The organism is Enterococcus sp. AZ078, from assembly GCF_051714985.1.
GTDB lineage: Bacteria > Bacillota > Bacilli > Lactobacillales > Enterococcaceae > Enterococcus_B > Enterococcus_B hirae.
The window spans coordinates 57,672-104,499 of the sequence record NZ_JBIOSW010000002.1 but is presented as its reverse complement, the minus strand read 5'-3'; the positions used below and the strand labels follow the sequence as shown (position 1 = coordinate 104,499).

Sequence of the window (46,828 nt, the reverse complement as noted above, 5' to 3'; positions counted from 1 at the left end):
TATTTATGTCTTGAAATAAGCTTTCTTTATATATTTTATAATTTAAAAATAATAAGGTAGTATATATTATATTTTATAGATTTAATTAAAGTAGTATGTTATCATATTAAAAAAGGTAGTATATAATAGATAAAGGAGTGATAGAGATTGTCCAAAAAATTTGTAATTGGTAACTTTAAAGGTGGCGTTGGAAAAAGCACTTGCGCCCAAATGTTAGGTTTTGAATCTGCCGTGGCAAAAAAACAAAAAACATTGATCATCGATTTAGATATGCAAGGGAATACTTCAGATGTTATGAGTTTAACCCATATGAATTTTCCAGTTGAAGATGGTGGTGGAGATGGTGAACCGTTAGATTATCAATATACAATTACTGACGTTCTTGTTGGAACGCCTCCTCTAGAACTAGGATTGGAAAAAAATGGGAAAGTCAACTGGGATAAGGTAGTAGTCAATGATACTCGTGTTGATCCAGAAAAAGCTGTATATAAAGTAGTAGATAATCTATATATATTACCAGCTGATATGAGTTTTGAACTTTACGATGATTGGATCAAAGACCAGTTTTCAGATTCTTCAGATAAACTTCTTTACATGGAAAAAAGATTGGCACCTTTATTAGAAGAATTTGACGTGATTTATCTGGACGTACCACCTTCAATTTCTGTTTATAGTAAATCCGCAATGTATATAGCTGATTTCGCGATTGTTGTTTTGCAAACACAAGTAAAATCTATGCGAAATGCTATGCAATACTTAGAATACATGGACTTCTTTGTTGATGAATTTGATACAACTTTAAAGGTTGCTGGAGTCATTCCTTTTATGCTTGAGAGTGGAGATGCCGTAGATCAAGAAATGTATGCAGAGGCTCAAAAAATTTACGGCGATCATCTATTGAAAAATGTAGTACTTAAAAATGCAAGATTAAAACGTTATGATGGATCAGGAATAACTATGGAATTGACTAAAGCTGGTAAGCTAAAACAGTGGGATAGACGTTCTCATGAACTTTTTATCAATATATATGATGAACTTGTTGAACATGAAACTTGGTACGAGTAGGAGGGGGATCCAATGGCTGATATAAAAGATCTAGGTATCTTTAAGCCAAATAAAGGTTTAAATAAAATACGAGCTGGAAATGCTGCAAGAAAAGAATCGAAAAAAATTTCCGTTGATTCAATAACTGCTGGTGAAAGTGCCATTGTTACTAGTAAAGAAACTACTGAAGCTCAAAAAGTTAATGTTACAGATTCTGTTCAATCACCAAAAAGGCCAACAAAAAAAACAGTTCCTCCTAAGAAGTCAAAAGGGGTAGGGGCTCCCATAAGAAAATTTGATCGTTCTTTTTCTGCCCAAATGCCCCTGAAGCTATCACCACTACTGAACGCCACCTCTAGAGTAATGGTCGAAAAATATGAAACAAATCTTACTAGGGATGAGTTATTAAGAAAAGCACTTGATGAGTATATCAAGCAGCATTTGACTCAAGAAGATAAACAAGATCTTTTTAATAATGTTATGCGTGATATTGAATTATTTAGAAAAAAGAAACCTACAATTCCTGAAATAGACACAGATGGTACTATCATTCGCACAGTAGAAGAAATAGAACAAGAGACTGAAACATTCCTACATGATAGTTGGGGGATGAACTATAAACATTGATAAAGTACTACCTTAATTACAAATTAGGGTAGTACTTTATACATATTTAGAAGTATCATTACATATGATCTTTTATATGGTATATAACTTAATATCCTCTACCTCTTTAAATATTTAATGCTACCAACATTGCTATTAATGTACCTGGTAAAAACTTATAGGGATAGCTAAAAAATCTGTTTGATTTTCAGCCTCAATAATTAAAATTATACTATGGACACTAATAAACTACTACTTTAATTCACAATTAGGGTAGTAGTTTATTAATTAAAGTAGTATATTATTCATTTTCCATAATATTTAAAATATAGCAGTATTCCTTAGTCTCCATTTTTTCAAATATATTATGACGAATTGGATTCTAAATCAACATAACATACTACCTCAATTACAGATTAAGGTAGTATGTTATTACCTTTTTATTGGATTATTTAAATATCAAAATAGCTTGATTGATACTATATAAACTGATCTATAAGTAGGAAACTAGCCTATATTTTGTAATTATGACAAAATTTACTTATATATTTACTCCATAAAAAATGGCTAATTTAACCATTAGAATGCTGACTAAAATCCCAATTTATCTGCGTACATTTTAAGGCCTTATTTGGGTAATCCTTCAACAAAAAAACTGAAACGCGCTCAGAATGCTCCTAAGCAAAAAACACTTTTTTTGTTTGTTATTTCCAGAATATTCTGAGTTACTGAAATGATATAAAATCATAAACTCATCTCATTGATTTTATTGACTTTTAAATCTTAGTATCTATCAGTTTATGATTATGTTAATATATAACTAAAATAAAGAACTCAGAATATTTTTAAGAAGGTGAACAATTTGAACTATAATGTTCAACCGCTGCGAACGATGGAAGAGATTCAAGATTTTCAATTCTGGCTACGAAGAACAACTTACGCTGAACGTGATAGCTTTTTGTTTCTATTTGGGATAAATAATGGTTTGCGAATGTCTGATATTATAAAACTTAGGGTAGGGGACATTTGTGGAATAGATAAGCCTGTAATTGTCGAACAAAAAACAGGGAAGAGAAAGCCAATTTTTATAGATAATTTAAGAGAAGAAATTTCAATTTACACTGAAGGAAAAGAAGATCATGAATGGTTGTTTCCAAGCAGGCAGCAGGGAGGGCATATCACTAGAGATCGCGTGTATCAAATCTATGCTGATGTAGCCAAGAAGCTAGAAAGAACAGATATAGGGACACACACTTTACGAAAAACTTTCGGGTATCATTATTATAAGAGAACGAAAGATATTGCTACCTTAATGTTCATTTTCAATCACAGTTCTCAAGCAATTACAAAAAGATATATCGGAATTACCGAAGATGAGATAGGTGCTTCGTTGCGTGGATTTAAATTGGGAGGATAATTTAGATATTAGTTTTTTCGTGTATAATTAAATAACTATAATGAAAACTTAGAAGGTAAGATGAATGAAGATAACTGAATTTTTGGAAGTATTTAAAACGTTTAGTAACATTTATAATAGAATACCAGAGATAGAACAAAATATTGTAGTTGATAATGATTATTATGGAGGAATGGGCGGAGGTTCTATTGTTCCAAAGACAAATTTAGTAGAGTTAGATGTAAATAATTACAGAGAATTATATGTTTTTAATGCTTTGGATTTTGAAATACCTATGAAACAGATGAAAAACATTGACATACATATCCTACCAAATGAGTCGTGTCAAATAGATTATTCAATCGAATATTTTTACAAAGGTAAAAAAATAAAAAAGTGTGACAAATGTTTTGAATCAGCTGTGGTGAAAGTTCCTCAATTTAAATTAAATCCTGCTAACTCGATACAATTTCAAGGATATGTATTTAATGTTTTAGCTAAAGATAATATAAGAAAATATAAAAAAGGTAATATAGTCCATATTGATAAACAAATATCTTCTAATTTAGAAGATATAAAAAAAGCCTTTGAAATTAAAACAATTGGCACTGTCCCTAACTTTAAATAACAAATAACTTACAGTCACAAGTTATAACGCTCATCTTAATATTTAAAACATATACATTTTTTTCTATGGTTTCTGAATGCGAGTCTCATATCCAATAATCGAAAAATAAACTATTAACAATAAAAAAGTCTTCATTTATTGTTGAGGGAAATAAGAATACTTCTCCTTTTATTATGTTAGTATTGTGGACTGGTTTATTAATTGCATAGTATTTTAACAATCACAATTTTTTTCTTGATTTTTCAAGCTTTATTTAAGAGATTTTATATCAGTTATTCTGATTGGCAACTGGTAGTTTAGTAATATAAAAACGGTAGTGAAGCTTGTCTCTAAAGTTAGGTTTTTGTCTAATTTTAGAGGGAAGCTTCATTATTATACTTGTTTACTACATCTATAAAGCGTTCAAAGCATCAATCGTAGCTGCGTTGTCTATATGGGTATATAAAGTTGTTGTATTAGTACTAGAGTGTCCTAATTGTTGTGCCGTAAGTACTAAAGAATTGGTTTGTTGATAGAGTCTAGTGGCCAACGTATGACGTAGTTTGTGGGGACTGACTTGGACCCTGAAGCCTTTCGAATATTTTGCTACCATTCTTTCTATAGCAATCCCTGAGATTCGTTTTGCTTCTCCTTGATAGATTGTTAGGAAAAAGGCTTTTTCATCGTCTGAAGCTTTATACCGTTCTTTTCGAATGGCTAAATAATTTGCTATGTATTCCATAGCAAAAGCTGCTATATTCACAGCATCTCTTTTATTTCCTTTTCTAGTCACTACGACATTGTTCTTCTCTAAAGATAGATCTTCCAAATTAATATTTACAACTTCTGATAATCTCAATCCAGACCCTAAAATAAGAGCATTTATGGCAAGATCTCTTTCAATATCTCTTTGATAATAAACTAACGCTCTTTTACTCAAAGTGTTCTTATAATCCACTGCGATATAATCCAAATAGTTTTGCGTATCATCTTCTAAAAATAATTTTTTCTCTATAGCATTTGCACGTGCAGCTAAAGTTGTTTTATCTGCAATAGTAGATACTTGGTCCATAGGATTTTTTTCTAAATATGGCTTTCCTAAAGGATTATTCGAGCTCGTAGAAAGGTACTTAAACAAAACTTTTAGTGCCGTGATGTTTCGGTTAATAGTAGGGATCGATAAGCCCAAGTTATTATTGTCTTCAAGTTGAGATTTAGTGGATTCTTTTTTGACATTTTCTTTTGCGCGACGCTTCAAGCGGGACTTATATAGATTTAAATCATAGGCTGTTAATTGCTTTATTGATGCGATGGAAGTATCAGCAACAATAGCTTCGCCCAATAACCAATTATAAAAGAGTTTATAATTTTTCAAGTATTCTAGCGTTGTACGAGGAGATTGATCTTTATTCTCACGTTCCTGAACAAAATCTTTTATATAAGCTGGCATATGAAGCAATATTTCATCTATTTTTATATATATTTCCGTATTTTTCATTATATTCATCCTTTCAAATAGTAGGGGAGAGAAGTAACTCTACAATTGGACTATACCAATTCGAGAGCTGCTTGTCAATTAATTTATACACAAAAATTGAAATAAATAAAATATATGATATAATAAGTGCATGGATAAGATAGAATTCGAAACTTATAAACGACCAAATGGACATGATGAATTTTTAGAGTGGGTTACCGCTTTGCCTATTAAAGATCGTGCAAAATTATTAAGAACTATCAAAGAAACAGAAGTAAATGGCCTGTTAGTCGCACAACGTTTTAAATGGGTTAAAAAAATAGATACCAATTTATATGAATTGAGAAGTAAAGTTGGTTCAAATATTCAAAGAGGGTTATATTTTCATGTTGAAAATGGGCGATATGTAATCACACATGGCTTTACAAAAAAGTCAGAAAAAACGCCCAAAAAAGAAATATATCATGCAAAGGAATTAAGAAAGGAATGGTTTGAAAATGAAGATAGATGATTTAATTAAAGATATGAAAAAAGATACCGCCTTTGCAGAAGCTTATCAGAGTGAAGGGGAGAAACTGCAAACTGCTATAGCACTATATAAAGCAAGAGAAGAGGCGGGACTAACACAAGTTGAGCTAGCTGAACGTGCAGAGACCACTCAAGCAACTATCGCTCGAATTGAACGTGGGGATAACGTATCTTTTGAGAAGCTATCAGCAATTGCTCATGCTATGGGAAAAGAATTAAAAGTTGAATTTATCTAAATAAGATTGACCCTCCAAAAAAATCTTTTAGAGTTTTTTTATATTAATTATATAGAAAGAACAATCTTTCTATATAATTAAATAATTGAAAATAAGTGAATGTAACTAGTTAAGTGTTTAAGAGAGTAAGAAGGGGAGCAGCAATAACCAAAGAACACATAATTTAGCCTAAAAATCTAAGCAGATGTTAAGGGGTAATTTATTAACTTGTTTTGCTATAGCTATTTAAAAGAGTAGACTTGAAAATTGCACTTATTTGTAAGTTTACAAACAAGTATTTGCCTGATTACAATTAACAGAATATATGCTATGATAAAATTATCAAAAACAGGTTCATATTACGACCGAAGGCCACTAGCGGTCGGGCCAGTGGCTTTCTTTTACGTTCTTTTCAGATCAACGGGTAGGCTTACTGTCTTTTTTGACAATTCTGCAATCAAGCTATTTACAGATGTAGGGGCTGCTACTTCTGCCGCAATTGCAAAAAACAAACTTTATCTATTGTATTTAATTGATTGTAATTATTAATAGATATGGTATAATTGTTTTAACGAAAAGATAATTCATTATACACCAAAAACCACTAGCTGGCGGGCTAGTGGTTTTCTTTTACGTTCTTTTCAGATTAACGGGTAGGCTTACTGTCTTTTTTGGCAATAATTTTGCAATCAAGCCATTTACAGATGTAATGCGCGATTACTTCTGCTACAATTGCAAAAAACATATCGAAAAGGTAATTCATTATACAACCTCCTCCCCTTGCCAGAATAGGCCGGGGTAGCAGACAGCATAAACATTATACCATAACTGAAAATTTCAGTTTAGTATATTTCTCCACATATTGGTGGACCATTACAATTAAATACTCCATGGTTCTTATTGATCCAGATATAACTTGTAAAAATCCCAAGTATATAGAAAACTATAATTTTCTATATACTTGGGTTTGTATTCTTCTCAGAATCTCCAATGGTACAATTCTAAAATTCTTTCAAAAGTATCTTTAACATCATCAAATATTTCATTACTTAACTTAAGAATGGATGGCAGCAACTTCTGCCTAAATTTAAATTAAGGTAAATAATTATATCTCTTCCCATGCTTCAGAAAAATCTTCCTTTGCAAACAAAGAAACTAATCCGCTAATCTGCTTCAACCTTAATAGCTCGTCTTTGTCCATACCCAAGTTTGTTATATAATCCATTGATCACTTACTACTGATCCTACTAACTTTTGAATAATTTCTACCATATGATCTACCTCTTGCTCGATTATGGCGAATTGTACTGGCAATTCTATCGACTATTGGTTTATCAATGATAACTACTGGCAAATGATTTTCTTCTCTTTCTGCAATCTCTTTTAACTTTTTCATTACTAAATATCTATGATAACCATCAATAATTTCATAGTAATTCTTTTCATTTACATAATAACAGACAATTGCATTGTACAACCATCTGCTAAAATTGATTTTTCTAATAATTTTAGTTCCGTAGGAGCTACATTATTAGAATTATAATCATTTGCTCGTATTTTATTTATCTGAATTCTACACACTTTATAAACAGGACTTATAAATTTCTTCTGTTTTCCATAATTTTATTGTTTCTTCTTTCTTTTGTAATTCATCCTTTGTTTGAGAAAAAAATATATCGACAGGATGTCTCATTTTTTAGAATTTCAATACACATTCTTTTATACGATGGAATCAATCGAAAATGTTTAACCGGTACCTCATCAAGACAATCATAAAATTTAATCCAGTAATATTCAGTTTTATACTTTCTATTATTATTTGGTTTGCCTAAATCTACAAATGAAACATCAAAATTTTTCAATTCTTCCACAACATCTAAAGGTAATGAACCACCTTTATTTAACCAATAATTTTTAGAAAAGTTGAACTTTTTTAAATAAATATCTCTAGTTTTTTTAGGTAATATTTGTAATAAAAAATTTGTATATGCTTTCCATACTATGAATTTTTTTGATCTCTTCACATATTTCTTCCATTCTTTAAGCAATTGGTGAATAATTCTTATGAAAATAGCAGTTCTAATATTTCTCTTCAAAAAACTGAAAATATTTTTTCTCATCTGTAAAAAAGTTATTTAACATGATTAATTTTTCTTCCTTAAAAAAGGAGAATAAATGTATGAACAGTAAAATGATCACATTAGGAGCAGCAGCAATTATGGGGATCTCTGCTTTAAGAATTTCATAATTGGCCCGTACATGCGGACACTACAAAAGAGGGTAATACAGTAGTTTCTTATACAGGTACCGCCCCTCAACCAAAAGATTGGGGAATCTCTGTTCCTGCAACAATCAATGAAACAAAGGAAGATAAATCTGATAATGTCACATTTAAGTATGGTATGGGACAACTAGCAATTGTAGATGCAGATGGTAAATCTTTTGAAGATTCTTCTAAGGATCGTACCTTCAGTGTCAACGATACTCCTCAATATGTAGATAGCGATGGATATATGCTAGTCAAAACTTCTGATGGTAAGGATTGGACATGGTTATATAGTGAATAAACGGAACAAGGTGCTGCAGAACCTACTGCTTTAACTGATAAAATGAAAAATAATGCTGCTGAAGCAACTGATCTTAAAAAAATTACATTTACTTAATCAGCTTAAGGAAACACAAAATCACCGTTATCACGCTATATACTTTTTGGTTCTCCAATACCTGGTAATACAAACCCTCCAATTGATTTAAGCAAAAATTATTCAGATACTATTTCTTGGATTGTTTCCGAAACGACTCCAGCTTAAAAAATAGAATCTTATAAAGTAAAAATTATAAAAAATCAAAACTGGGGCAGAATGAGGTTCCTTCTGACTCAATTTTGATTTTATACCACTCATCAGTCCTTATTGAAAAAGAACCAGAAGTTTTCTTTCTGTCCTAATTATTCTAAGATTTCTTTTTCCCAACATTATTTGATAAAGAGCCAGAATAATTTAGGCAGAAAGAAGAAAAACTTCTTTCTGTTCTTTTTATTTGGTTAAAATGGTTTTACCGTGGCAGATCATGATCCGTCGTTTGAAATGATAAAAATTTCGAAACCCATAAGCATTGCGTTTTAATACTTTAATAGGGTTGTTTAAACATTCTAGTGGTCCATTTGAATAACTGTAGCGGAGGGCATTTCGGATCTGTGGCAGAAACTTTTAAATGTTCGCAAAGTTGTCGCATAAGTTTCAGGTAGCTGGCTGATTTCTCTGGATAAACAGTCCTCAAATAGTGAATGATCTCTTTTCTTTACTGCATAAAGAACATCTTGATATAACTGATAGCCTTGTCGTAGATTGGGACAAGTAGCTAACAATCGGTCGACAATCTCACTTTCAGTTAAGTAATCTTTGAAACTGGCACGCCAAACCCGTTTTTCATCGTTCAACTTTGCTTCTTCTTTTTGTAGGAGCTTCCAATAACGTTTCATTTTTTTACCAAGTCCACGTTGGTATTGAGAAGTACTTTTAAGTCGTGCATTGGTTTCCTTCACTCGGTGGTTTAAAAAAGTTCTTCCTATATGTTGGACAATATGGAAACGATCAATCATCAACTGAGCATTTGGGAAAAGCTTTTTAACCAATGAAACATAAGGTGCACACATATCAATAACAATGAATTCAACGGCTTTTCGAGTCACTAAGGAAAACCGAGAAAAATAGCGTTCTAAATAAGGCAATCGTCGATTTTCAACAATGTCTAGTAGTTCGTGCCTTTGTCCATCCATCATAATAAAACTCATGGCACTTGCGACACTTCGAACTGATTTGAATTCATCAAAGCATAAGACCTTTGGTAAAGTCTGTTTGAAAGGGTTCAATGGGCGGTAAAATCTCTTCATGACACGATAAACCGAAGAAGTGGAAATATTTTTCTGACGAGCGATTTCCGTCATCGAAGTATTCTCTTTTAAGCGAGTAACGACAGACCAACGAACTTTTTGACTAATAAAACAGTGTTTCTCAGCGACAGAGGTATCCGCTACGAAGGTGCGTTGACAAGTCTTACATTTGAATCGTTGTTTCTTCAATTCCAGATAGGTCCGATATTCAGACACGTCATTAAGTAACAACCGGACGGTTGTCGTCCCCCAACGAATGATCTTAGAGGGGACGACACAAAGACAATGAGGACACTCTTCGGGCGTGTATTGAAGAGTACCTTTGTAAATCAAGCAAATTTGCCCTTTATATCTTTCTTTGGTTAAACAATTTTCCTCGAAATAGATATTTAGGTCTAGAATATTTAGGGTATCTTTGATAAGCTGAGTATAAGACATCTTGAATCCTCCTATGAATTGGTTAGCCAAATTAATTCTAAAGGATTTCAGGGTGTCTTTTCTATGTTTTTACATCATAAAAAAGATGTTGGTGAATTTCACCAACATCAAAAAGTATAGAGCCATTATTCTAAGATTTCTCTTTACCAACATCATTTGACAAAGAGCTGAATTAATCACCAACCTACAAAGGATTGGTTACTTCTGAATGAATTAAGTTAAATAACAGAAAAATATAATGAATGATTACATATTTCTTTATCTTCACAGAATTCCTGAATGAATATTCGATAATCTTTTTCTGAACATTTCAAAATTGCTTCCTCAGAAAGTTCTACTTCAATATTTAAAAGTAATAATATAATTTGTAATTGAGCATCTAGTCCTAAAATTTCTGCATGTAATTTAAAGAAATTTTCCATTTGTTTTGAATATACTTTTTCTTTAATTTGGTCACACAATACTTTAATTCTTGCAGAAATCAAAGGATATTTTTTATAAAATAGTGAATCATTATATTTATCTTCAAAATATTTAAAATATTCATTTTCACTTAAATATATAGGATAATTTTTCAATATTTCACCTTCTTTACTATTTTTGATTACATACATAGTTAAAAAATAGTTGTAAATCTTTATTGATTGAAAATAAGGAAACTGGAAACATTTTTGTTTCTTTATATTCTTGAAAAGGAAAACTTGCTAAAGCTCTTTCACATATAATAATGCTACTATTTATATCAATATATACTGGCAAAGAATCTAGAGAATAATATAAACCATTGTCTATAACTATATGTTCTGTATTTAATTTTCTAAGAATCCATTCACGATAAGCAATATGGGAAAATTCATCTTCAGCAACAATAAAAACATCCAAAATTTCAGAAAAGTCACTAATTAATAATTCTGTAGTTTGTAAACAAAATTTTTCTACTGCTTGACTATCAAGAAAAATTTTGTAGCTATGTTTTTTGCTCCATTCTCTAACTATACGTTCAACTTTTTTATAGATTTTTTGTTGCTTCTTATCAAAAAAATGATGCTTTTCAACTAAAAACATGAAGCGATTTAAGAAAATAGAAGAAAGAAATTGTATAAATGTTTTTTCAAACATTATATCATTTAATAAGTCTCGATTGAATTCAGTCTCAAAAGTGTGAACTAGTTCTACTAATTCGGGAATATGACATATATGAGATTTTCGAATTTGACTATATTCCATTTTTAAATAATGGTAGTTGCTTAAATTTTGTTCTAGTAATCTATATATAATTGCAATATAAGCAATTTCGTCCTTGCTAAAACCATATGGCACTAATAAATTTTCCACTTCTTTATACAAAATTTTTTTATAAATCAAATTGAACTCCTGATTAGGAATTTTTAAATACTTATTTTTTCTTTTAAATGTCAAATATATATTTAATGTAAAAAAGAATTTTTCTCTAAAATTTAATTTATTAGAAAAAACATGCATAAATTTTTGAACTAACCGTTCAGCTTTACTATATATTACTTGATCAAGCATAGTATCAAATAAATCAGTCCTCATCCAAATAGTGATCAGAACCAAACGATATTTAAATTCATCTTCAATAAATTGTCCGTCTTCTGTCATAATTTCAAAATCTTTAAAAAAATCTTCTACTTTTTTTTTAAAGAAAAAAATTTGGAAACTGATATATGTTCTCTTTCTGAAATTTTTAAATAGTTTCGTTCTCCCTTTAAATACCATGCACAAATTTTCAAGAAAAAAGATTGTTCATAAATTTTTTTTACAAGCTCATACCTAGTTGCTCCTGACAAAAAATCAACAATTATAGTTGAAGAATTTTCCTTTATTAATCGAATTCGAGAATCAATTGATAAAATTTTTTCGATATCACGTTTGACAGTTACTTTACTAATTTCTAACAAATCAGCAACTTCTTGAATATCTATCTTCTTCAATTCAAATAAATATTCAAGAATTTTAACTTGCCTCATGATATCTTTTTCAATATAGTTTTCAATCACTTTTTCTATCTCCCACTTTATTGATATTTTATATCCTAGTGAGCTCCCCCGCTTAATAAAGTTTTTTAACATTTAAAGCGGGATCTTGTTGAGCTACCAGTATCGATGTCTCTATCATGATAAATATAATCCGCGAAACAAGTCCACTCATGAATATTAATTTGACTAAAAAAAGTATTTGGCTATTTTTTCTTTGTAACTAGCATCGAATGTCTTGATTGCTTAGGTTGTTAACGCTTTAGTTTAGAATTAAATTTATCATTATCAATCTTTCAACTATCAAAAAGTATAACAAAATCAATAATAACGAAACAGCATTTATCACCCACCTATTAGAAGATGGGCGACTACTATACTATGGTCCCTTGATTAAATTCCACTCTATGTTTCCAGAATACTTTCCTGGTTGTACATATTTCGTTTCTGGTATTCTTAACGTTACATTTCCTAAATCATAATCATAAACAGCATTATGTTCCACATCTTGTGCAGTCATTATCGGAATCGGTCCACTACTTCCGATAACTACTTTTTGAACACCACTAACATCATTCGTTGGACATTCAATTAAATCATTGTTAGTAAAATCTTTTTCTCCATTATTTATATTTTTTAATACGTTATTTCCTTGATGTAAAGTGAGTATTTCAGCACCCGGTATTTCTTTTCCATCCCACATCAATTGTGCTTGTAAAACCCAAGAATCTTTAATCATTCGCTGATCTCGGACTGCTACATGATAATTATGTGAACCTGCATTTGTTAATGGAATGATTTGATTTCCTGAATCTTCTAATTTAGAAACAAAATTAAATACTTTTGGCATATATGCTATTCCATAAATGCTCGAATGATCTGGTTTTACATTATCTGTATCTTGTGAAGGAATTTGGATCTTACCATAATCCTTCTTTCCCCATTTTGCTCGATATTCCACTCCATATAAATCAGGATAAACATTTTGAGCACTGGAATCATTTCCACTTATTAGCTCCCATCCTAGGAAATCTACTCCATTTTTTGTTGGAATATTTTCTTTTTTGAATTGCTCAAAAGCAGTTACTGTGTTTATTTTTCCAAATTCTTCTGGTGTATACACTATCTTGGTAAAGTAATATTTGTTAACCGTAGTTGGAAAACGCCCCCCATTTGCAACTAATACTGGGGTAACTAATGATCTAACGTCACCTGGAAAGGCATAATTTGATATTTTAAAGTCCTTTGTTATAATTACTATTCCACCCGGGTCGTTCAAGCCATAAAACATGTTGTTCATATTCGTTACATTACTGGTATCAAAATGGCTTAAATCCAAACTTGCCAGGGCTTTACATCCATAAAACATACAACTCATATCCGTTACATTGCTGGTATCAAAATGGCTTAAATCCAAACTTTTCAGGGTGTAACAGTTAGCAAACATACAACTCATACTCGTTACATTACTGGTATCAAAATGGCTTACATCCAAACTTTTCAGGGTGTAACAGTTACCAAACATGCCGAGCATATTCGTTACATTACTGGTATCAAAATGGCTTACATCCAAACTTTTTAGGGAAGTACAGTACTCAAACATGCCGGGCATATTCGTTACATTACTGGTATCAAAATGGCTTACATCCAAACTTGCCAGGGCGTTACATTCATAAAACATAGAACTCATATTCGTTACATTGCTGGTATCAAAATGGCTTACATCCAAACTTGCCAGGGCGTTACATCCACAAAACATAGAACTCATATCCGTTACATTACTGGTATCAAAATGGCTTACATCCAAACTTGCCAGGGCGTTACATCCATAAAACATGTTGGCCATATTCGTTACATTACTGGTATCAAAATGGCTTAAATCCAAACTTGCCAGGGTGTTACATCCATAAAACATAGAAACCATATTCGTTACATTACTGGTATCAAAATGGCTTACATCCAAACTTGCCAGGGCGTTACATCCATAAAACATAGAAACCATATTCGTTACATTACTGGTATCAAAATGGCTTAAATCCAAACTTTTTAGGGAAGTACAGTACTCAAACATGCCGATCATATTCGTTACATTACTAGTATCAAAACAGCTCAAATCCAAATTTGTCAGAACATGACAGCTACGAAACATACTTCTCATATTCGTTACGTTGCTAGTATCCAGACCTGAAAGATTTATACTCTCAAAAGACGTGTTCTCGAAAGCACTATCCAATGTTTGAGATTCCAATCCTACCTTTGCTCCATCATATCTCAGTAATACTTCGAAACTTTTTGCTGAATTCATATTCGGAAAAACAGATTTATCAATCCCCTTTAATTTTGTTGGCTTTCCATAAAAATCACCTGGTACCACAATATGCTTACCAGATCCCGTATATTTTTTAAGAAGCACATAGTTTCCCTTATCTTCTACTTGCCAATTACTAGATTCTGTTTTGATCGCTTTCGAATTGCTAAATTTTACTTTTCTCGCTTTCTCTTCTTTTGAGTTCTCTTTATTTTCTACAACAGATGTATTTTTTGTATTTTCTTCCTTACAAGTGTCTTCCGATACTTCTGGCATACTTGATGAATTAGTTTTCTTGTCCGTTTCCTTATTCAAGCTTTCTGTTATTGGTACAGTTTCTGTTGTAGTTGTAGTCGATTCACTCGTCTTTGTTTCTCCTGTCAAAGCGAATACTGGACTAGATACTAAATTTCCAATCGTAATAAAAGATAAAATTAAATATTTATACTTATATTTCACATTTTCACTTCCTCTCTTACAATTGACTATTAATTAAAACAAAATAAGTAATTCCACTAAGAATCATGAAAAAAGAAAATATAAGCCCCATAAGATTAAGAACCAATATTTTTTTACTCACAGATTGAATGATCACTAACGAGTATTCTTTTAAAAAATAAATAATATTTACTACAAAAAATACTAATCCCAATATATTTAATGCAATAGCCGGTAAATACATCCTTTTTCCTCCTTATCGTATTTTTTACTTCTACTAATAATTTTATTCAAGAAAAGCAATCCTACTAAAAAGACTCCCCATAAACTACAATTATTGAAAATAGTTCCCATTTTAGGTAAATGCTTTTGTTGGTTTTCCGTTGGCTTTGCAATCGTAAATGTATTGGCACTGGACGTTACAAGCTGACTCCCATTTCCATCAATATTCCCTCCCGGTAATTGCACTGGAAGAATTTTTCGTTTCAAAATTATACTCACTTGTGTTTTCTCACAATTCACTGTATCAGCGTAAATGACATTATTTAGATTCAAAACAGCAATTCCTAAAATCGCACATGACGAAAATATCCACCTTTTATAACTTCTCATTTTTCCTCATCCTTACTATAATTAAAATCGTGAAAAGAACAGTCAAAATACTGATCACAACTGAACCATATTTTAACCAATTTGGAATTTGCACTTTAAATACTGATTCGTCATTGATTCTTTTAGCTTTTTCTTTAGAAATTGTGAACTTCTTTTTTAAATTCCATTCCTTATCACTTGTTTTTACTTTTCCAAAAAACCAATAAACACCTGGTTTCAAATCTTCTTTTTTCCAATCAAATCGGAGTGGATAAACAGATTGTGGAGCAATTTTAACCTTTTCTTTTTTCGTTTTTTTAATTACTTTGTTTGTGGAACTATCCACAATTTCCCCTGAAATTGTTGCTTCCCCAAAGATATAAGGATTCGGATTTAAAATATTGGCTTGAACTATTTTTCTCCCATCAGATAGAGTAGCTTCTACTCCATCTAATTCTACAGAAATATTTTTATCCAGTTCGACTTTATTTTCATTCGTAACCACTAAACCTAATGTATAACTATAGGTATTTCTTAGAGCAATTTTATCTTTAGAAGAACTTTCTGGCTGTTTTTCTGATACTACAATCCCACCAACGACAACTCCTGAAAGTTGTTCTTTTGGCATTTTTATTTTAATCTCCGCTTCTACTGAACTTTCTTTTGGTACAACCACTTCTTTTTCTGTGGCATTAGCGATTGAAGTTAATGGCGTTTTTAGGGAAGAATGATCTTTCAAATTCCCTGTATAATCAATTATGCCATTGCCATTTGTATTAGCATTTGTTATTTTGATGTTAAGTCTCTTATCTCTTTCAGATGAATTTATTAATTTTACTTTTACGGAATCTTCTGAACCTACATTCTCATGCAAATAAAAATAACCTACTTTAGGATCTAATTGATTCTCTTTTTGTATTCCTTCAATTGTATATCCTCCAAGTTCTGTTTCTTCACTTGCATAAACAGTTGAGGAAATCATCCCAATAAGTAACCCACTAATTCCTAAAAAATTTATTAGTCTTTTCAATTAACCTGAATCTCCTTTTGCTTTTTATAATAATAATGTTCCTTTAGGTAGAGCGGTTATTATTACAAAAAAGGAAAAGAATACTCTTTTCCTTTTTAAATTCCTAAAAATTAGTTAGCAACTACAGATAAATCCCAGTTCACAGCACCAGTATAAGCTTTTGCTGCAACTACTTTAGCATTAGCGATTTTTAACGTTGGAGTTCCTAGTTGATAGTCATAAATTGAGTTGTGAAGAAAATCATTTTGTCCAATCATAACAGGAACATTACCACTATCTTTAGAAAGCTCAATTGTTGATTGTCCTCTAACTGATCCTGATGGAGCTTCTACTAATCCAGTATTAGTGTTTTCCTTTACTGTACCAGTACTATTACCTAGGCTCATACTAACTCCTGGTATATTAGCAACATCTCCTGTTAAAGAAGCATTTAGTGTCCAACCTTTTGTTTCACGAGTTTTATCTTTAACACCTACATGGAAAGCTTTATCCCCTGAAGTTGGAACTGTAGCTGTAAACTCTTGAGCCCCACTATCTTTTAATGTTTGAGTTCCAAATTTAAATACATTAGGTTGATAGGCAATGCCAAAAGCTTGAGTTGGATTATTTGATTTGTTACCAGGATCACTTGGATTCTGCGAATCTACTGATGAAGGAGGATCTTGGTTCTCACCACCATCATTTGGTAGCGTTAATGTAGCTTGAACCTCTGTTGTTGTACTAGCTGGAGCTGCGGTAGTACCAGTTGTTGCTGCAAATGCTTGTCCTGCTCCTAACAATGTTGTAGAAGCCAATAAAGTTGTTCCTAATAGTCTAATTCTTTTCACTCAAATTCTCCTTTTCTATTTTTTATTTTTAATCCTCTCGGATTAATTAAAATTTATCAGATAAATAAACTTTATGATTATGAAAAAATTCGTTAACTTTTAGTTAACCAGAAAATATTTAAAAATAAACCAAGTCTGTTAAATTCCAGCATTTTTATTTCTTTTAAGCAAAATATATTTGATGTTTTCGCCCTAAAAAGACAAAAAAAGATAGAAACTGATTAGATAATTTCTATCTTTTTTACGATTTTTCCTTTAAGATGAACAAATATTAAAATGCATTTTATATATATTTTATATATATTAATTTGTAAAGAATCGAGTAAAAATATAATTTGGGGGTACAGACATAATTTTGAACAAAAAAATATTAAGAGAAATATTCGTAGATTATCCATCCGTTAGTGTATTACGCCAGTAGTAGTATAAATAATATTTGATTTACGAAGATCTTCGTCAGGAGCACCGAAAAAGATCAAAATATTCTGAAAAACAAAAACGAGTAGCTATAAACCATTAATTGATGTCTTGCATAAATTACCTCGATTAACAAGCTACTTCTTAGGTTGTACCAATCCAGAAGAAGTAGAATTCTTGGTTACAGACATGAACGCCGCCTAATTCCAGCTCACCAAACGTGTTCTGCCAAATGCGAAAGTAGTGATTGATCGGTTGCTTGGCTCTTCCACGCCCCTGAAGGAGGCGTATCCCTTTTTTCATGAACTAGTTGAAGCCTTTAGAGACAAAGACCCTGACTTGTTTTTCTCCTTATTGGCAGAACTTCCCGAAACATTAGATGAGAGCTTTCGGGAGAAGCTTCAAAACCTTCTGACCTATGAAGAAGGCATCACCAATGCGATGATCTATCCTTACTCCAATGGAAAAATTGAAGCGAAAAACACCCACATAAAGACAATGAAACGAGTATCCTACGGATTTAAATCATTTAAGAACATGAGAATTAGAATCTTTTTGATCAATCAATTAATCAAAGTAAGATAACAAAAAATCTGAGCCAGAATGAGATTCATTCTGACCCAGATTTTATTTTTCACAACTCATCGTTCCTTATTGACAAAGAGCCTAAAAGAAGATCACTAGCCAGCCCGCTAGTGATCTTTGGTTTTCATCTTGAATTTCTTTTTCTCTTAGATATTAACATGATTATAAATATCAATCAAATATACTTATTCTCTAACTTTTTCAAGTACTACTAAATCTATTTTATCTATTGATAAATAAATACTTATTTACTTGTTTTTCTTATTTTAAACGGACGTTTACGATTTTCTTGTTGCTTTTGATTAGAAATTACTCTACTTTCTTCTGGTATAGTGATATAGTCTGTCTTTTGAAAACCTTTCGCAGCTTTTTTCAAAAAAATGGTTTAAAATTCGGTTGGATAAAAGATACTTCTCTATTCAATTCTGTTGGTTTATAGACTTGGATAATTAATACATGGTACTTTTTTCCTTTAACAGAAAAGATCACAATATCTCCTATGCCAATTTTCTTATGGACAGTTGGTGGTGCTTTAAAATAAACCTTTCGTTTAGTTTTGGCTCTATACTTTTTGATGTTGGTGAAATTCACCAACATCTTTTTTATGATGTAAAAACATAGAAAAGACACCCTGAAATCCTTTAGAATTAATTTGGCTAACCAATTCATAGGAGGATTCAAGATGTCTTATACTCAGCTTATCAAAGATACCCTAAATATTCTAGACCTAAATATCTATTTCGAGGAAAATTGTTTAACCAAAGAAAGATATAAAGGGCAAATTTGCTTGATTTACAAAGGTACTCTTCAATACACGCCCGAAGAGTGTCCTCATTGTCTTTGTGTCGTCCCCTCTAAGATCATTCGTTGGGGGACGACAACCGTCCGGTTGTTACTTAATGACGTGTCTGAATATCGGACCTATCTGGAATTGAAGAAACAACGATTCAAATGTAAGACTTGTCAACGCACCTTCGTAGCGGATACCTCTGTCGCTGAGAAACACTGTTTTATTAGTCAAAAAGTTCGTTGGTCTGTCGTTACTCGCTTAAAAGAGAATACTTCGATGACGGAAATCGCTCGTCAGAAAAATATTTCCACTTCTTCGGTTTATCGTGTCATGAAGAGATTTTACCGCCCATTGAACCCTTTCAAACAGACTTTACCAAAGGTCTTATGCTTTGATGAATTCAAATCAGTTCGAAGTGTCGCAAGTGCCATGAGTTTTATTATGATGGATGGACAAAGGCACGAACTACTAGACATTGTTGAAAATCGACGATTGCCTTATTTAGAACGCTATTTTTCTCGGTTTTCCTTAGTGACTCGAAAAGCCGTTGAATTCATTGTTATTGATATGTATGCACCTTATGTTTCATTGGTTAAAAAGCTTTTCCCAAATGCTCAGTTGATGATTGATCGTTTCCATATTGTCCAACATATAGGAAGAACTTTTTTAAACCACCGAGTGAAGGAAACCAATGCACGACTTAAAAGTACTTCTCAATACCAACGTGGACTTGGTAAAAAAATGAAACGTTATTGGAAGCTCCTACAAAAAGAAGAAGCAAAGTTGAACGATGAAAAACGGGTTTGGCGTGCCAGTTTCAAAGATTACTTAACTGAAAGTGAGATTGTCGACCGATTGTTAGCTACTTGTCCCAATCTACGACAAGGCTATCAGTTATATCAAGATGTTCTTTATGCAGTAAAGAAAAGAGATCATTCACTATTTGAGGACTGTTTATCCAGAGAAATCAGCCAGCTACCTGAAACTTATGCGACAACTTTGCGAACATTTAAAAGTTTCTGCCACAGATCCGAAATGCCCTCCGCTACAGTTATTCAAATGGACCACTAGAATGTTTAAACAACCCTATTAAAGTATTAAAACGCAATGCTTATGGGTTTCGAAATTTTTATCATTTCAAACGACGGATCATGATCTGCCACGGTAAAACCATTTTAACCAAATAAAAAGAACAAAAAGAAGTTTTTCTTCTTTCTGCCCAAATTATTCTAAGATTTCTCTTTACCAACATCATTTGACAAAGAGCCTATTTTTTAACTAACTTTTGGTGAAAGAAGGAAAGAATATGGATCACAAATTAAGTGAAACAGAACAGTACCTCTGGAACTTTATCGAACACCATATCCTAGAGATCCCTAACTACTCCATTGTGAATCTAAGTGAACAAGCAAATGTCTCAACAGCCACCATTGTGCGGACAATGAAAAAGAAAGGCTATGAAGGGTTTACTTCGTTTAAGTATCATCTAAAAGAAGGAGAAAACAAGAACATCAATTTTTCTTTCTTAGATAAAGTAGACAAAGGCATCCGCCGAGCCATTCTAAAAAATGAACAAGAAGTGGTACGTACGATCAATATGTTGGAAATCGGAAATATTGAGGATGCGATACAAATAATCAAATTTGCTGACCGGGTTTTTGTCTTTGCCCGAGGATTTTCAGAAATGATTGGCCAAGAAATGCTGGTAAAACTTCAATTAACAGGAAAAAATTGTCAAATGCATACTGATCCAGAGATTATCAAAAGCATCAGTCGAAAACTAACTAAGAAAGACAGCGTTATTTTTGTTTCTTTAAACGGCGAGACAAAAGAACTCGTCACTGCCGCAAAGAATTGCTATGATGCAGAGATTGGTTCAATTCTAGTTACAGCCAATCATTCCTCTACACTGAAAGACTATTGCGAGATCAATCTCGTAGGTTTCAAATCAGAAGGTTCTTATTTCCCTGATTATGAAGTACGGTCACGTTTGTCTCTCCAGATCATCGCGAGAATTCTGCTTGACGCCTATGTATTGCGTATGGGGGAGAATTGAGAAGCAGTTTATTGTGGTTGGTTACAGTTTAAAACATCACATTTTTTTATTCTTTATATTGTAGGGACTCACGGAAACTTTTTATGTATAAGGTTATTCACAATCTACAAGGTTACTTTAAGTAACGAAAAAATAAGTGAAAATACTTAAAACTAAAAAATATCTTTTTAATCAATAAAAAAATTGACATATTTATTAATAATAAGCTATTCTGTTATAGAAGAAAAAATCATTTGTTATTAATAGTAACAAAAAGGAGTATATCATGAAAAAGTTATCTCAAAAACGTTTAGCTCAAATCATTATTGATTCTAGAAAATCTCTAAAAATGACACAACAAAAACTTGCAGTAGCTACTGGTATCAACCGCGCCTTAATTAGTCGATTAGAATCTCTCGATTTTATCCCTTCAATACAACAATTAGAATCATTAGCCGAAGTTCTAAATTTTGAACCAACAGATCTATTTATAAATGAATCAAATAAATCAAACAGAACAAAACATCAGTCGAAGAATATTGCTGTAGCTGGTACTGGTTATGTAGGTCTTTCCATTGCTATTCTTCTTGCTCAGCACAATCAGGTAACAGCAGTAGACATTATTCCTGAAAAAGTAAAACAAATCAATAATAAGAAATCGCCAATACAAGACGATTACATTGAAAAATATCTAGCTGAAAAAAATCTTAATTTAATTGCAACGACAGATGGAGCAACCGCTTATAAAAAAGCTGATTTTGTTGTCATTGCTGCCCCAACAAATTATGATAGTAAACAAAATTATTTTGACACTTCTGCTGTAGAATCAGTAATTGAATTGGTATTAGCAGTCAATCCAAAAGCAATAATGGTTATCAAATCGACGGTACCTGTAGGCTATACCGAAAGCATTCGTGAAAAATACAATACTAAAAATATTCTATTCAGTCCAGAATTTCTCAGAGAATCTAAGGCATTATATGACAATCTATACCCTTCGCGAATTATTGTTGGCACGGACCAAAATGACAAAACTTTACTAGAAGCCTCTCATACTTTTGCAGATTTACTCCAAGAAGGAGCAATCAAAAAAGATATCGAAACTCTTTTCATGGGATTCACAGAAGCTGAGGCAGTTAAATTATTCGCTAATACTTACCTTGCACTTCGAGTATCTTACTTCAATGAACTTGATACTTATGCAGAAATGAAAGAATTAAATACCAAAGATATTATCAATGGAGTATGTCTCGATCCAAGAATTGGCACTCATTACAATAATCCCTCTTTTGGATACGGTGGCTATTGTTTACCAAAAGACACAAAGCAACTTCTAACTAACTATAACGATATACCTCAAAATATGATGAGTGCAATTGTCGATAGTAACCGAACAAGAAAAGACTTTATAGCAGACCGCGTGCTTCAAAAAACTGGATATTATTCTTACGATGATGACAATACTTTCGATTTGTCTCTAGAAAAAGAAGTGATTATTGGAGTCTATAGGCTTACAATGAAAAGTAATTCGGATAACTTCCGTCAATCTTCTATTCAAGGTATTATGAAAAGAATCAAGGCAAAGGGAGCCACTGTGATAATTTACGAGCCAACACTTAAAGATGGTAGTACATTTTTTGGTTCAAAAGTAATAAATGATTTAGAAAAATTTAAAAGCATAAGTCATAGTATTATTGCTAATCGATATGATAGTATTCTTAATGATGTAAAAGAAAAAGTATACACTAGAGATTTATTTCAACGAGATTAATATAGTGATCTATTTTGATACTATAATTCTTAGGCTCTTTGTCAAATGATGTTGGTGAAGAGATATCCTAGAATGATTTTGACCAGAAAGAAATTTTTTCTTTCTGGTCATTTTTTATTTTATGAGCAATGCTTTCACATATCGAATCATGATTCGCAATTTAAAGTTATAAAAGCTTCGAAACTCATAGGCATTTCGTTTTAATACCTCGATATGATTATTCAAACACTCCAAAGGACCATTTGAGTAGTTAAAACCTAGAGCGTTCTCAATTTGTGGAAGAAAATCTTTGAAAGTTTTCAAAGTCGTATTATAGATCTTAAGAAGGTCTATTTTTTCCACATTCAAATATTCTTAAACGTTTCGATTTCACGTTTTTTAACTGCATAAAGTAAGTTTTGATAGAGTTGATAACTAGTGCGTAGACTAGGACAGTCTCTGAGAAAGCGATCCACTATTTCATTCTCAGTTAAATAATCTTTAAATAGATTCGCCAAAGGCATTTGATATAATCCAGTTTCTCCTCTTCTTTTTGTAGAAGCTTCCAGTAACTTTTCAGCTTTCACCCTATACTTTTTTGGAAAGAAGATCAACGTTTAGGCAATGAATTCGTTTCTTTGATTCGTTGATTGCGAAATGTTCTACCGATATGCTGGACAATGTGGAATCGTTCAATGATCAGTTTCACGGTTAGAAACTGTTTTTTCACTAAGGAAACATAAGAGGTGCACACATTAATTTAATCGCCTCTCGAACCTCTGATGAGAAGCGCATAAAGTAACATTCTAGACAGGGAAATCGTCGATTTTCTAAAATATCCAGTAGTTCATAGGTGTCACCGTCCATCAGGATGAAGCTCATGGAGCTAGACACACTACGAACAGGCTAAATTCATCGAAACATAAGATTTTTGGCAAGCTTTGTTTCAAAGGATTCAATGGACGATAAAAATTTTTCCTGATTCAATAAACCGAAGAAATAGAAATGTTTTTTTGCCGGCAATTTTAATCATTAGTTTGTTCTTTTTAATGAGCGAAGGCAGACAACCGGAACATTTTAACTAATAAAATAATGTTTTTCAGAGATCAAGGTATTGGCAATAAAGGTTGTAAAAAGATTCTATTGTTGACAACATCTTTTCTTCCATCTAGATAAGTTAAGTCATTGATTGACCACCTACGAAGAGAGGCGTGGCAATGAATACATTCATTCTTTAGATGAATAGTAAAGTATGCTACGATAGATCAAACAAATTTGATCTAAATGTTTTTAGTTAAACATTTCCCTTTTAAATAGACATTTAGTACAGAGTAATCATGATATATCTTCTATTTTTTTAATCAATAAAAATACACCAGTAGAACCTATCCCATCCCAAAATAATAGAAGCATAACTTCTATTAGATATATTTATAAAGAAGCAATAAACAATATAGAAGCCTTCTATATTGGAAAAATTAAACAATTTTTTTTGTTAATTTTATTATTATTATTTGTAATAATAATGAACCCATGTAAATTGGAACGCCTATCAAAATTTTCCCTAGCATTATGGAGCTTAAACTTTCAAAGGGTAATTTAACATTTAATAATACACTGAACATTATTATCCCAGAAATAATAAAAGGTACAGAAATCCATACCATGTAAGATATGTCTAAATCATTTCTTATCTTATAGCTTATATATACACACACAGCTATTTCTGCTAATAATGTGCCTATTGCAGCTCCAATAGAATAATAATTTTTAATAAGTAACGAATTAGATAAAAAATTAACTATTGCACCGATAAAAACAGATTTCACATAAATTTGGTCCAATTTATTGGGAATAACATACTGAGTTCGTACAACATTAGCAAATGCTAAAAAAAGACAACTAGGTAACAGAATCCAAAATAAATAAATACAAGTTTCAAAACCTTTACCAAAAAAAAGAGGAACAAATTCACTTGCTACCCCCATTATTCCAAAACATAAAGAAGAGGATAGGAACATTGCAAATAGAATACTTTTGTTTATTAACTTTTTACTTTCAATACTTTTCTTATTGTTTGCGAGATTGCTCATTCTAGGTAGCATAATCATTCCTAATGAAGTAATTAGGAGCATAGGAACTTGAATAATTTTTTCTGAAGATTCAAAATACCCAACTTGTAAATTATCAGTTAAATATCCTAGCATAATCTTATCCATTGTCCTATAAATACTTACAGCTACTACAGTAAGAAACAGAAATAGATTTGGCTTTATATGAGATACTACTTCTGAAAGCTTTGGCTTATAAAAATATACTTTTTTTATCAAATATGGCCATAATAAGATTTGGCTAACTAAGAAACTAAGTGATAAGATTAATGTATATATATTTATATCACTCGGTTTTTTAACAAAAAGAAAAATAGCTACGGTACTAAGAATTTTTACTAATGTATTTCTAATAACTGTAATACGAAATTCTTCCATCCCAAAGAAAAACCAGTTTATATCAAATATCCCTGATAAAGTATAAAATAATAATGTCAGCGCTACTACTTGATTCGTAGCAATAAAAATGCAATAAAAAAAATATAACAAATTTATAAATATTCCTAGAAGTATTTGTAATGAATATATTGACCAAAATTTTCGTGATACTTTTTCTTTACAGCTTCTTTCTATTGCTATTTCTCGATTACCATAATTATTTAGACCAAGAAGAATAAACATAACGAAATAGGCCGCAATCGAATAATTATAAGAGTAAATTCCAACTCCATCTGCACCTAAAACTCTAGAAATATAAGGAGTAGTCACAAGTGGAACTATCATAGACAACATCTGATATGCAGAATTATATATAAAATTAGTTTTTAAATTACTTTTCACTTTATCCCTCCAAACTTATTTTACTTCTTCTTAATAAACTGATAAAAAATGAGTACGAATTCTCTATCCTTTTAATGTAACCCACCTTAATATGCGAAGTAAATTTACCGATTTATAGTTAGAAAAACTATTAAAATAATAAGTAGACATATTTAATTAAAAAATTAAACAATCGCTTACCATATTCCAATTAAAAATTATTTATAGCATAATTATAAATAGATTTTTTCCATTTAAACACCTGTCCATAAACTTATTACTAAATTTTTCTTTTGAAATATTTCTTCGAATGAATCCTGTATGTAGCTACAGCTTTATTTATTAAATGTGCGTCCCCTGAAAGTATACCTCTTAAATATAAACAATTATAATTAATCGCACATTTAATAACGTGAAAATGTTCTCCAGATAATATCCGTTTTCGTCATTAATACATTTCAGACTTAATTTCAAGATATTTCTATACATAATCCTTTATTTACCACTCTTATTAGATGGATGCTCTGTGACGTAATAAGTAATCGTTGGCTCTTTCTCTGGTTCTTTATTTAAACCGTGCTCTACGTAATTTTATGGTATTGCATTAACCTGTTCAATGTTGTTCCTACTATTTCATCAAGATATACCCCAACTCGTTTCACGAACCTATCATCAGAATCTCCCCTGTATATGCCCTCTATTGAATGTGTACCATACACACGTACAACATCTATAATTGATTTCTACTTTGCTTTGCAATGTAAGCAAACTGTCCATGTTTTTTTATTTTTGATTTCTTTTTTTGTACTGCTCTTATCTTTAGACATGTCCTTCAATAATTGTCTAGTCTATTGACATTCTGTCTTTTTCTAAAAATTTATATATTTTGAATGCTTCACTCCTGAATTGACTTTCCATAATCTGTATCCAATTTCATCTGGCCCTAATATTCTGGATACATATGGTCTCGTAATAAATGGGGGAACCATGCTTAAAATTTGATGCAACATATTTAATAGCAGTTTTTTTATACTAGTATTTATCCTATAATTCTCCATTCATTAACTTTTTGATTCATCATTCCCACATATCTAATAATAAATTGTTATTTCTCCTTCTGCGTTTTGATCAATACACTTTTCCTAGCATTATTCTGAATGGTGTTTTTTCTAGAATGATATCAATTATATGGAGTACTAATAATGTAATTAACAAAACTACAATTCTACTAATAAGCTCTATAAACTCAGAACTTGTATTTATAATCAATCTTTTCAAAAAGAATAGCACAAATTCATTCAAGCATAGATATACTAAGCTTTTTTTTCCAATATAAGATATCTCATTTACAAATATATTTTTATATTTAGATATCTTTAATGCCAATCTATATATTACGAACACCGTCAGAAGTGACCCAGTGACAAACAAAAATGGATTCCCATAATTTCCCATCCTGAGATTAACATCATCATTGAAAAGTATACAACATACTCCTAATACTAATAATATAGAAATGTCATATGTTTTTATGTTTTTTAAGTTTCTTTCATATTTTTTCAAATAAACTGAAATGCTATAGAAAAACAAACCAACGAATGACACATCTATCGCCCATGGTAACCTTATCCCAAAATTTCCGAGTATAATTCCTAATATAAAAATTACTAGAATCACCCCCACTTTAATCACTCTATTCTTAACTTTTTTATTTAACGAAAAGAAAAGAAATTCTATAATAAAAATAGCTGTCAAATACCATATCGCTCCCGCAACAGCCAAGCCATCTGTATTTATCCATAGAAAATTAATGAAATGAGATTTAAAATCTTCCAACGGTTCCATTCCCAAAACACCTTGAGTTAAAGAAATTGCTAAAAATAGAGCACCAAAGGTCAAATATGGAACCAGTAAACTTCTGCCTTTTTTTCTTAGCCATGATTTCACGGATCCATTGTAATCTTTATATAAAAATCCAGATACACATATAAACAAAACCATATGAAATCCATAGATAAGTTTATTAAATATATCCCCATATTCAATATGTCCCATTATCATAAAAATAATGCCAATGCCTTTTAATATATCTAATTCGACTTTACGTTCGTTCATTATTGAATTCACCTATATACTTTCACTCTGATGTTTATGACTTTTTTAAATAACCATATAAAGATAATGGAAATCATTGTGGGCACCATTCTTCCCGTAGATAAACCAAAAGAATATATCATATAGAAATATATAGCTACATTAAATGCATTTTTGTTTTTTTGCATTTTCTTATATGATAATCCTATAAGAAATCCTTCTATTATACCTCCTAATAAAACCCCAACAAAACCAAAATTGGCATACATATATCCTGGAGTTGTAAATGGTACACTTCCTGTCTGACTCGGCAATTCGTCACTGTTGGCATTAATGTCTATATCGTTTCCTCTTATAATATTGACTAAATAAATTCCATCATCCGTACTTGGTTTCGATTTAGTTCCTGGAATTAAAGAAGGAATAATATTAAGATATCCTTTTCCTAGCCATTTTTCATGATCAGAAAAGTAATCATAAACTTTGATATCACGACCGACATTAGTATAGTTATAAAATAAATCTTCCCACATGGACTGACTTACTTTATTTGAATTCTCAGTCCTACTCAATGTTGCTGTATATGCCAAAAATACAAGTAATACTACTACTAAAATAACTCTTAAATTTAGCACTCTTGATAAATTCATTCTTCGAATCTCAAAATTATATATAAAAAAAGTAATCAATACTACAATAAACGCTGGAGTCCGGCTTGTATAGATAAGAAAAGATAATGCGTATAAAGAGATCATTACAATCAACAGTACTTTATATACTCTTCGTTCTTTGTGAATGACGAATTTTTCAAACATTGCTAGTATTGCAACAACCATAAATTTATAAAACATAGTATATATTCCATATCCATGGGATTGCATCAAGTATGCAAGCTGTCCGTTTTGAATTACAAATGAGAGTCCACCTAACTTGAGGATAACCAATATTTTCGCCCCAAAACCGATCGCAAAAAATATAATAATATTAATTAGTGGAATATCATATACCTTGTTTTTCTCCGCTACAAATATCTTCCTCGATAAATTAATGCCTGCTAATGCTGAAAAAACATATATTAATTCAAATAACATCACCTTCATACATCCCGCAACCGTAAATTCTATAGATGATTCTGATGTAAACAGAATCATTCCAGGAACGTAAGAAATAAATTCCAATATCAAAAACAAAACCTTTGGCTCTAAAAAATCTTTTTCTTTTTGGTAATAGATATATAACATTAATAAAAAAAACAGGCCTAATAATATTCCAATAAATTTTATCATAATAAATTTAATTCCTTTTCTTAAGAGCTTATAATTCGATTAAACATATCTATATGACCTTTAATTGCATCATCCTCGGCAATCTTCTTCTTGTAATACTCAACCGTATTATTTGATAATGAGTTAAACTCTTGGGTATTTAATACTGCTATTTTACCTATAGCTTCAACAAACGCTTCTTCATCCCCAAGGTTACATACATATCCTGCTATATTATCCAAATCATCCCAAGGAGTTGTTCCCTTACTTAAAATCACCGGACAACCATTAGCTAAGGATTCTGCTATAACATGACCATAATTTTCATTAATTGTCGGAAATAAGAAACAATCATACTTCTTAAATGTGCTTCCTACTTCGTCTGGAGCAAGTACTCGACAATAATTTAACTTCACATTAGTGGGAGCATTTTTCCCTATTTCCTCACATTCATCCCAATAATCCTGTGACTCTTTTGGTCCGTAAACATCAAAAATAACGTTATAATTTTTAACTTTGGTTGCTACTTCCACTGCAAATTTTAAGTTTTTCACTTCATGGATTCTTGATATAAATACTATTCGAATTTCTCCGGATTTTTTTTCATAGTCATCCCTATAATTATCCGGCATTACCGGTATATTCCTAACATATGAAATTCTATCTGCTGGAGCACCTATATAATATTTTAAGCCTTCAAATTCATCATCGCTGGTAGCATGAAACCATGCTCCTTTATAAAATCCTAAGCGCCTAGCTAAAAATAAATATGGTACTTTTTTATATGCTTTCAGATTTGTAACTCTATCTCGACTAACCTCTCCACGTGGAGAAAACAATACAGGAAAATTTAGTTTCCTACTCAACCGCATCGTATAAAGCTTGATTTCTGGATGAAGAATACCAGAAAACCACACTAGATCTGGTTTTAGATCAGTAAACAGCTTTTCAAGATGATTCATATTAAAATCAAAATATTTATCTGGGACATACAGAACTTTCGCTTTACCTACCTGGTTCCATCCTTTTTGAATATTAGGAAACTCTATGTTGTCACCAAAATCATGATTTAACGCAACAATATAAAACTGAAATTCATCACTACACGCCTCAACAGTATTTCTAATACTTGTTACCGGTCCACCACATCGCTTAGACGGTAAATACCAACCGTTAAAAATCAATATTTTTTTCATCTCGACACCTCTGTATTATAACTTACTCATCATTTCCTCAAATTGCTTTTCAAATGCTGTCTTACTAAAATATTTATCATACATATCTCTAGAGGCTTTTTTCATATTCCTTACTTCGTCCATTGAAACCGCACATATTTTTTCTACAACAGTATCCAAATTCTTCCTATCAACATTATATCCACATCTATTGTTTACCACTAAATCATGTGTATCGCCTGAAATATTATTTATCAAAGGTAATCCTGCTTCAAAATAATCTATACTTTTCATTGTCAGACCAACACATACGGTTTCTTTCATAATATTAAAAGCAAAACTGCATCTACTGTATATTTTAGATTTTTCAACCTCATCATAAACTATTCCATGATAATTGACTTCAATATTTTTTCCACTTAACTCAGAAATTAAATCTTGACGTTGTTCACCATCGCCAATAATGTGTACTATTGTCTTTTTCTTTACCGCTATTTTTTTTGAGATTTCTACTATCAAATCAACATCAATTATATTATTGATAGATCCAACATAAACTAGTTCTATACATTCATTCGAAATTTGTTCTTTAGGCAATTCCATTGTTGTACCATCTTTACATAAATATATGGTACCGCCTTTAATCTCCTTTATATTAGTGTTTACTAACTCTTTAAATAAATCGCATTCAAATATTGTAAAATCAGCCTTTGCAATGTATTTATCTCTTAATGAAGCCCATATCTTCATTGGAAACTTAAATAAAGTTTTCTTTTTTCCATTTATTGGCATTGTTTCTGGCCACATATCACCGAGTTCAAATATGAGCTTTGTTCCTTTAAAACTACTTTTGTTAGTGGCAAAATATTTAAAAAGGAAATTCGGAGGCCCACTAACATACAACAAATCCGGTTGCAATTGCAGGGCTCTCTTTACGCTTTTTCTTGCAAATATCCTATGGGATTGAATTCTTGAAAGTGATAAATTTCGCCTATATTCCGGCACCTTCAGCAATTCTAATCCTTTTCGATTGTTTTGATACTTTTCCTTATTTCTATGATCAAAATCAGAAGAAAGAATTTTTACGTTATATCCAATTTTCTGAAGATACTCCTCTACAAATTTAATTCTAACGTTGTAACTATAATTATCAAACGGAGTAACTATCACTGCTTTTTTCATATTCTTATTCCATCTCTACTTTTATTTTACTCATTGCACCGTTGCACATTCGAGCTGCCTCTTCCGCACTATCCCCCTGTGCAATCACAAATCCCATTCTCGCTGTACTACTGTCAATCTGTGTTATCGTTTCACCAATATCATGAGTAATACTAACTTGTTGAATACCTTCCATACGATTAGCATCCTCAACACCGTATATGTTCTTTATAACTCCTGCTGTTTGATTGAAATATCTTATTGCGCTACCCTTAGCAAACTTAGGAGTTATATCTGGTTTCTCTCCCAACGCTATTCTAATACAACACTCCACCATATTGACTCCTGTTGACAGCGTCACTAAATGTGTTGTAATATAATCACCGCCTAGTCTTGCACCAAGTTCTACAATCTTAGGGCCACTTTTCGTTACAATAATTTCTGTATGCGACGGGCCATTTGTAATTCCTAATGCTTTATTAGCGGATTTAGCTACTATCTTTATTTGTTCAGAAGTCGAATCAGAAAGTTTTGTTGGCTGTGTATGACCCATCTCCACAAAATGTGGGGAGCCAGTTGTAATCTTATCTGTGATCTGAATCACATGACATGTACCGTCGATTGTAAGTGTTTCTACGCTAACTTCTGGTCCTTCCATCCATTCCTCGACCACTACATCTCCATTTCTAGAAAATTCCTTGCTGTACTTGTAAGCCGCTTGAATCAGCTCAATATCTTCCCCACTTTCCAATTTAAAAATTCCTCTACTACCAGAATTATCAGCAGGCTTTACTATAATTGGAAATTGTAATGATAAAATAGCTTTCTCATATTCCACTTCATTCGAAACTTTATAAAACTCCGGAATCGATACATTATGTTCTTTAAGTACTTTTCGCATTTCAGCTTTGTTAGTCACTCTCAGAGCTGTATCACTGGTAATCCCAATTAGATCCAATTCCTTGGCCACAGCAGCTACGGTTCTCATTGGCATATCGCTTGCCAATGTCATAACACCATCTATCTTATGTCTTTTTGCGGCTTCCACAACGGCTGGGATATCTATTGTACTTATTATTTCAGGAATAACTCCTTCAACCTGCAATCCTATTGCTTCTGGATTCATATCGACTCCAACAACCTGTAATCCCATTTCTAATGCCTTCTCAATGGCAGGAAGCTGAAGGATACTCGCACCCAAAATCATTATTCTTTTATGCATTATTTAACCTCCGAAATATTTTCTGTTTTACTTCCATCTTCATTGAGAACATAGGTATTATCTGTTGTAGCATCTATTCTATTAACATTTTTGTGGCCCAGAACTGTAACTATAGTCATGAATACTATCTTTATATCAAACCAAAGCGATATATGCTTAACATAGTAAATATCATTTTTCAGTTTTTCTTTTGTTAAGACTGAATTTCTATTTACAGCCTGATTATATCCAGTAACACCAGGGCGTACTCTAAGAATAATCTTCTCCTCATATGTATAAGCAGCTGATCCTACAGGGGTATCTGGACGAGGGCCTATAAATGTCATATCTCCCTTAAAAATATTAATAATCTGCGGTAATTCATCTATACTCGTTTTCCTTGCAAATTTTCCAAACTTAGTTACGCGAGGATCATCGTCTCCATTATATGTGGAGCCATCAGCAAGACGTATATCTGGAGCATTTACTTTCATAGAACGCAACTTAAACATCTTAAATGTTTTTCCATATCTACCTGTTCTATTGGCCATATAAAATATCGGCCCGTGATCTTCCTTTTTGATGAAAATTGAAGAAAAACCAATTACAATTCCTACCGGAATTAACAATATTGTAGAACAAACAATATCGAAACTTCTTTTTATAAATCTATATCCTATACTCCCTGCTGGAGTCATTTTATTATTTAACATAATGGAAGAGCTCCTGATATTTATTGGAATCTAAATCTTTTTTATAATCTATCATCATAACTTTAAAGTCTGCATATTGGGGAACAAATCCAAAATCACGCTTTGCTTTATCCATAGAGAATATATATGAAGGAGTGTTATTAACCACTTCAGGTCTATAAGTGATCTTAGATTTTTTCTCCTTGCTTGGAGCCCACAACTCTGCAATAATCTCTGCCTGTTCTTGCAGTGTAACACCACGACCGGATGTCATGTTATACAGACCATATGTATGCTCACTTTTCATAGCTAAATAATATGCATGAGCTACATCTTTAACATATACAACATCACGGCTAAGATTTGGGTCACCAAAGATACAAATATCATCACCCACTGATGCATTATCAATAAATTTTTTCAATCCTGATTTCTTCAGTGTTCCATTAATGTAAAAACAATCATGAGGTCCTACTCCATATACAGGTGGAAATCTAAACCAGGCATTTTTCATGCCGTGCTGCTGATTATAGTACTCCATAGCATCATTAGCGGCGTTCTTTGAAAATACATACACAGCGTGATCACCTGTATATATAAAATCGCGTGGTTCGTCTTCGGTAATTATTTTCTTTCCCCATGCGCCTCTAACATCTGCATATGAACAGTTTGAAATAATTCTGTTTATTCTGTTTCTTCTACAATACTCAAGTACATTAATTGTTCCAATAGTGTTGACAGCAAAATATTCATCTGCATTTTCATCTTCATCTAAATTCACCTGTGCATTTGCCGGGAGCAGACCGCTCAGGAGAATCACTCCATCTATACCTTCCTTCGGAAGCTGCTCAAAATCTTCCTTATGGGTTAAATTTAAATTAATGTATTGAACTCCAAGTTTATCATAATGTTCTTTAAACTTGTTATTTCTACCAGTAACAATTACCTGTTCTCCTTGTTTTAAAAATTCAGCAACAGTATAAACACCAATAAAACTGGATGCCCCCATAACAATATACATATGATGCTCTCCTTTATTTTTGTTTAAATATATTCCTTCACAATGTCACTATAGTTATCGATTACATATGCAATCTCTTCATCCGTCAGTTTTGTATGAAGTGGCAGTGTGATTTCATTAGCAAAATGCGCATAAGCATTCATATAATTCTTAATGTCAAATCCAAGTTTCTTATATGCAGTGTGCATTGGCAGTGGCTTATAATGTACATTACAAGCAATTCCTCTCTCTGCCATCCTAATGATAATTTCATTTCTTTGCTCCGGTGTGATTTCTGGAATGCGTGTGATGTATAGATGACCGGAACTCTGGTATTTGTCTGTATAATGATTCAGTACCTCAATCCCAATCGGCTTAAACGAATCATCATATTTTGCAATGATGTCTTTACGTTTTGCAAGCAGTCTAGGATAACGCTCGAACTGAGCTAAACCAATTGCAGCAGTTACGTCTGTCATATTGCATTTGTACCATGGACCTACAATATCGTACTCCCATGCACCCAACTGTGTTTTAGCAAGTGCATCTTTTGACTGTCCATGCAAAGAAAGCAACTGGCATTGATTATACATTGCCTTATTATCTAGTTTTTCGTGCTCTTTCCATACTAAAGCTCCACCTTCTGCAGTTGTAAAATTCTTAACAGCATGAAATGAAAAAGTTGTCAAATCAGCAACATTACCAACCATATGATCATGCCAATTAGCTCCAAACGCATGAGCAGAATCTGCCATAACAATTATACGACCATAAGCTTTCTGAATCTCATTACTAGGTTGAAATAAATTTCTTTTTTTCTCCACAATCTCAAAAATACGGTCGTAGTCACAAGGTATACCACCAAGATCAACAGGAATAATCACTTTTGTCTTCTCCGTAATTGCTGCTTCTAATGCATCGTAATCCATCTCCAAAGAATCTTGTTGACAGTCTACTAAAACTAGGTTCGCGCCTATGTGGCATACAACCGATGCACTGGCAGAATAAGTATAAGCTGGGACGATAACCTCATCATTTTCTCCTATTCCCAGCAAACGTAACCCTGTTTCTGCAGCAGCAGTTTGTGAATTTAAACAAACTACTTTAGAAGTTCCTAACCACTTTGTAATTTTTTTTTCTAATTCTTTTGTCTTTGGTCCCGTAGTTATCCATCCAGATTTTAATACTTCTACAACGTTTTTTATTTCTAAATCAGTAATATCTGGCGGTGAAAATGGTATCTGACGTTTTTCTAATTTATTCATTTATATTTTCCCCCTACTTATTTGAAGCATTTGCAAAAGTGACGATCTCTTTAGCCAATTGTTCGTCGTCTTGCGGCAGGCTCTTGACAAAATCCATCACTGTTTGCATGGAGTAACCTTTGATGTTTCCCACAAAGATCTTCTCGTAAACTGCTTCATCGTTTCTTTCCTTATCTAACAATAGTTCTTCATATAGTTTTTCCCCTGGACGGATACCTGTTTCAATGATTTCGATCTCGTCTTCGCTGTATCCGCTCAATCGGATCATGTTTTTGGCTAGATCTACGATTTTCACTGGTTCGCTCATGTCTAAAATAAAGATTTCGCCGCCTTTTGCTAATGCACCAGATTGAATAACTAAACGACTAGCTTCAGGAATCGTCATGAAATATCGGGTCATACGAAAGTCTGTTACGGTGACTGGCCCTCCTTGAGCAATTTGTTCTCTGAATACTGGGATCACACTACCACGAGAACCAAGGACATTCCCAAATCTGACAACTGAGAATTTCGTACAGCCTTCTTCATTCAACCCAGTCACGATCATTTCAGCAATTCGTTTTGTTGAACCCATGACATTTGGGGGATTGTTAGCTTTATCTGTCGATACCATGACGAAGTTTTTCACTCTTGCTGCTTTAGCTGCTTCTGCTACATTTTTTGTACCGAAAATATTGTTTTTGACTGCTTCTTTTGGATTATATTCCATCAGTGGTACATGTTTATGAGCAGCTGCATGGTAGACAATATCTGGATGATATTGTTCCATGATCTCATTGATTTTCTCGCGATCTTGGATATCTGCGATGATCGGTACGATTTCTGTAGGATAATTTTGATGATGCGTGCGTAACTCACGGTCAATCAAGTAGATCGAGTTCTCCCCATGTCCTAAAAGCAATAGCTTTGCAGGATTGAATTGAATGATTTGCCGACAGATTTCTGAACCGATCGATCCTCCTGCGCCGGTGACAAGAATGACTTTGTCTGTGATCTGATCTTTGATGGATTCAATATCCAGCTTTACCTCATCTCTTCCCAGTAAATCCACTACGTCAATTGTTTTTAATTTTGATACACTAATTTTTCCTGAAGCAAGTTCTTCTATAGAAGGCATCGTGTTGACTTTCACACGAGCGGATTCGACTAACTCGAAGATTCTTCGTAATTTTTTTCTTGATAAGGAAGGAATAGCGATCGTTACCATTTGAATGTCATATTTTTCAATCAATTCCGGAATATCTTTTAATGCACCTAATACTTTTTTTCCTGAAAGATACGTATTTCTTTTATTTGGATCATCATCTACAAACCCGACAACGTGGATATCTTGAGCTGTTTTGGATCCAAGAAAGCTGTTGTATAAAATACGCCCGCCTTCGCCAGCACCAACGATCAAGGTATTTTTAGCAGAATCTGCTGATACATATCTCATATTTTTTGTTTCGATGTAGATACGCCAGATCAATCGGCTAGCGATGATCAATAAGAGCGAAAGCAGATAAGCAAAGATAACTAACCGTAAACTGTATCGCCGATTAATGAACAGCAGTATGAGGATACTTGAGGCAGCACTTGCAGATAGTGAACTAAAAATTGCAATGATTTCTCTTAAATTTGTATAGCGATTGATCCGAGTGAAAACTTTGAATAAACTACCATAAAATAAATAAAAACCAATCGACAAACCGATAGAGATTAAAATAAGGTCCATTGATATAGATACAAACGGCTTCATGAATTTAGCTGCTGCAATATTTGCAGCGATTAATAACAAGCTGTCCACAACAACCAATGTGGCAATTTTTCTTCTTCTTGTTAATATAAACACTTTTTAACTCCCCCTAAAATAAACCAAACTTCTTCTTTTTTACCTCTTCATAGATTGGATAACTGATCTCATCCCCGTTGATCAGATCCTTTGCGACTTGTTTCATCTGTACTACTTTTTCCTTACCAAAGTCCTTGGCAATCTGCTCATAGCACTCTTTTAAGTAAAACGTGCGCTTAGAGACCCCGTGTGCATCAGAAGCAGCCATCTGCACGAGATTATGTTTGACCATTGTTTTGGCTGTTTTCTGGATGTCTTTGCCAAATACACCAACATAACTTGGCGCAGTAAGTTGGGCCAAACATCCCATATCTAGAAACGGAAGCAAATGATTCGGGTCTTTACGAAAATGCGCGTTGCGTTCTGGATGGACGATCACTGGTGTCTTTCCTAGTTGTAACAACTCAAAAAAGAGCCGTTCTGCATATAACGGCACTTCCAGTGTCGGAAATTCGATTAGAAGATATGTATCATCTAAATCTGTAAATAAAATTTCATCTCGGTGGATGTCTTCAATCAGTGTTCCGGTAATACGTACTTCTTGTCCTTCCAATAACGTCAAAGGCAATTGTCTTTTTTCTAATTCTGCTTGTAACGAAGCGACTAGAGAAATGACTTGTGATTTTTCATTGCTGTATTTTCCATTATTGTGATGGGGTGTGCATAAAATATGTGTGATCCCTTGTTGAATCGCTTTTTCAGCCATGGCGATACTGGCATCTAAGTTTTCTGCTCCGTCATCAATTCCTGGCAGGATATGGCAATGTAGATCAATCATTTCTCTTGTCTCCTCTCTTTTTATTTCTTAATTCCCGTAGTAATAGCCAGCATCTTTGCTGTGTTCTGCCCCATTGTATACAACACCAAGGACTCGCGCTTGTACCATATCTAACAGTTCTTTTGCTTTAGTCAATGATTCTTTACGTGACGTATTTTCCCGTACGACCAATAAGGTGCCATCCGTTTTTGAAGACATGATCTGTGCATCTGTTACGACAACGACTGGCGGTATGTCGAAGATCACTACATCAAATAGTTGTCTTGCTTCTGCTAAAATCTGATCCATTCTTGGCGAGCTTAGTAACTCTGATGGATTTGGTGGTTTAGGTCCACTTGGCAGAATCGACAAATTGTCGACTGGTGTTCGTTGGATCTCATCTGCTACACTTCCTGATGAACTAAGGACAGTACTTAATCCGCTTGCGTTGTTCAACTTGAACGTTTTATAGATGACGGGCTTACGTAAGTCTGCATCGACTAGCAGCACCCGTTGACCAGATTTGGCAAAAACAACGGCAATGTTTGCTGCAGTGGTAGATTTCCCTTCTTCAGGTCCTGATGAAGTCACAACAATCGTTTTGATTTGCTGACCAGCTGCGGAGGCAAACTGGATATTCGTCCGAATCGTACGATATTGTTCGGCTATTAGTGAAGAGGGGTTTGTTAGTGTGACCAAACTGACTGCATGAGTTTGGGTTGCTTTTTGTTTCTGTGTTCGTGCCATTTTTCTTTCCTCCTAGACTCTTGAGCGGCTTCTGCGTGATGGCGCTGTTTTATCGTTTGTAGCTTTTGGTTGTGTCGGAGCTGTTCCTTTTTTACGGATACCAGCATTCAATTCTTTCGCTGACATTTCTGGTACAGTCCCTAAGATTGGAAAGCCTAATGTATCCGTCACATATTTTTCATCTTTTACTGTCCGGTCGAGTAATTCAAATAAGAAAGCTAGACCTACACCTACCATCATTCCTGACACTAAGCCAATCACTAGATTCAATTTATTATTTGGCGAAACAGGTGTCGTATTGGCAACTGCACCTGAGATAATCGAGATTTTATCGACATTCATCACATCTTTGGCGTTCTCTTGGAATACTTGTGACGTTGTATTAGCGATTTGTTGAGCCGTCACTGCATTTGTGCTTGTTGCTTGGATCGAGAACATTTGTGAATTTTGTGACTGATTGACGGAGATGGCATCTTTGATTTGTCCAGCAGTCATTTTCACATTGTCTTCTGTTTCTAAACGATCTTTGACTTCATTTAGTACTAGATCACTGACGATCATATCTTTATACGTATTGATCATTTGCAGGTTCGTATTGACATCATTGACATTTACAGTATCTGATTGTGGCATTGTCACAATCAATTGGGCTTGTGAGCTGTATTTTGGTGTCAAGATGAAAAACGTCACGATGCCTGAGATGGCCAAACCAGCAAACATTGAGATGAGGATTGTTATCACGTGTTTGCGTAATGTTTCAAAAATTTCTTTCAAGCTGATTGTATCTTCCATTTTTTCTCCACTTTCCTATTTATTCTCTAGATTCATTTGATCTTTTAATTCTTTTTTCACACGGTCAAGTTCTTGATCGCTGACTTTTTGGTATGAGATATTGTCTTGCATGAAGCCTTCTCCTTGCAGCTGATCTTGCTTGATCGTACCAAATGCCTCCCAATAATCTAAAGCAATCTTTTTCATTTCATCAAAGCTCATGTCTGTTTTCATATTCGACTCTAGAGCATTCAAAACGGATTGATAGTTGCTGACACCGTTTAGACTCAATACTTTTTTCGCTACACCTTCTACGATCTTTCTTTGACGCTCTTGTCTACCATAGTCACCGTTTGGATCTTCATAACGCATACGAGAATAAGATAATGCCTGATCCCCGTTCAATGTGATTTTACCGATCGTAAAATCATAGCCATCTTGTGAGAAGGTGAGGTCATTATTGACTTCGATACCACCAACTGCATCAACGAGTTCTTTTAGACCTTTCATATTGATTGAAACATAGTGATCGATTGGGATGTCTACATATTTTTGTACGGTATCCATTGCCATGGCAGCTCCGCCGAATGCGTAAGCGTGGTTGATCTTGTCTTTTGTGTCATGACCAACGATGTCGACATACGTATCCCGAGGAATGCTGACAATCGTTGTCTGTTTATCTTCAGGACTGACTGTGGCAACCATCATCGTATCTGATCGTCCTTGATCGACCCGTCCTAAATCTCCCGTATCGATCCCCATCAATAGGACAGAGAAGGATTCTTGTTTGTCCAGATCAACTGGTTTTGTTCGTTCTCCTTGGGTTCGTTCCACTGATTCGTAAGTTTTTTCAATAGAATGTGAGAGATCTAGATATAATTTTGCTCCTACTCCTACGATTGCTAATACTAATACGACAAGAATTGCTAAAATAATTAGAAATATCTTTTTCCCTCTTGATTTTCTTCTTCGTTTTGCCATAGTTTCCTCCGTTTGCTAGCCTTGCTTGAATTCTCGCTTATTAATAGCTCGTATTGCTATAGCCCATTTGCTGAGCGACTGTTTCTGCTTTTGACGCGTATACGGATCTTATTTTTTCATTCCGGATCTGTTCGATGAGACTGAGTGCGGTCAAATATTGATCGTAAGTAGCAGTAGCTGTTACTTGACCGTCTTTCAGCATCGTATCGAATAGCTGATCTAGTTGCGTGACTTGTGCAATTTGGGTATCAGCGAATCCTAGATATTGCATAACGACTGTTTTCCAAGCACTATCCTTAAAAAAGCTCATATTTTCACGTACATGGGCGACATCTGCACTTGCCAACTTTTCTTTGATGATGACATCATCCACAGCTTGCTGCCAGTTTGATACGTTTTTAGTAAATAATTTATTGACAGCCGTCTGGATCTTCAGTTTTGATCCTGCATCCTCTAACTGCGTTAAGACTGCTTTCTTTTCTTCTTAGATCGCAGCAGCTTCTTTAGGTAATTCTGATTCCTTGATGTCATAATCATCTGCCGAAAGTTTGATAGAAGATAGTTTATGTGACAAATTTGAAACTGTTTCTTCTGTTATTTCAGGATTTAGGAAAATTTTTTCTTTTGTACTGTACAGCTTATCTACTTCTTTTGATAAAGAGGTCACGGTGTCTTTTTGATTGGTGATGGCAGATTCTGCGTAATTGATCCGTTGATGATGTTGCCGCTGATTATTGATATGGTATCCAAACAAACAGATCGCAATAGCACCTGCACCTACCACCACAGTAGTCAATTACTTGATGAATGGCTTTTCCATAGATTCACTCCTAAGTATGGATGATAGATAAATTAAGATATAATTCACTTACATAAAAATGACAGCTGTCACTTTTCTTTTTAAATGGCATAAATTTTTAATTTTATTTGACAGAAACTATAAATGTTTAATTGCTAAGAACATCGTTCAAAATAATTGGTGGATTTTCTTAGCTCTTATTTTAAAACAAAGTGTTCAGAAAATCGTAGTTTTTTGATAAAATAGTATTGGTAAACGTCCATACTATAGGCTTTATAGGTACTGTCCATTAGTGAAGTTTCAGGCAGTACCTATCTTTATTAATTTGGCATATAGATGTTATACTCAAGATGCAGTAAGGTAGCATTTTTTATTTGTTTTTGAAGTAATTTTCTGAGCTATGTTTACGCATAGCTTTTTTTATTCATAGTATATCATTTGATAAATTACCAATATATTAAAGGAGAGAAGTCACCAAATAAATTATTTGATGACTACGTGAAATGATATAGAGATTATAAAGTTTTAAGAATATTGGATGATACAAACAAATATAACAAAAAAATAGTTTTAACCATTTCAAAAAATTTAAAATAAAAAGAAAAAGAAAAAATAAAAAAGATAGGTACTGCTCATTGATGAAGTTTCAAGCAGTACTTATCTTTTTCATTTGACATATAGATGTTATACTCAAGACGTAGTTACGATAGCATTTTTTGTCTGTTTCTGAAGCAAATTTAGGGGCTATGTTTACGCATAGCTTTTTTCATTAATAGCATATCATTTGATAAATTGCTAATATATTAAATGAAGAGGAAGTGAATAAGTTGTTAGTAGAAGCTGTTCATGTTCAACCAGCACATGGAAGAATAAATGATTCCGTCTACTTAAAAAATAAGAAATTTACTTTTCGTGTAGCTGAAAAATTAGAAAAAAAGATTCTAAAGGGAATGCTTGTGTATTCTAAAGATGGTCAATTGGTTTATGTAAAAAACATAATTACTGGTAGATCCGAAGAAGAAGAAAATAAGTATACTGCGATTATTAGTAAAATTTTTAATGAAGCACCGAGTATTCTCCCTGTAAAAAAAGGAGAAAAGTTACCTAAAATACGATTAATAAACAAAAAGACAATTTTTGAAGGGCTATTTTTAGAATTAAAAGATAAGACCTTACACAAAACCAAGCAAAAGGTTTATTTCAAAGCACCATCAACTGTTCATAAAAAAATTGGCATAGGAGATATTGTGATCTTTTCTGTTAAAGATAAAAAGTACCATGTATTAATTATCCAAGTCTACAAACCAACAGAATTGAATAAAGAAGTATCTTTCATTCAACCGAAATTTAAACCATTTTTTTTGAAAAAAGTTGCGAAAGGCTTTAAAAAAACAGACTATATCACTATATCAGGGGAAGAAAGTAGTGCAGCTTCTGATAAAAAGCAACAAATAAATCGTAAACGTCCGTTTACAATAAGAAAAACAAGCAAATAATAATTTATATTTAGTGATAAGATAAATAGTAGTAGATGTTCAATTGTTATTGTAGGTACTGCTTGTTAAAGAAGTTTCCAGCAGTGCTATATTTTTTCTATTATATAAGTGAGTTATACTAGTCCTGTAGTTAACTAATTAATGGTGATAAGTGATATTATTATGAAACTATATTAGGGGCGAGAAATGTGGAACATTTAGTAGGAGTATTAGACAAAATAAGAGTTATAAATATGATCCTCTAATGATCCGATTTACGTTAACTACTATTCACAAACCCTATTATTGTATTGTGGCCAAAAAAGAGTTAGCGACGAAGATACTAATGTTAGAGGACGGAAAATATAATGTAGTAGTTAACGGACACTACAATAGAATAAATCAGTTAGTTGTGTCATTATTCAATGTTAAAAATTCTGATCATATTACTAGGCTAATAGGTCTTCAGTGAAAATATATCTAATATTTTTGAGATTAATAAGTAATGAAAAAAACTCACCTATGTAGCAGGATGAGCTTTTTATTCTCCCAATAAAGTATCAAAGCTAAAAATCATGTTTATTGTTTGTGCTACTTGTCCAAGTTCTGACAATGTTGCTTTTTCTATTTTTTTCCAGTGGCGTGCTTTATAGTCTAAAGTTTTTACTTGTAAAGCATTGACATAACCTTTTATCTGATGATTTTCATTTAGTGGAATAAAATGTTCTTTTTTGGTGCTTGTGATTGGGCAAACAGCTACCAATCCAGTAACTAGATTATAGTTATCGGTGCTTACAACTAGAGCTGGTCGTCTTTTTTGAATTTCTCGTCCTGCACTAGGATTGAAATTTATAGTTATAATATCCCCTTGTTTAGGAAATTCTTTAGGTTTATCCATTTTTTAAAGAATTTCCTTTCCAATGGGTTTATCGTCTGGGAATCCTGAACTTGCATCGATTTTTTTACCTGCAGCAGCTGCTGCATCAAAAATATTTGCTTGTTTTTTGATAAACGTGATTGAATCATCGTCTCCTTTAACAGCTAAGTAGTCAACATTTTCATTAATGCCGAACTTAGTTGGAACAGTTAAAACAATTGCATTTCCTTGTCGTCTAGTTTTCATAAAAAAACTCCTCTATTTAATTTATTACTATTATAATACAAGTTGTAAGTAAATACAATGTATTCATTTATGTGGTTATTCTTATAAAAAATAATCAGGCAGAAAATGTTCATAAAATCCTGATTTTGTGAACACAATTGAATGGATGGCTAACTAATGATAAAACAAAATGACATAACAAAAAACTCGAAGGTAAATAAACTATGTCACGATATACAGCACCAAGTAGAGGACACCGAACGGAGAGCAGGCGACAAGTCATATCCGGCGTGTGGCGGAAGTTCTCGAAGATATGGCACTTATAACTCGTCTCCTTCTCGTATTAATCATACTTAGTCCTAATAGAAACAAAGAAGTAAGTTGAACTTCATCAGGTTCTACTATTTGATATAAACCTGAAGAATATGAACACTTACCTCAGTGCGTAAAAGAGTGGAGGAACGTTCTTAAATACCTGATTTAAGAGATGTACTTCTTTGTCACACATGGGATGATCGTAAAAATGTGGCTAAATTATCCGAGTAAGTAATTCTATAATAAAAAGATGGGGTCTAAACAGAGCCCATCTTTTTCAAATTGAAATTTATACCATTTAAAAAGAAAAGTGGCAAATTTAATTAGCTAACTAAGTTTTAGACCAATCACAGAGACTAAAATAATAGTCATGGAAACAAATTGTAGCCAGTTCATTTTTTCTTTAAATAAAAATACTACAAGGATCATTGAGCCGATGGAACCAAAAGCTACCCAAATACTATAACTAACCCCAACTTCTAATGTGTTCATTGAATGTGATAAAAGTAGTAAACTAGAAGCTGCAGAAATAATAGTTATAATACTCCAATTTATTTTTTTAAATCCGTGTGAATTTTTAAGAGAAAAGACCATTATAATCTCTGCTATTCCTGCTAGTATAAGATAAAATATATCCACAGATCACTCCTCCTTCGTTGTGATTTTTAGACCCAAAATGCCTATAACTAATAATGCAGAAAACAATATTTTCTGTACAGATACACTTTCTTTCAGAAATAAAATACCAAAAACGATTGTTCCGACTGCGCCTATTCCAGTAAACACTGTATATGCTGCTCCAGTAGGTAAGTTTTCCATACCTTTAGCAAATAAATAAAAGCTAATAACAACGAGCAAAATCGTCAAAATGGAATAGAAAAAATGATGGAAATTCTCTGATTTCTTCAAACAAAGAACCAAAAAAATTTCTAAAAAACCTCCAAAAATAACGTAAAGCCAGTTCTTTTCCATTTCGTACCTCCTTGAGAAAAATTAGATATTAGAATACAAAAAAAGGATTGGATAAGAGTAATCTTATCCAATCCCTGAGGATCCTCCGATATTCGAGAAATATTTTAATATATTTTCCTGTTAAAGTAAAGAATATCTTCTATGCTGTATAGTCAAACTTCAAGCAAATTATGCATATTGGATTTAAAACAATATAAAAATAAAAGAAAATACTTGACTCTACATCAGTTGTAGATTTTATAATTGAAGTATCGTCAGCACAACTGCTGTTTCCATTTGGTTACAGGTCATGCATATACTCATAGTAATTATCATAAGAACGAGATCGTCAGCATCGGACAGTCAGTCGTCGCGGAAAATCAGAAACAAACAAGACAAGATAGCGCTTGTTTCTGTACCTGCATAAAATCCGGTCTGTCCTTTCTACACACCATTCTTGTGATTGCACTAATATGTATCCTATGGAGTTATCCAACATAAATCAACACTTATTCAGACGGAGGGATAAGGTATGAATTGGAAGAATCTCTTTCCAATATGAAAAGTATCAAAACTGTTTCATATCAGTGTTAGTAGTTTGCGACACTATGAGAATATCGGTCTGCTTACGCCTGAATACATTTCACCGGACTCTGGCTATCGCTATTATGGTTCAGAACAATTTGAGGTTCTCAATACAATCCGCTATCTGCGAGCACTGGACATGCCCTTATCTGAAATTGAGGATTTTCTCAAAAATAAAGACATTGAGCTTATTAAGGAAAAGCTGTTTCAACAGAAACAGATAATCTTGAAAAAGCAACAAGAATTAAAACGTATAGAACAAAAGATTGATCACCGTTTAAACTCGTTGTTGGATGTTGAAAATACGTTGCTTGATACTGTTTCCCTAATACAGCTACCACCTTGTCGTGTTGTTTGGGTAGACAATCTAATGAAAGTAGATAGCTCTCTGGATATGGAAGCATCAATCAGAAAGTTAGATCAATCCGATGCGGAAGCTGTTGTCTTTCTCGAAAAGGTTGGTCTAGGCATTTCCATAGAGCATTTGCAAAAATCAGAAACAACGAAGTATGACGGCATCTTTCTAATATTAGATCAAGAGGATGTTTACACAGGCGAAACGCTTACTCTGCCTGATACTCTCTGTGTGCGGCTTCGTTTCCGTGGGAGTCATACGGATTCTCCCGAACATTATAAAAAGCTGCTGAGATATATCAAAAAGCACAAAATGCAAATCGTGGGCTTTTATCGTGAGGTCACACTCATTGACTACGGTATTACCAATAATAGGCTCTATACTTTTTGATGTTGATTGTTACCTGCTTGGTGCTTCTCAAATTTTCCGAAGATACTAGTTTTATCTCACCGTTTATTCGTATTT

At 32.8% G+C, this 46,828-nt stretch carries 43 protein-coding genes and 6 pseudogenes; 13 read left to right on the top strand and 36 right to left on the bottom strand.

The window, feature by feature from the left end:
• The first annotated feature begins 147 nt into the window (after positions 1–147).
• The 4 genes from IGJ18_RS14210 to IGJ18_RS14195 all read left to right on the top strand — a co-directional run bounded on the left by IGJ18_RS14210 (position 148) and on the right by IGJ18_RS14195 (position 3,674).
• Positions 148–1,065: a ParA family protein gene (locus tag IGJ18_RS14210; RefSeq protein ID WP_010738088.1), complete on the top strand. Its 918-nt coding sequence runs from the start codon at positions 148–150 to the stop codon at positions 1,063–1,065.
• Between the two features lie 12 nt (positions 1,066–1,077).
• Positions 1,078–1,671, top strand: a complete 594-nt coding sequence (locus IGJ18_RS14205; protein ID WP_010738089.1) for a hypothetical protein — start codon at positions 1,078–1,080, stop codon at positions 1,669–1,671.
• 841 nt (positions 1,672–2,512) lie between these two features.
• The gene (locus IGJ18_RS14200) at positions 2,513–3,067 is read left to right on the top strand and encodes a tyrosine-type recombinase/integrase (RefSeq protein ID WP_010738090.1); all 555 of its coding nucleotides are present in this window, start codon (positions 2,513–2,515) and stop codon (positions 3,065–3,067) included.
• Positions 3,068–3,131: 64 nt separating this feature from the next.
• Positions 3,132–3,674 (top strand): hypothetical protein, encoded by a 543-nt coding sequence (locus IGJ18_RS14195; protein WP_438843492.1) that lies wholly within the window; start codon positions 3,132–3,134, stop codon positions 3,672–3,674.
• 391 nt (positions 3,675–4,065) lie between these two features.
• Here IGJ18_RS14195 and xerS read toward each other — a convergent pair whose 3' ends face one another.
• Positions 4,066–5,151, bottom strand: a complete 1,086-nt coding sequence (gene xerS, locus IGJ18_RS14190) for a tyrosine recombinase XerS (RefSeq protein ID WP_136771190.1) — start codon at positions 5,149–5,151, stop codon at positions 4,066–4,068.
• Positions 5,152–5,281: 130 nt separating this feature from the next.
• Here xerS and IGJ18_RS14185 point away from each other — a divergent pair, with 130 nt between their 5' ends.
• Together IGJ18_RS14185 and IGJ18_RS14180 are read left to right on the top strand one after the other, a co-directional pair.
• A complete protein-coding gene (locus tag IGJ18_RS14185) occupies positions 5,282–5,641 on the top strand; it encodes a type II toxin-antitoxin system RelE/ParE family toxin (RefSeq protein ID WP_438843491.1) in 360 nt (119 codons plus the stop codon).
• Positions 5,628–5,894: a helix-turn-helix domain-containing protein gene (locus tag IGJ18_RS14180; protein ID WP_010738094.1), complete on the top strand. Its 267-nt coding sequence runs from the start codon at positions 5,628–5,630 to the stop codon at positions 5,892–5,894. Before IGJ18_RS14185 ends, IGJ18_RS14180 begins: the two co-directional genes overlap by 14 nt.
• A 1,084-nt stretch (positions 5,895–6,978) precedes the next feature.
• Here the strand turns inward: IGJ18_RS14180 and IGJ18_RS14175 are convergent.
• From IGJ18_RS14175 to IGJ18_RS14125, 11 genes and pseudogenes are all read right to left on the bottom strand, one after another.
• Positions 6,979–7,472 (bottom strand): annotated as a pseudogene (locus IGJ18_RS14175) (IbrB-like domain-containing protein).
• Positions 7,473–7,522: 50 nt separating this feature from the next.
• On the bottom strand, positions 7,523–7,993 hold the full coding sequence (locus tag IGJ18_RS14170) for a DUF3440 domain-containing protein (protein ID WP_438843490.1): 471 nt from the start codon (positions 7,991–7,993) through the stop codon (positions 7,523–7,525).
• Between the two features lie 194 nt (positions 7,994–8,187).
• Positions 8,188–8,352: a hypothetical protein gene (locus IGJ18_RS14165; RefSeq protein WP_154650183.1), complete on the bottom strand. Its 165-nt coding sequence runs from the start codon at positions 8,350–8,352 to the stop codon at positions 8,188–8,190.
• A 556-nt stretch (positions 8,353–8,908) separates the two neighbouring features.
• Positions 8,909–10,203, bottom strand: a pseudogene (locus tag IGJ18_RS14160) (ISL3 family transposase).
• Positions 10,204–10,421: 218 nt separating this feature from the next.
• Positions 10,422–10,781, bottom strand: a complete 360-nt coding sequence (locus IGJ18_RS14155; RefSeq protein ID WP_438843489.1) for a DUF7006 family protein — start codon at positions 10,779–10,781, stop codon at positions 10,422–10,424.
• A 16-nt stretch (positions 10,782–10,797) separates the two neighbouring features.
• Positions 10,798–11,826, bottom strand: a complete 1,029-nt coding sequence (locus IGJ18_RS14150) for a hypothetical protein (protein ID WP_438843488.1) — start codon at positions 11,824–11,826, stop codon at positions 10,798–10,800.
• 26 nt (positions 11,827–11,852) lie between these two features.
• The gene (locus tag IGJ18_RS14145; protein WP_438843487.1) at positions 11,853–12,224 is read right to left on the bottom strand and encodes a helix-turn-helix domain-containing protein; all 372 of its coding nucleotides are present in this window, start codon (positions 12,222–12,224) and stop codon (positions 11,853–11,855) included.
• Positions 12,225–12,579: 355 nt separating this feature from the next.
• Entirely contained in the window at positions 12,580–14,967 is a 2,388-nt protein-coding gene (locus tag IGJ18_RS14140) for a BspA family leucine-rich repeat surface protein (protein ID WP_438843486.1), read from the bottom strand.
• Between the two features lie 198 nt (positions 14,968–15,165).
• Positions 15,166–15,558 carry a hypothetical protein gene (locus IGJ18_RS14135; protein WP_325822157.1) on the bottom strand — a complete coding sequence of 131 codons (393 nt, stop codon included), beginning with the start codon at positions 15,556–15,558 and terminating at the stop codon, positions 15,166–15,168.
• Positions 15,545–16,567, bottom strand: a complete 1,023-nt coding sequence (locus IGJ18_RS14130) for a WxL protein host-binding domain-containing protein (protein ID WP_325822158.1) — start codon at positions 16,565–16,567, stop codon at positions 15,545–15,547. The genes IGJ18_RS14135 and IGJ18_RS14130 overlap by 14 nt, the downstream gene beginning before the upstream one ends.
• A gap of 110 nt (positions 16,568–16,677) precedes the next feature.
• Complete coding sequence (locus tag IGJ18_RS14125) at positions 16,678–17,394, bottom strand: WxL domain-containing protein (RefSeq protein ID WP_325822159.1); 717 nt, start codon at positions 17,392–17,394, stop codon at positions 16,678–16,680.
• Positions 17,395–17,910: 516 nt separating this feature from the next.
• Here IGJ18_RS14125 and IGJ18_RS14120 point away from each other — a divergent pair.
• Positions 17,911–18,396: pseudogene (locus IGJ18_RS14120) on the top strand (transposase); the annotation flags it as partial.
• A gap of 244 nt (positions 18,397–18,640) precedes the next feature.
• On the opposite strand, the gene IGJ18_RS14115 reads toward IGJ18_RS14120, so the two are convergent.
• Together IGJ18_RS14115 and IGJ18_RS14110 are read right to left on the bottom strand one after the other, a co-directional pair.
• Positions 18,641–18,772 carry a hypothetical protein gene (locus IGJ18_RS14115; RefSeq protein WP_438843485.1) on the bottom strand — a complete coding sequence of 44 codons (132 nt, stop codon included), beginning with the start codon at positions 18,770–18,772 and terminating at the stop codon, positions 18,641–18,643.
• Positions 18,769–18,993, bottom strand: coding sequence for a hypothetical protein (locus IGJ18_RS14110; RefSeq protein WP_438843484.1), 225 nt, complete (start codon positions 18,991–18,993; stop codon positions 18,769–18,771). Before IGJ18_RS14110 ends, IGJ18_RS14115 begins: the two co-directional genes overlap by 4 nt.
• An 85-nt stretch (positions 18,994–19,078) precedes the next feature.
• Here IGJ18_RS14110 and IGJ18_RS14105 point away from each other — a divergent pair.
• The 3 genes and pseudogenes from IGJ18_RS14105 to IGJ18_RS14095 all read left to right on the top strand — a co-directional run bounded on the left by IGJ18_RS14105 (position 19,079) and on the right by IGJ18_RS14095 (position 22,992).
• Positions 19,079–20,373 (top strand): annotated as a pseudogene (locus IGJ18_RS14105) (ISL3 family transposase).
• 119 nt (positions 20,374–20,492) lie between these two features.
• The gene (locus tag IGJ18_RS14100; protein WP_136771189.1) at positions 20,493–21,242 is read left to right on the top strand and encodes a MurR/RpiR family transcriptional regulator; all 750 of its coding nucleotides are present in this window, start codon (positions 20,493–20,495) and stop codon (positions 21,240–21,242) included.
• Between the two features lie 265 nt (positions 21,243–21,507).
• Positions 21,508–22,992, top strand: a complete 1,485-nt coding sequence (locus IGJ18_RS14095; protein ID WP_181916668.1) for a nucleotide sugar dehydrogenase — start codon at positions 21,508–21,510, stop codon at positions 22,990–22,992.
• Between the two features lie 114 nt (positions 22,993–23,106).
• Here IGJ18_RS14095 and IGJ18_RS14090 read toward each other — a convergent pair whose 3' ends face one another.
• The 18 genes and pseudogenes from IGJ18_RS14090 to IGJ18_RS14005 all read right to left on the bottom strand — a co-directional run bounded on the left by IGJ18_RS14090 (position 23,107) and on the right by IGJ18_RS14005 (position 41,577).
• Positions 23,107–23,334 (bottom strand): transposase, encoded by a 228-nt coding sequence (locus IGJ18_RS14090; protein ID WP_169301969.1) that lies wholly within the window; start codon positions 23,332–23,334, stop codon positions 23,107–23,109.
• 2 nt (positions 23,335–23,336) lie between these two features.
• Positions 23,337–23,558 carry a hypothetical protein gene (locus IGJ18_RS14085; protein WP_025479000.1) on the bottom strand — a complete coding sequence of 74 codons (222 nt, stop codon included), beginning with the start codon at positions 23,556–23,558 and terminating at the stop codon, positions 23,337–23,339.
• Positions 23,559–23,581: 23 nt separating this feature from the next.
• A complete protein-coding gene (locus tag IGJ18_RS14080) occupies positions 23,582–23,701 on the bottom strand; it encodes a hypothetical protein (RefSeq protein ID WP_325822163.1) in 120 nt (39 codons plus the stop codon).
• 748 nt (positions 23,702–24,449) lie between these two features.
• On the bottom strand, positions 24,450–25,862 hold the full coding sequence (locus IGJ18_RS14075) for a flippase (protein WP_010738100.1): 1,413 nt from the start codon (positions 25,860–25,862) through the stop codon (positions 24,450–24,452).
• A 1,107-nt stretch (positions 25,863–26,969) separates the two neighbouring features.
• Positions 26,970–27,956 (bottom strand): acyltransferase family protein, encoded by a 987-nt coding sequence (locus tag IGJ18_RS14070; protein ID WP_010738101.1) that lies wholly within the window; start codon positions 27,954–27,956, stop codon positions 26,970–26,972.
• Between the two features lie 8 nt (positions 27,957–27,964).
• Positions 27,965–29,221: an O-antigen polymerase gene (locus IGJ18_RS14065; RefSeq protein ID WP_002323847.1), complete on the bottom strand. Its 1,257-nt coding sequence runs from the start codon at positions 29,219–29,221 to the stop codon at positions 27,965–27,967.
• A 20-nt stretch (positions 29,222–29,241) separates the two neighbouring features.
• Positions 29,242–30,396: a glycosyltransferase family 4 protein gene (locus IGJ18_RS14060; RefSeq protein WP_002323846.1), complete on the bottom strand. Its 1,155-nt coding sequence runs from the start codon at positions 30,394–30,396 to the stop codon at positions 29,242–29,244.
• Positions 30,397–30,411: 15 nt separating this feature from the next.
• Positions 30,412–31,557 (bottom strand): glycosyltransferase, encoded by a 1,146-nt coding sequence (locus IGJ18_RS14055; protein ID WP_002323845.1) that lies wholly within the window; start codon positions 31,555–31,557, stop codon positions 30,412–30,414.
• Positions 31,558–31,561: 4 nt separating this feature from the next.
• A complete protein-coding gene (locus tag IGJ18_RS14050; protein ID WP_010738103.1) occupies positions 31,562–32,758 on the bottom strand; it encodes an ATP-grasp domain-containing protein in 1,197 nt (398 codons plus the stop codon).
• Complete coding sequence (locus tag IGJ18_RS14045; protein ID WP_136771180.1) at positions 32,758–33,450, bottom strand: sugar transferase; 693 nt, start codon at positions 33,448–33,450, stop codon at positions 32,758–32,760. Before IGJ18_RS14045 ends, IGJ18_RS14050 begins: the two co-directional genes overlap by 1 nt.
• Complete coding sequence (locus IGJ18_RS14040) at positions 33,440–34,450, bottom strand: NAD-dependent epimerase/dehydratase family protein (protein WP_136771181.1); 1,011 nt, start codon at positions 34,448–34,450, stop codon at positions 33,440–33,442. The genes IGJ18_RS14045 and IGJ18_RS14040 overlap by 11 nt, the downstream gene beginning before the upstream one ends.
• Positions 34,451–34,473: 23 nt before the next feature.
• Complete coding sequence (locus tag IGJ18_RS14035; RefSeq protein WP_010738106.1) at positions 34,474–35,694, bottom strand: DegT/DnrJ/EryC1/StrS family aminotransferase; 1,221 nt, start codon at positions 35,692–35,694, stop codon at positions 34,474–34,476.
• Between the two features lie 13 nt (positions 35,695–35,707).
• The gene (locus tag IGJ18_RS14030) at positions 35,708–37,525 is read right to left on the bottom strand and encodes a polysaccharide biosynthesis protein (RefSeq protein ID WP_325822169.1); all 1,818 of its coding nucleotides are present in this window, start codon (positions 37,523–37,525) and stop codon (positions 35,708–35,710) included.
• 13 nt (positions 37,526–37,538) lie between these two features.
• On the bottom strand, positions 37,539–38,303 hold the full coding sequence (locus IGJ18_RS14025; protein ID WP_104674323.1) for a tyrosine-protein phosphatase: 765 nt from the start codon (positions 38,301–38,303) through the stop codon (positions 37,539–37,541).
• Between the two features lie 27 nt (positions 38,304–38,330).
• Positions 38,331–39,029 carry a CpsD/CapB family tyrosine-protein kinase gene (locus IGJ18_RS14020; RefSeq protein ID WP_136771184.1) on the bottom strand — a complete coding sequence of 233 codons (699 nt, stop codon included), beginning with the start codon at positions 39,027–39,029 and terminating at the stop codon, positions 38,331–38,333.
• 12 nt (positions 39,030–39,041) lie between these two features.
• Positions 39,042–39,821, bottom strand: a complete 780-nt coding sequence (locus IGJ18_RS14015) for a YveK family protein (protein WP_136771185.1) — start codon at positions 39,819–39,821, stop codon at positions 39,042–39,044.
• 15 nt (positions 39,822–39,836) lie between these two features.
• Positions 39,837–40,781: an LCP family glycopolymer transferase gene (locus IGJ18_RS14010; protein ID WP_136771186.1), complete on the bottom strand. Its 945-nt coding sequence runs from the start codon at positions 40,779–40,781 to the stop codon at positions 39,837–39,839.
• Positions 40,782–40,821: 40 nt separating this feature from the next.
• Positions 40,822–41,577, bottom strand: a pseudogene (locus tag IGJ18_RS14005) (hypothetical protein).
• An 821-nt stretch (positions 41,578–42,398) separates the two neighbouring features.
• On the opposite strand from IGJ18_RS14005, the gene IGJ18_RS14000 reads away from it, so the two are divergent.
• Entirely contained in the window at positions 42,399–43,076 is a 678-nt protein-coding gene (locus IGJ18_RS14000) for a hypothetical protein (protein WP_236592715.1), read from the top strand.
• Between the two features lie 188 nt (positions 43,077–43,264).
• Positions 43,265–43,527: pseudogene (locus IGJ18_RS13995) on the top strand (hypothetical protein).
• 69 nt (positions 43,528–43,596) lie between these two features.
• Here the strand turns inward: IGJ18_RS13995 and IGJ18_RS13990 are convergent.
• The 4 genes from IGJ18_RS13990 to IGJ18_RS13975 all read right to left on the bottom strand — a co-directional run bounded on the left by IGJ18_RS13990 (position 43,597) and on the right by IGJ18_RS13975 (position 45,444).
• Positions 43,597–43,953: a type II toxin-antitoxin system PemK/MazF family toxin gene (locus IGJ18_RS13990; RefSeq protein ID WP_010738576.1), complete on the bottom strand. Its 357-nt coding sequence runs from the start codon at positions 43,951–43,953 to the stop codon at positions 43,597–43,599.
• 3 nt (positions 43,954–43,956) lie between these two features.
• The gene (gene mazE, locus IGJ18_RS13985) at positions 43,957–44,178 is read right to left on the bottom strand and encodes a type II toxin-antitoxin system PemI/MazE family antitoxin (RefSeq protein ID WP_010738575.1); all 222 of its coding nucleotides are present in this window, start codon (positions 44,176–44,178) and stop codon (positions 43,957–43,959) included.
• Between the two features lie 621 nt (positions 44,179–44,799).
• Positions 44,800–45,111, bottom strand: coding sequence for a DMT family transporter (locus IGJ18_RS13980; RefSeq protein WP_181916685.1), 312 nt, complete (start codon positions 45,109–45,111; stop codon positions 44,800–44,802).
• 3 nt (positions 45,112–45,114) lie between these two features.
• Positions 45,115–45,444, bottom strand: coding sequence for a DMT family transporter (locus tag IGJ18_RS13975; RefSeq protein WP_181916686.1), 330 nt, complete (start codon positions 45,442–45,444; stop codon positions 45,115–45,117).
• A 553-nt stretch (positions 45,445–45,997) separates the two neighbouring features.
• Between IGJ18_RS13975 and IGJ18_RS13970 the strand changes: the two genes are divergently transcribed.
• Positions 45,998–46,753, top strand: a complete 756-nt coding sequence (locus IGJ18_RS13970; RefSeq protein WP_325822175.1) for a MerR family transcriptional regulator — start codon at positions 45,998–46,000, stop codon at positions 46,751–46,753.
• Positions 46,754–46,828: the final 75 nt, after the last annotated feature.

Excerpts from the sequence above, each read along its gene's own strand:
- IGJ18_RS14185 (WP_438843491.1), top strand. The coding sequence starts at position 5,282 with ATGGATAAGATAGAATTCGAAACTTATAAACGACCAAATGGACATGAT.
- IGJ18_RS14135 (WP_325822157.1), bottom strand. The coding sequence starts at position 15,558 with ATGAGAAGTTATAAAAGGTGGATATTTTCGTCATGTGCGATTTTAGGA.
- IGJ18_RS14045 (WP_136771180.1), bottom strand. The coding sequence starts at position 33,450 with ATGTTAAATAATAAAATGACTCCAGCAGGGAGTATAGGATATAGATTT.
- IGJ18_RS14205 (WP_010738089.1), top strand. The coding sequence starts at position 1,078 with ATGGCTGATATAAAAGATCTAGGTATCTTTAAGCCAAATAAAGGTTTA.
- IGJ18_RS13975 (WP_181916686.1), bottom strand. The coding sequence starts at position 45,444 with ATGGAAAAGAACTGGCTTTACGTTATTTTTGGAGGTTTTTTAGAAATT.
- IGJ18_RS14015 (WP_136771185.1), bottom strand. The coding sequence starts at position 39,821 with ATGGAAGATACAATCAGCTTGAAAGAAATTTTTGAAACATTACGCAAA.
- IGJ18_RS14020 (WP_136771184.1), bottom strand. The coding sequence starts at position 39,029 with ATGGCACGAACACAGAAACAAAAAGCAACCCAAACTCATGCAGTCAGT.
- IGJ18_RS13990 (WP_010738576.1), bottom strand. The coding sequence starts at position 43,953 with ATGGATAAACCTAAAGAATTTCCTAAACAAGGGGATATTATAACTATA.
- xerS (WP_136771190.1), bottom strand. The coding sequence starts at position 5,151 with ATGAAAAATACGGAAATATATATAAAAATAGATGAAATATTGCTTCAT.
- IGJ18_RS14100 (WP_136771189.1), top strand. The coding sequence starts at position 20,493 with ATGGATCACAAATTAAGTGAAACAGAACAGTACCTCTGGAACTTTATC.
- IGJ18_RS14070 (WP_010738101.1), bottom strand. The coding sequence starts at position 27,956 with ATGAACGAACGTAAAGTCGAATTAGATATATTAAAAGGCATTGGCATT.
- IGJ18_RS14170 (WP_438843490.1), bottom strand. The coding sequence starts at position 7,993 with ATGAGAAAAAATATTTTCAGTTTTTTGAAGAGAAATATTAGAACTGCT.
- IGJ18_RS14010 (WP_136771186.1), bottom strand. The coding sequence starts at position 40,781 with ATGGCAAAACGAAGAAGAAAATCAAGAGGGAAAAAGATATTTCTAATT.
- IGJ18_RS14095 (WP_181916668.1), top strand. The coding sequence starts at position 21,508 with ATGAAAAAGTTATCTCAAAAACGTTTAGCTCAAATCATTATTGATTCT.
- IGJ18_RS14055 (WP_002323845.1), bottom strand. The coding sequence starts at position 31,557 with ATGAAAAAAGCAGTGATAGTTACTCCGTTTGATAATTATAGTTACAAC.
- IGJ18_RS14025 (WP_104674323.1), bottom strand. The coding sequence starts at position 38,303 with ATGATTGATCTACATTGCCATATCCTGCCAGGAATTGATGACGGAGCA.
- IGJ18_RS14195 (WP_438843492.1), top strand. The coding sequence starts at position 3,132 with ATGAAGATAACTGAATTTTTGGAAGTATTTAAAACGTTTAGTAACATT.
- IGJ18_RS14040 (WP_136771181.1), bottom strand. The coding sequence starts at position 34,450 with ATGTATATTGTTATGGGGGCATCCAGTTTTATTGGTGTTTATACTGTT.
- IGJ18_RS14065 (WP_002323847.1), bottom strand. The coding sequence starts at position 29,221 with ATGATAAAATTTATTGGAATATTATTAGGCCTGTTTTTTTTATTAATG.
- IGJ18_RS14110 (WP_438843484.1), bottom strand. The coding sequence starts at position 18,993 with ATGTTGGTGAATTTCACCAACATCAAAAAGTATAGAGCCAAAACTAAA.
- IGJ18_RS14180 (WP_010738094.1), top strand. The coding sequence starts at position 5,628 with ATGAAGATAGATGATTTAATTAAAGATATGAAAAAAGATACCGCCTTT.
- IGJ18_RS14150 (WP_438843488.1), bottom strand. The coding sequence starts at position 11,826 with ATGACAGAAGACGGACAATTTATTGAAGATGAATTTAAATATCGTTTG.
- IGJ18_RS14050 (WP_010738103.1), bottom strand. The coding sequence starts at position 32,758 with ATGCATAAAAGAATAATGATTTTGGGTGCGAGTATCCTTCAGCTTCCT.
- IGJ18_RS14035 (WP_010738106.1), bottom strand. The coding sequence starts at position 35,694 with ATGAATAAATTAGAAAAACGTCAGATACCATTTTCACCGCCAGATATT.
- IGJ18_RS14060 (WP_002323846.1), bottom strand. The coding sequence starts at position 30,396 with ATGAAAAAAATATTGATTTTTAACGGTTGGTATTTACCGTCTAAGCGA.
- mazE (WP_010738575.1), bottom strand. The coding sequence starts at position 44,178 with ATGAAAACTAGACGACAAGGAAATGCAATTGTTTTAACTGTTCCAACT.